We start from the raw sequence: 57671 nt of genomic DNA on the forward strand, positions 1-57671 counted from the left end.
ACGCCAGATCGTCCACGGCAACAGCACACTCGGCATGCCCAAGGTCGAGTCCGCCAAGCAACGCCTGCAAGACCTCAACGGCCATATCCAGATCAATGCCCACGACACCGCGTTGAACGCTGACAACGCCCTGGAATTGGTAGGCGCCTACGACCTGGTGATCGACGGCACCGACAATTTCGACACCCGCTACCTCGTCAACGATGCCTGCGTGCAACTGGGCAAACCCTTGGTGTACGGCGCCATCTACCGCTTCGACGGACAGATCAGCGTGCTCAACTATCAAGGCGGGCCTTGCTATCGCTGCCTGTTCCCCAGCCCGCCGCCCGCCGAACTGGCACCCAATTGCAGCGCCGGTGGCGTGATCGGGGTATTACCCGGCGTGGTCGGGATGATCCAGGCCACCGAGGCCATCAAACTGCTGATCGGTATTGGTGAACCCTTGTCGGGCCGCTTGATGCGCTTTGACGCGCTGGCGATGAAGTTCAGCGAGATCCGCTTCAAGCGCCGCGCCGATTGCCCCTGCTGTTCCGAGGCGCGCCACAGTGAAACCCTGGCGCCCGCTGTCTGCGCGGATGCCGTGCCCAATCAACCGTCCCTGGCCGAAGAGCGCTACATCAAGCCCCGGGTACTCAAGCAAGTGCTTGAACACCCCAGCAGCGCCGACGTGCTGCTGGACGTGCGCGACGCCAGCGAATTGGAGGTGTGCAAGTTGCCGGGGGTGGTGCACATCCCCCTCGCCGAACTGGACGGCCACCTCGACAGCCTCAGCCGTGACAACACCCACTACCTGATCTGCTACGCCGGCAGCCGCGCCGAGCAAGCCGCCAGCACCTTGCTGGCCGCCGGTTTCGCCAACACCAAAGTCCTGCAGGGCGGCATGAAACATTGGGTTCGCGACGTCGAACCCGACATGCCTTTGTATTGAACCGAGGGTTGAATGATGTTGCATAACTCCATTCTTGAGGTGATCGGCCAAACGCCGATCGTGCGTTTGGCGCAGTTCTCCGAAGACCTCGGTATCGAGGTCTACGCCAAGCTCGAATCCCTCAACCCCGGCGGCAGCCACAAGGCGCGCATCGCCTTGGGCATGATCCTCGACGCCGAGCGCCGGGGCGTGCTGATCCGTGACTCCGGGCAAACCATCATCGAGCCCAGCGGGGGCAACACCGGTATCGGCCTGGTGATGGCCGGCAATGTGCTGGGCTACAAAGTGGTGCTGGTAATCCCCGACAACTACAGCCCCGAGAAACAGAAGCTGCTGCGTTTATATGGAGCCAAGGTGGTGCTGTCGGACAGTCGTCTGGGTAACAATTCCCACGGCGAAAAGTGCATGGAGCTGCAGCTGGAAAACCCCAGCTACGTGATGCTCAACCAGCAGCGCAATGGTGCCAACCCGCAGACCCACCGCGACACCACCGCACCGGAAATCCTCCGCGCCTTCGGCGAGCGACGCGCAGACTACTTTGTCAGCGGCATCGGCACCGGCGGGCATATCACCGGCATCGGCGAAACCCTGAAAGCCGCCTGGCCTGGCCTGCGCGTCATGGGCGTGGAACCGGAAGAATGCGACCTGCTGAAAAACCAGCACGCGCCGCATCATATCCAGGGCCTGTCGATCGGCCTGATCCCGAGCATCCTCAACCTGGACGTGATCGACGGCATGCTCAAGGTCTCGCGCCAGGACTGCATCGATATGATGAAACGCATCATGCGCACCGACGCCATCAGCCTGGGTCTGTCGTCCGCCGCCAACATGGTGGCTATCGCCAAGCTCGCTCCCGAACTACCGCCCGACACGGTGGTGTTGACCATGGTCTACGACAATGCCGACAGCTACCTGCCCAGTTTTGAATAACGGGTTTTCCAACCACACAGAATGCGGGGGTGCCTCGATGGGCGGCTTTATCGACATGCAACAATTGCACGATGAGTTGCTGACTCACCTCATCAAGACCCTCACACCCGTACAGATGAAACAGCTGGAACCGCACCTCGCGCCGCTGATCCAGAATGCCGCCCAGGCGGTGGCCGAAGACCTGATCGCCTATGCCTACCGTGATCCGGCGTCGCGTGGGCGCGGCGAGTTGATCCTGGAGTCCTACGCTTCGTTCAAGGCGGTGCTGTATTACCGCCTGGCACACGTGGTATGGAATTTCCCCGACCAGCACAATGGCGTGTTCTCGCGCATCGCGCTCAAGCTGAGCAACCAGGGCAAGATCCTGTCCGGCGCCGAAATTCACCCGGCGGCGCGCATCGGGCGACGCTTCGTGCTCGACCACGGCTACGGCACTGTGATCGGCGAAACCTGCGAGATCGGTAACGATTGTTACATCCTCTGCGGCGTGACCCTGGGCGCCCGCGGCATCGCCAACAACCCCGACGGCAAGCGCCATCCACGCCTGGGCAATAACGTTGAGGTCGGCGCCGGCGCACGCGTGCTGGGTTATGTATTGATCGGCGACAACGTATTTATCAGCCCATCCTGCGTGATCACCCAAGACGTGCCCGCCGGCACCAAGGTCAAGGTGGTCAACCAGATTCAGCTGCAAAAAAACGATGAATCGGACAACAGCAACTACCTCGGTGCATTCGCCCTGGACGAGCGGTTGCATGTGGTCGGCGAGATCAACGCCAGCCACAAGGTCACCGTGCTGGACGCCGACTTTCATCCGTTGCAGGGGCTGATGCTGGAGCCCACGGTGAAGGAGCGTCATCACCTGCAATTTCGCCTGCACCGCGTCGAGTCGGGCAACCACTTGCCGCGCCTGCCGCTGAACCTGAAGGTCTGCGGCCCCGAATTTGAAATCACCCTGCTCTCCCCCCCTGGCTTGAGTGCAATGGTGCGCCACCTGCTGCAAGCCAGCCCATTGATCGTCGGAGGTTGAACATGTCCGTGCACACCATGGAAACCCTGGCGCTGTTCGACAGCGCGCCTTATCAGAACGCGTTCAGCGCCCGGGTGATTGCCGTCAGCGAACACGGCATTGCCCTGGAACACACGCTGTTCTATCCCACCGGCGGCGGGCAGCCGGGAGACACCGGCCACCTGACATTGGCGGACGGTACGCGCGTTGAGGTGACCGGCACAGTGCGCGACCCGGTGCAGCGCTCGATTATCTGGCACCAGGTGGAGCACTGGCCCGAGCAGTTGACCGCAGGGGTGCAGGTGGACGCCGGCCTCGATTGGGAACGTCGTTACCAGCACATGAAAATGCACACCTGCCTGCACCTGCTGTGCTCAATCATTGATGCCCCGGTGACCGGTTGCAGCATCAGTGCCGACAAGGGCCGCCTGGATTTCGACCTGCCGGAAATGACCCTCGACAAAGACAGCATCACCCGCGACCTCAACGCCCTGATCGAACAGGCCCACGCGGTGAAAACCCTGTCGATGCCGGCCTCGGAATATTCCACCCTGCTGCAGATCACCCGCACCCAGGCGGTGGCGCCGCCGGTAATCCAGGGCTCGGTGAGGGTCATTGAAATTGCCGGGATCGATATCCAGCCCTGCGGGGGCACCCATGTGCTCAATACCGAGGAAATCGGCCGGGTGTTCTGCGAGAAGATCGAGAAGAAGAGCAAACACAATCGCCGGGTGATTCTGCGATTCGAGTGAACACGGTCAACTGTGGGAGGGGGCTTGCCCCCTCCCACATTCATTGGGTTTACACAGATGAATACGGGGTGCCTGCTAGATCACGAACAAATCCACAAACCGATTGACCGCTGTGGCTTCAAGCGTCGCCTGGTCCTTGCACAGCGCAAAAATCTCGGCGCTGCGCTGCGCGGTAAACCGTGTGGCCAGGTTGGCCTTGAACTTGTCTTCCAGCAACGGAATGCCATCGCCCCGACGGCGGCGATGGCCGATCGGGTACTCCACCGCCACTTGCTCGGTGCAGCTGCCGTCGTTGAAAAACACCTGCACCGCGTTGGCAATGGAGCGCTTGTCGGCCTCCAAGTATTCCCGGCTATAGCGTGGGTCTTCGACGATGACCATCTTGTCGCGGAGCGCATCGATGATCGGGTGGGCAGCATGGAATTCATCTTCGTACTGCTCCGCCACCAAATTGCCGAACGCCAACGGCACGGCGGTCATGTATTGCAGGCAATGGTCGCGGTCGGCGGCGTTGGCCAGTTGGCCCACCTTGGAGATGATGCGAATTGCCGACTCATGGGTGGTGATCACGATACGCTCGATTTCGTGCAGGCGATCTTTCACCAACGGGTGCAAGGTCACCGCCGCTTCGCAGGCGGTTTGCGCGTGGAATTCGGCGGGGAAGCTGATCTTGAACAGCACGTTTTCCATCACATACGTGCCGTAGGGCTGGGAAAGGCTGAACGCGCGCTTGTCCTGCGGCTTGAGTGCCAGGTCCTTGTTGGTGTGGCTGAACAGCACGTCGTAGAACCCCCACTGCGGCGCGCTCAATACCCCGGGAATGCCCATCTCGCCGCGCAACGCGATATCCGCCAAACGCACGCCCCGGCTCGACGCATCCCCCGCCGCCCAGGATTTGCGCGAACCGGCATTCGGTGCATGCCGATACGTACGCAACGCCTGCCCATCGACAAACGCATGGGACAACGCCGCAAGCAACTGCTCACGGTTGGCGCCCATCAGCTTCGCGCTCACCGCCGTAGAGGCGACTTTTACCAGCAGCACGTGGTCGAGGCCGACACGGTTAAAAGAGTTTTCCAGGGCAATCACCCCCTGGATTTCATGGGCCATGATCATTGCTTCCAGTACCGCGCGTACTGTCAGCGGTGCGTCGCCGTTAGCCACGCGCTTTTGCGACAGGTGATCAGCCACGGCGAGGATGCCACCGAGGTTATCCGAGGGATGACCCCATTCGGCGGCGAGCCAGGTGTCGTTGTAGTCGAGCCAACGCACGATGCAGCCGATGTCCCACGCGGCCTTGACCGGGTCCAACCGGAACGACGTGCCCGGCACCCGCGCGCCAAACGGCACCACCGTGCCCTCGACGATCGGCCCCAGGTGCTTGGTGCATTCCGGGAAACGCAAGGCCAGTAGGCCGCAGCCCAACGTATCCATCAGACAGTTGCGGGCGGTGTCCAAGGCGTCCTGCGAGTCGATCCGGTAGTTGAGGACATAATCGGCGATGTCCTGCAGGACCTGGTCATAGTCGGGACGGTTGTTCTGGTCGACGTTGGCGCTCATGGCAGTTACTCCTAAAAGGTTGGGTTAGTCCTCAGGATCACGGTTGACCGCTCCATCGCAGATCTGGCCGCCTGCTTGGGGGTATGGAGATCCAATGTGGGAGGGGGCTTGCCCCGATGGCGGTGGGTCAGTTGATATATGTGTCTACTGACACACCGCTATCGGGGGCAAGCCCCCTCCCACACTGGAGACAGTGTGGGTTGCTAGAAAGCGTCGCCCGGGACGCGGACGAAGCCTTCCATCAGCACTCGGGCGCTGCGGCTCATGATGGCTTTCTTCACCACCCATTCGCCGTTCACCTGAGTGGCTTCAGCACCGACACGCAAGGTGCCGGACGGATGCCCGAAGCGCACCGCATTGCGTTCAATACCGCCCGCCGCCAAGTTGACCAACGTCCCGGAAATCGCAGCAGCCGTGCCAATCGCCACGGCCGCCGTGCCCATCATCGCGTGGTGCAATTTGCCCATGGACAGCGCACGCACCAGCAGGTCCACATCACCGGCCTTGATCGCCTTGCCACTGGACGCCACGTAATCCGCCGGCTTGGCCACAAACGCCACCTTCGGCGTGTGCTGGCGCTGGGCAGCTTCGTCCAGGTGCTTAATCAGGCCCATGCGCAAAGCGCCGTAGGCCCGCACGGTTTCGAACATCGCCAGGGCCTTGGGGTCGCTGTTGATCGCGCCTTGCAGCTCGGTGCCGGTGTAGCCGAGGTCTTCGGCGTTGATGAAAATCGTCGGGATACCGGCGTTGATCAACGTGGCCTTGAAGGTGCCGACACCGGGCACTTCCAGGTCGTCGACCAAGTTGCCGGTGGGGAACATCGAGCCGCCGCCGCCCTCTTCTTCCGCCGCTGGGTCCATGAACTCCAACTGCACCTCGGCGGCCGGGAAGGTCACGCCGTCAAGCTCGAAGTCGCCGGTTTCCTGCACCGCACCGTCGGTGATCGGCACGTGGGCGATGATGGTTTTACCGATATTGGCCTGCCACACCCGTACCACGGCTACGCCGTTGTAGGGTACGCGGGCGGGGTCGAGCAGCCCGGCGCTGATGGCGAAGGCGCCGACCGCCGCCGACAGGTTGCCGCAGTTGCCGCTCCAATCAATAAACGGCTTGTCGATGGAGACCTGGCCAAACAGGTAGTCAACGTCGTGATCGGCGCGGCTGCTTTTCGCCAGGATCACGGTTTTGCTGGTGCTCGATGTGGCGCCGCCCATGCCGTCGATCTGTTTGTCGTAAGGGTCTGGACTGCCGATTACCCGCAACAGCAAGGCGTCACGCGCCGCCCCCGGCACCTGCGCCGACTCGGGCAAGTCCTTGAGGTTGAAAAATACGCCCTTGCTGGTACCGCCACGCATGTAGGTGGCGGGGATCTTGATTTGCGCTACGTGTGCCATGGTTACCCCTCAGGCCGTCGCCGCCGATTCCAGGAAGTCCTGGGCAAAACGTTGCAACACGCCGCCCGCTTCGTAGATCGACACTTCTTCGGCGGTGTCCAGGCGGCAGGTCACCGGCACTTCGACACGCTCGCCATTCTTGCGGTTGATCACCAGGGTCAACCGCGCACGCGGGGTGCGCTCGCCAACCACATCGTAGGTCTCACTGCCGTCGATCTTCAGCGTGTGGCGGTCGGTGCCGGGCAGGAATTCCAGCGGCAATACGCCCATGCCCACCAGGTTGGTGCGGTGAATGCGCTCGAAACCTTCGGCAGCAATTGCCTCCACACCGGCCAGGCGCACGCCCTTGGCTGCCCAGTCGCGGGACGAGCCCTGGCCGTAGTCGGCGCCGGCGATGATGATCAGGGGCTGCTTGCGTTCCATGTAGGTTTCGATGGCTTCCCACATCCGCGTGACCTGGCCTTCGGGCTCGATACGCGCCAGGGAACCCTGCTTGACCTTGCCGTTTTCAACCACCATTTCGTTGAACAATTTTGGGTTGGCGAAGGTCGCGCGCTGCGCGGTCAAATGGTCGCCGCGATGCGTTGCGTAAGAGTTGAAGTCCACTTCAGGCAGGCCCATTTTCGCCAGGTATTCGCCGGCGGCGCTGTCGAGCATGATCGCGTTGGACGGCGACAAGTGGTCGGTGGTGATGTTGTCCGGCAGCACCGCCAGCGGGCGCATGCCCTTGAGCGGGCGTGCCCCGGCCAGCGCGCCTTCCCAGTAGGGTGGGCGGCGGATGTAGGTGCTTTGTGGGCGCCATTCGTACAGCGGCGCGACTTTCGGGCCGGTGTCTTCGTGAATCGCGAACATCGGAATGTACACCGCGCGGAATTGCTCAGGCTTCACCGAAGCCTTGACCACTGCGTCGATCTCTTCGTCGCTCGGCCAGATGTCTTGCAGGCGGATTTCCTTACCGTTGGCGTCGAGGCCGAGCACGTCTTTCTCGATATCGAAACGGATGGTGCCGGCAATCGCATACGCCACCACCAGCGGCGGCGACGCGAGGAAAGCTTGCTTGGCGTACGGATGAATCCGTCCGTCGAAGTTGCGGTTGCCGGACAACACGGCCGTGGCGTACAGGTCGCGGTCGATGATTTCCTGCTGGATCACCGGGTCCAGTGCACCGGACATGCCGTTGCAGGTGGTGCAGGCGAAGGCCACCACGCCGAAACCGAGCTTCTCCAGCTCAAGGCCCAGCCCCGCCTCTTCCAGGTACATGGCCACGGTTTTCGAGCCGGGTGCCAGGGACGACTTGACCCACGGTTTGCGCGTCAGCCCCAGTTTGTTGGCATTGCGCGCCAGCAGGCCTGCCGCGATCACGTTGCGCGGGTTGCTGGTGTTGGTGCAGCTGGTGATGGCCGCGATGATCACCGCACCGTCGGGCATTTGCCCTGGCACGTCATCCCACTGGCCGGAAATGCCTTTGGATGCCAGGTCGCTGGTCGCCACGCGGGCGTGCGGGTTGCTCGGGCCAGCCATGTTGCGCACGACGCTGGACAGGTCGAAGGTGAGGCCACGCTCGTATTGCGCGCCCTTGAGGTCATCGGCCCACAAGCCGGTGTGGCGAGCATATTGCTCCACCAGGGTGACTTGTTCGTCCTCGCGACCGGTGAGTTTCAGGTAGGCGATGGTCTGCTGGTCGATGTAGAACATCGCCGCAGTGGCGCCGTATTCCGGGGCCATGTTGGAGATGGTCGCGCGGTCGCCGAGGGTGAGGTTTGAGGCCCCTTCACCGAAGAACTCCAGCCAGGCACCCACCACTTTCTGCTGACGCAAAAACTCGGTCAGCGCCAGCACCATGTCGGTGGCGGTGATGCCCGGCAACAATTTACCGGTGAGCTCTACGCCGACGCTTTCCGGCAGGCGCATCCACGAGGCGCGGCCAAGCATCACGCTTTCGGCTTCGAGGCCGCCGACGCCGATGGCGATCACGCCCAAGGCGTCTACATGCGGGGTATGGCTGTCGGTGCCGACGCAGGTATCCGGGAAGGCCACGCCGTCGCGCACCTGGATCACCGGGGACATTTTCTCCAGGTTGATCTGGTGCATGATGCCGTTGCCGGGCGGGATGACATCGACGTTCTTGAAGGCCTTTTTAGTCCACTCGATGAAGTGAAAACGGTCTTCGTTGCGACGGTCTTCGATGGCGCGGTTCTTCTCGAACGCATCCGGGTCAAAACCACCGGCTTCGACGGCCAGGGAGTGGTCGACGATCAGTTGAGTCGGCACCACCGGGTTGACCTGCGCCGGGTCGCCGCCTTGCAGGGAGATGGCATCGCGCAGGCCCGCGAGGTCCACCAGCGCGGTCTGGCCGAGGATGTCGTGGCAGACTACGCGTGCCGGGAACCACGGGAAGTCGAGGTCGCGTTTGCGGTCGATCAGTTGGCTCAGGGAAGCATTGAGGGTGGCCGGGTCGCAGCGGCGTACGAGGTTTTCGGCGAGCACGCGGGAGGTGTAGGGCAACGTGGCATAGGCGCCGGGGGTGATTGCCTCGACAGCCGCGCGGGCGTCGAAGTAATCCAGGCGGCTGCCGGGAAGCGGTTTGCGAAATTCAGTGTTCATCGTCAGGACTCGGTCACGGTGGTTGCAAAAGGAGCCGATTGATCCAGCGTTGAAATGCAGTTCAAGTGTGGGAGGGGGCTTGCCCCCGATGGCAGTGTGTCAATCAACCCATCTGTTACTGATACACCGCTATCGGGGGCAAGCCCCCTCCCACATTTGACCCCATTCCAATTCCGGAAGAGCCAGCCTTCAGCGACGTTCGATTGGCACGAACTTGCGCTGCTCAACGCCGGTGTACTCGGCGCTTGGACGGATGATGCGGTTGTTGGCGCGCTGCTCGAACACATGCGCCGCCCAGCCCGTCAGGCGCGAGCACACGAAGATCGGCGTGAACAACTTGGTCGGGATGCCCATGAAGTGGTACGCCGAGGCATGGTAGAAGTCGGCGTTGGGAAACAGCTTCTTCTGCTCCCACATGGTTTTGTCGATGGCTTCGGACACCGGGAACAACACCGTGTCGCCCACTTCGTCGGCGAGCTTTTTCGACCAACCCTTGATCACTTCATTACGTGGGTCGTTGTCTTTGTAGATCGCGTGACCGAAGCCCATGATCTTGTCCTTGCGCGCCAGCATGCCGAGGGTGCCTTCGACGGCTTCTTCAGCCGACGAGAAACGCTCGATCATTTCCATCGCTGCTTCGTTGGCGCCGCCGTGCAGCGGGCCGCGCAGGGAACCGATGGCGGCAGTGACGCAGGAATACAGGTCGGACAGGGTCGACGCACACACCCGGGCGGTGAAGGTCGAGGCGTTGAATTCGTGCTCCGCGTAGAGGATCAGCGACACGTTCATCACCTTGACGTGCAGTTCGCTCGGCGGCTTGCCATGCAGCAGGTGCAGGAAGTGGCCGCCGATGGTCGGCTCGTCGGTCACGCAGTCGATGCGCTTGCCGTCGTGGCTGAAGCGGTACCAGTAGCACATGATCGCCGGGAAGGCGGCGAGCAGGCGGTCGGTGACGTCGCGCTGCACGCTGAAGTCTTTTTCCGGCTCGATATTGCCCAGGAACGAGCAACCGGTGCGCATCACGTCCATTGGGTGGGCGTCGGCGGGGATGAGCTCCAGCACTTCTTTCAACGCCTGCGGCAGGTCGCGCAGCTTGCTCAGCTTGGCGCTGTAGGCCGCCAGCTCGGCCTGGGTCGGCAGTTCGCCGTACAGCAGCAGGTAGGCGACTTCTTCAAATTGCGCATCGGCGGCCAGTTCGCGCACGTCGTAGCCGCGGTAGGTCAGGCCGGCACCGGTCTGGCCCACGGTGGACAGTGCGGTCTGCCCGGCGACCTGGCCACGCAGGCCGGCGCCACTCAGTACTTTTGCTTCAGCCATGGTTTTTCTCCAATTTTGTCTTTATTCAGGGAGGCGTGTTCGTCACTTTTTCGCGGCAAACAACGCGTCAAGCTTCTGCTCGAAGGTGTGGTAGTCGATGCGATCGTAAAGCTCCATACGGGTTTGCATGGTGTCGATCACGTTCTGCTGGGTGCCGTCACGACGGATCGCGGTGTAGACGTTTTCGGCGGCCTTGTTCATGGCGCGGAAGGCCGAAAGCGGGTACAGCACGATGGAAACATCGGCAGATTTCAACTGTTCGGTGGTGTACAGCGGCGTGGCGCCGAACTCGGTGATGTTGGCCAGGATCGGCGCTTTCACACGGGCGGCGAACAGCTTGTACATCTCCAGTTCAGTGATGGCCTCCGGGAACACCATGTCGGCGCCGGCTTCGATGCAGGCGGCGGCGCGTTCCAGGGCCGACTCCAACCCCTCGACGGCCAGGGCATCGGTACGGGCCATGATCACAAAGCTGTCATCGGTGCGCGCATCCACAGCGGCCTTGATGCGGTCGACCATTTCCTGCTGGGACACGATTTCTTTGTTCGGACGATGACCGCAGCGCTTGGCGCCGACCTGGTCTTCGATGTGGATCGCGGCGGCGCCAAACTTGATCATCGACTTGACCGTACGCGCCACGTTGAAGGCCGAGGAGCCGAAACCGGTGTCCACGTCTACCAGCAGCGGCAGGTCGCATACGTCGGTGATGCGGCGTACGTCAGTGAGTACGTCGTCCAGGCCGGTGATGCCCAGGTCCGGTACACCGAGGGAGCCGGCCGCCACCCCGCCACCCGACAGGTAGATCGCCTTGAACCCGGCGCGCTTGGCCAGCAGGGCGTGGTTGGCATTGATCGCGCCAACGACTTGCAACGGCTGTTCACTGGCAACGGCGTCACGGAAACGCTGGCCTGGAGTGCTCTTATTGTTGGAACTCATGACTCACCTCGTGATTGGGCAGCACCGTCCGGGAAGTGACGGGCAATGTTGCGTTTGGAAGCGCCGATATGCCGGCGCATCAACAGTTCGGCCAGTTCACCGTCGCGATCGGCAATCGCGTCAAGAATGCGGTGGTGCTCGGCAAAGGCCTGGCGTGGACGATTGGGGGTAGCGGAAAACTGGATGCGGTACATGCGCACCAATTGGTACAGCTCGCCGCAGAGCATTTGCGTGAGGGTGCGGTTGCCGGCGCCTTGAATGATCCGGTAATGAAAATCGAAGTCGCCTTCCTGCTGGTAGTAGCCGACACCGGCCTGGAACGCGGCATCGCGTTCATGGGTGTGCAGCACCTGGCGCAGCTCTTCAATCTCCGTGTCGGTCATGCGCTCGGCCGCCAGGCGGCAGGCCATGCCTTCGAGGGATTCGCGGATTTCATAGAGTTCGATCAGTTCAGCGTGGCTCAGCGACACCACCCGCGCGCCGACGTGAGGCACGCGCACCAGCAGGCGCTGGCCTTCCAGGCGGTGGATCGCCTCGCGCAGCGGGCCACGGCTGATGCCGTAGGTGCGCGCCAGCTCCGGCTCGGAAATTTTGCTGCCGGGGGCGATCTCGCCTTTGACGATGGCGGCCTGGATACGCCGGAAGACGTTCTCGGACATGGTCTGGGAATCGTCTTGCACCACCATTGGGGTTTCCAGCTGATCCAGCATATTGTCGACACCTTTAAAAGCAATGTGGCAAAAACTAGCCAATCAGCACCCATTAGTCAAAGAATAAATCAACATTGTCGACAATCGTCTAATAACCCTGAGTGCACGCTCCTGGGGCATGGCCGCCTGCCAGCGCTGGCGCCAAAAAAGCATCATGTTAGAATGCCCGCCGCATTTGCCTGACATCACTAGATGAAACGGCGCACGAGGGAGCTTGCGCAGTAATGCCAGTCGCCTTGAATCAAACATCGCACTGCACCGCCTCAGGATTTATGAGACTCAAGCCCTTCCCCCTGTTTTGCCTACTGTTCATTCCAGGCCTTGGCGCTGCCGCCGAGAAAACTGTGTATGGACTCAACGAATACGCCCAATTGGCCGGCATCGACCTGGAAGTCGCCGCCAAACTGGACACCGGCGCCAAGACCGCTTCCCTCAGTGCCCGTGATATCAAGCGCTTCAAGCGCAACGGCGAGTCCTGGGTGCGCTTCTACCTGGCCATCGACACCGCCCATTCCCATCCCATCGAGCGCCCCCTGGCCCGCGTCAGCAAGATCAAGCGCCGCGCCGGTGACTACGACCCCGATGAGGACAAGAACTACACCGCCCGTCCGGTGATCGCTCTGGATATCTGCATGGGCACCGCTTTACGCAGCATCGAAGTGAACTTGACTGACCGCAGCGCCTTCCAATATCCGCTGCTGATCGGCTCCGAAGCGTTGAAACGCTTTGATGCGCTGGTCGACCCCAGTCTTAAATATGCAGCAGGCAAGCCCGCCTGTGCCGCCGACGCTCATACCGCCGAGTAAACCGAATGCGCTCTCTGACCCTGCACCTGAAAATCCTGATCGCCATCCTGGTGGTGCTGGGTATTTCGGTCACCGCCTATCAGATCTTCGTGTTGGGGATCCCCGTCACCGAGGACGCCACCGACGACTTGTGGAACATCGACGCCAAGGTCGAGTTCGTCGCCAACCCGAAAGACCCGGTGAAAATCCAGATGTTCGTGCCGCCCTTGAGCCGCGACTTCGTCAGCCTCAACGAAAGTTTTATCTCGAACAACTACGGGGTGAGCGTCAACCGCACCGACGGCAACCGCAAGGTCACCTGGTCGGCACGCCGCGCCAAGGGCAACCAGACCCTGTATTACCGGCTGGTGCTGACCAAGCGTTACAGCGGCGAAAAGGTCAAGGTCAAGGGCCCCACGTTCCGCGATAGCATCGCCGTGGAAGGTCCGGAGAAAATCGCCGCCGAAGCCTTGCTGGCGCCGATCCGCCAGCACTCGGCCGACGTCGAGACCTTTATTACCGAAGCCATCAAGCGCACCAATAACCTCAACGACGACAATGTGAAGCTGCTGCTGGCGGGCGATCCGTCTATCCCGCACAAGGCCAAGATTGTCGAGTTGCTGCTCTCTATTGCCCACGTGCCGGTGGAAAAGGTGCATACCATCCGCTTGGTGGCCGACCAGCCGCAAACCCCGGAACTGTGGCTGCGCAGCTTCAACGGCAATGACTGGTTGTACTTCAACCCTGAAACCGGCGAACAAGGCCTGCCCGCCGACCGCCTGCTGTGGTGGACCGGTGATGAAAACCTGATCACCGTCGACGGCGGCAAGAAGGCCATGGTGACCTTCAGCCTGAACAACAGCGAGATGAACGCGATTCGCCTGGCCAAGCTGACCGACGAGAACACTGACGCCAACTTCCTCGAATACTCGCTCTACGGCCTGCCGCTGCAGACCCAGCAGACGTTCATGATCATGGTGATGATCCCGATTGGCGTGCTGGTGATCCTGATCCTGCGCAACCTGATCGGCCTGCAGACCCTGGGCACTTTCACCCCGGTGCTGATCGCCCTGGCGTTCCGCGAGACGCAGTTGGGCTTCGGGATTGTGCTGTTCACGATTATCACGGCACTGGGGCTGTCGCTCAGGTCGTACCTGGAACACTTGAAATTGCAGATGCTGCCGCGGTTGTCCGTGGTGTTGACCTTCGTGGTGGTACTGATCGCAGCCATCAGCCTGTTCAGCCATAAATTGGGGCTGGAACGCGGGTTGTCGGTGGCGCTGTTCCCGATGGTGATCCTGACCATGACCATCGAACGCCTGTCGATCACCTGGGAAGAGCGCGGCGCGAACCATGCGCTGAAAGTGGCGATTGGTACGCTGTTCGCCGCCTCCCTGGCGCACCTGATCATGAGCGTGCCGGAGCTGATCTACTTTGTGTTCACCTTCCCGGCGATCCTGCTGATCCTGGTGGGTTTCATGCTGGCCATGGGTCGTTATCGCGGCTACCGCCTGACCGAGTTGGTGCGGTTCAAGGCTTTTCTCAAGGCTGACCAGTAATGTTCGGGTTCTGGAAGACCTGGAAGGCCCTCGAGGCGCGGGGGATCATGGGCATCAATCGGCGTAACGCCGACTACGTGCTTAAGTACAACAAGCGCAGCCTGTACCCGATTGTGGATGACAAGATCATCACCAAGGAGCGCGCGCTCGCGGCGGGCATCCACGTGCCGGAAATGTACGGCGTGATCTCCACCGAGAAGGAAATCGACAAGCTCGACGAGATTATCGGCGGGCGCAGCGACTTTGTGATCAAACCGGCCCAGGGTGCCGGCGGTGACGGCATCCTGGTGGTGGCGGACCGCTTTGAAGGGCGCTATCGCACAGTGTCCGGCAAGATCATCAGCCATGAAGAGATCGAGCATCAGATCTCCAGCATCCTCACCGGCCTCTATTCACTGGGCGGCCACCGTGATCGTGCGCTGATCGAATACCGCGTGGTGCCTGACCAGATCTTCAAGAGCATCAGCTATGAAGGCGTGCCGGACATCCGCATCATCGTGCTGATGGGCTACCCGGTGATGGCCATGCTGCGCTTGCCGACCCGCCAGTCGGGCGGCAAGGCCAACCTGCACCAAGGGGCGATAGGCGTGGGTGTCGACCTCGCCACCGGCCTGACCCTGCGCGGAACCTGGCTGAACAACATCATCACCAAACACCCCGACACCACCAACGCGGTGGATGGCGTGCAACTGCCCAACTGGGACGGTTTCATGAAGCTCGCGGCCGGTTGCTATGAACTGTGCGGGCTGGGTTATATCGGTGTGGACATGGTGCTGGACCAGGAGAAAGGCCCCCTGATCCTGGAGCTGAATGCACGGCCAGGATTGAATATCCAGATTGCCAATGACTGTGGTTTGACCCTGCGCACCCATGCGGTGGAAGCGCGGTTGGAAGAACTGAAAGCCGCCGGCGTGACAGAAACGCCGGAGGAACGCGTGAAGTTCGTGCAGGAAATGTTTGGGCATATTCCGCCTGTGGAAGGCTGAAGACCGCATCGCCGGCAAGCCGGCGCCTACAGTGGAATGCGGTACAATCCCCGCCCCTCTATGCTCATAGCTGATTCGCCTCGCATGTCGACCTGCTCCGTACACTCACTCCCCTACCGGGCCAACCCCGCCGAGTTTTTTGCGGCGATTCGCCATGCGCCTGGTGCCGTGCTATTGGACAGTGGCCGACCCGCGGCCGAACGCGGGCGGTATGACCTGCTGAGCGCCTGGCCGCAGGCGACGTTGACGGTATCGCCTGACGAAAGCGGTAGTGATTTCCTGCAACGCTTGCGGGAAAACCTCACCCAGTTGGGGAAAGCGGACTTGCCGACCGGTTATACGCTGCCGTTTGCCGGCGGCCTGATCGGTTACCTGAGCTACGATTTCGGCCGCCACCTGGAACAAATGCCGCACCTAGCCGCAGACGATCTGCACCTGCCGGATGCGCGCTTCGGGCTGTATGCCTGGGCATTGATCAGTGATCACCAGGCGCAGACCAGCCAGTTGGTCTTTCATCCCGCGCTGGCCGATAGCGAGCGACACCGCTTGATCGCCTTGTTCAGCCAGGATGTTGTTCACACCTCGGCCACCTTCACACTTCAGGGCAGCATGGCGCCGGACCTCACCGCCGAGGCTTACCGGCAAGCCATCGTGCGTATCCAGGACTACATTCAGGCCGGCGATTGCTATCAGGTCAACTTCGCCCAGCGTTTTCGAGCGCCGTGCAGCGGCGATCCGTGGGTGGCTTATTGCGCCCTGCGCGAAGCCTGCCCGACGCCGTTCTCCGGGTTCCAGAGCCTGCCGGACGACGGCGCGGTGCTGAGCCTGTCGCCGGAGCGTTTCGTGCGCATCACCGAACGCCAAGTCGAAACCCGCCCGATCAAAGGCACTCGCCCACGGGGTGAGACGCCCGAAAAAGACGCCGCCAACGCCGCCGAACTGCTGGCCAGCCCCAAGGACCGCGCCGAAAACCTGATGATCGTCGACCTGCTGCGCAACGATCTCGGCCGCACCTGCCGCACCGGCTCTGTGAGCGTGCCGGAGCTGTTCAGCCTGGAGAGCTACCCCAATGTGCATCACTTGGTCAGCAGCGTCATCGGCACACTGGCCGACGACAAAGACGCCCTCGACCTGATCGCCGGCAGCTTTCCCGGCGGCTCCATCACCGGCGCGCCGAAGATTCGCGCGATGCAGATCATCGACGAACTGGAGCCAACCCGGCGCGGCTTGTACTGCGGCTCGCTGCTGTACCTGGACGTGCGCGGCGAAATGGACAGTTCCATCGCCATCCGCAGCTTGCTGGTCAAGGATGGGCAGGTGTGCTGCTGGGGCGGCGGTGGGATTGTGGCGGATTCGCAGTGGGAGTCGGAGTATCAAGAGTCTCTGACGAAGGTACGGGTGTTGTTACACACGTTGGAAAACCTGCCTTAGCCACGCCCCTCCTGGCTCTCGGGTGCAGAGCCGCTCGACTGGAAAGAACCTGAATCAGAACGTCTATGGACGGCGTTTGAGCTGGAAGATAGCGTCCAGCCCGAACGCCCAATGGCCGTCTGTGAGGGATCACATGAAACGACTGCTTACCTGTCAGAAATTATTTCCGAGATTGCATCTCACCCAAACCGCATCTATCATCTCCCAAATTGGGAGGTTGCAGCGATGCGAATAATCGCTCTCTCTACCCTAAGACTGTTTTGGGAAAGCCACTCAGCCTATTCCGACGCCAAAACACCGCTGGTCGAGCTGTACCGCCATATGGAAAAAGCGACTTACCCAACACCACAAGCGCTCAAAGCGGAACTTAGAACGGCAAGCATCCTTAAAAGTGGCAGGGTTGTATTCAACGTCGGCGGCAACAAGTATCGAGTAATCATGGCGATCGACTATCAGCGACAGCTTGGGTTCGTACGTTTCGTAGGGACTCACGCGCAGTACGATCAGATCAACGCGGAGACCGTGTGATGAACATCAAACCTATACATTCCCAGGAAGACCTGACCGCTGCGCTCGCACGGGTGGAGCAGCTCTGGGGAGCGGAAATGGGCTCACCCGAAGGGGACGAGCTGGAAGTTCTTGCAGTGCTCATTGAGAAGTACGAGGCAGAGCATTTTCCGATGCCACCTTCGGATCCAGTGGAGGCCATCAAGTTCAGGATGGAACAACTGGGTATGACCGCCCGCGATCTGGAGCCCTTTATCGGCACCAGTGGGCGGGTGTCGGAGGTGTTGAACCATAAACGCAAGCTGAGCCTGTCGATGATCAAGCGCCTGCATGAAGGCTTGAGCATTCCTTATGAGCGGTTGCTTGCAGGGGTTTAACGGGGAAATATACGCGGGCTGTACTGGCCCCTTCGCGAGCAAGCCCACATTGTTACGCGTACATCCCTTGGAATGCGGTCGAATGTGGGAGCGTGCTTGCTCGCGAAGAGGCCATCAGCAACGCCGAATAACCTACAAGCTCAACGGCCGGTTCGACGCCTTGATAAATTCTTTCTTCAACGCCTCAAACGTATGCACCGCCGGAAACTGCGGGAATTCACGAATCACATTCTCCGGTGCATGGAACAGGATCCCCCGATCGGCTTCGCCCAGCATGGTGGTGTCGTTGTAGGAGTCGCCGGCGGCGATCACGCGGTAGTACAACGTCTTGAAGGCCAGTACCGATTGACGCTTGGGGTCTTTCTGGCGCAACTGGTAGCTCACCACGCGGTCGTTTTCGTCGGTGATGAGGCGGTGGCAGAGCAAGGTCGGGAAGCCCAGCTGGCGCATCAGCGGCTGGGAGAATTCGTAGAAGGTGTCTGACAGGATCACCACCTGGAAGCGCTCGCGCAGCCAGTTGACGAACTCAATGGCGCCGTCCAGCGGCTTGAGGGTGGCGATCACTTCCTGGATGTCGGCGAGCTTGAGGCCGTGTTCATCGAGGATGCGCAGGCGTTGCTTCATCAATACGTCGTAGTCGGGAATGTCCCGGGTGGTAGCCCGCAGGGATTCAATACCGGTTTTTTCGGCGAAGGCGATCCAGATTTCCGGAACCAGCACCCCTTCCAGGTCGAGACAGGCAATTTCCACAAGACACTCCATTTTGATGTTGTTGATTGAGCGAGCAAAAGGACTGCCGAACTCTAGCGATTCAAGCTCGTCGCCGCAACGCAGAGCGTATTTTGATACCATCGCTTCCCTATAGAGCGCTCAGCGCCACTGACCTGTAGGAACCGTCCTGATGAACCAAACCTTCGACGTCGCTGAACTCGCCGCGACTTACGCCAACAAATCCGCCCAGGACATTCTCAAGCTGGCGTTCAGCCAGTTCGGTGATGACCTGTGGATTTCCTTCAGCGGCGCCGAGGACGTGGTGCTGGTCGACATGGCCTGGAAGCTGAACAAGAACGTCAAGGTGTTCAGCCTCGACACCGGCCGCCTGCACCCGGAAACCTACCGGTTTATCGAGCAGGTGCGCGACTTCTACAAGATCGACATCGAGCTGATTTCGCCGGACCAGAGCAAGCTGGAACCCTTTGTCAAAGAGAAAGGCCTGTTCAGCTTCTACAAGGACGGCCATGGCGAATGCTGCGGCGTGCGCAAGATCGAGCCGCTGCGCCGTAAACTCGCAGGCGTGAATGCCTGGGCCACTGGCCAGCGTCGCGATCAGAGCCCCGGCACCCGCAGCCAGGTGGCAGCACTTGAAATCGACACGGCCTTTTCCACGCCGGAACGTACCCTGTACAAATTCAACCCACTGGCGCAGATGACCAGTGAGGAAGTCTGGGGTTACATCCGCATGTTGGAGTTGCCGTACAACAGCCTGCATGAGCGCGGTTTTATCAGCATCGGCTGTGAGCCCTGCACCCGTCCGGTGTTGCCGAACCAGCATGAGCGTGAAGGCCGCTGGTGGTGGGAGGAAGCCACGCAGAAGGAATGCGGGCTGCACGCGGGGAATATCATCAGCAAGGCGTAAGCACTGGCGCGGCAAGAAAATGTGGGAAGGGGCTTGCCCCCGATGGCGGTGGATCAGTCGATGTATCTGGTGACTGGCAGTCCGCTATCGGGGGCAAGCCCCCTCCCACATCTTGTTTGTGTTTGCCACCAAAGATGTACACACAGATGTAACCATCGGTGCCATTTATGTGTGCAATCCATCTAAACCCGCACCGTTATGTAACACCTTCCCCCACGCATTTTTTGCGCTCTTCTATGTTCCTTTTCGACAGAAAAATAAATAGCTGTTCAAACGGTCAATTTATATCGCTTTCAATTCAGTAAGTTATTTTCACTGACTGCAAAAACGAAATGACCCGCAGTTTTCATAGATCGAAAACTGGCACGCATGTGGCTTAAGGTGAAATGCTCTTTGTATACAATAAATACAAAACCTACATACACTTTGCCATCCGCGGCCCGGCTGCCGATGTGCTGGAGCCTGCCGGAATGCGTACAAGCCTCTCAAACACTATCGCACTGGATCTGCCCTCCTCTTCCCTGAACCCCGAAGCCATGGTTCCCGGTCCGTTGGTACTGAGCCCGCGCCTGCACAACAAGGACCTGGCGCCGACCAAGGTCGAAGGCCGGCGATGGGGGCGTTACAGCATCTTCGCGCTGTGGACCAATGATGTGCACAACATCGCCAACTACTCGTTCGCCATCGGCTTGTATGCGTTGGGCCTGGGCGGCTGGCAGATCTTGCTGTCACTGGGGATCGGGGCGGCGCTGGTGTACTTCTTCATGAACCTGTCGGGCTACATGGGGCAGAAGACCGGCGTGCCGTTTCCGGTGATCAGCCGTATCAGCTTCGGCATCCATGGCGCGCAGATACCGGCGCTGATCCGCGCAGTGATTGCGATCGCCTGGTTCGGTATCCAGACCTACCTGGCTTCGGTGGTGTTGCGCGTGTTGCTGAGCGCCATTCACCCGGGCTTCGCCGATTACGACCACAACTCGATCCTGGGCTTATCAACCCTGGGCTGGGTGTGTTTTGTGGCGATCTGGTTTGTGCAATTGGTGATCCTGGCCTACGGCATGGAAATGGTGCGCCGCTACGAAGGCTTCGCCGGGCCGGTGATCCTGCTGACCGTGGCCGCGCTGGCCGGCTGGATGTACTTCCAGGCCGGCGGCCATATTGCCTGGTCGGTCCGCGAGCCGCTGACCGGTGGTGAGATGTGGCGCAATATCTTCGCCGGTGGCGCGCTGTGGCTGGCGATCTACGGCACGTTGATCCTCAACTTCTGCGACTTCGCGCGCTCCTCCCCGTGCCGCAAGACCATCAAAGTCGGCAATTTCTGGGGCCTGCCGGTGAATATCCTGGTGTTCGCCGCAATTACCGTGTTGCTGTGCGGTGGCCAATTCCAACTCAATGGCCGGGTGATCGAAAGCCCCACCGAAATCATCGCCGCCATCCCCAATACGTTCTTCCTTGTGCTGGGCTGCCTGGCCTTCCTGATTGTCACCGTGGCAGTGAACATCATGGCCAACTTCGTCGCGCCGGCCTTCGTGCTGAGCAACCTGGCGCCCAAGTACCTGAACTTCCGGCGTGCCGGGCTGATCAGCGCCACCGTGGCGGTGCTGATCCTGCCGTGGAATCTCTATAACAGCCCGCTGGTGATCGTGTATTTCCTCTCCGGCCTGGGCGCACTGCTGGGGCCGTTGTACGGGGTGATCATGGTCGATTACTGGCTGATCCGTAAAAGCCAGGTCGACGTACCGCAGCTGTATAGCGAAGACCCGAACGGCGTTTATTACTACAGCCGTGGCGTCAATCTGCGGGCGGTGGCGGCGTTCATTCCCGCAGCCGTGATCGCCATTCTCCTGGCCCTGCTGCCCGGTTTCGCCAGCGTCTCACCGTTTTCCTGGATGTTTGGCGCCGGTATTGCAGGGCTGCTGTACTTGCTGATTGCCAAGCGCCAGCCGTTCTACGCCGATGTCAGCGGCGAAAGCATTGCAGTCGATAACGTCAGTCATTAATCAAGGACCTTACATGCGCATCCTCGTGGTCAACGTCAACACCACCGACTCCATTACTGAAACCATCGCCCAGCAGGCACGGGCGGTGGCCGCGCCGGGCACCGAGATTGTCGGGCTCACGCCTTACTTCGGCGCGGAGTCAGTGGAGGGCAATTTTGAAAGCTACCTGGCGGCCATTGCGGTGATGGACCGGGTCATGGCTTACGACCAACCGTTCGACGCGGTGATCCAGGCCGGCTACGGTGAACATGGCCGCGAAGGCCTGCAGGAGTTGTTGAACGTGCCGGTGGTCGACATCACCGAAGCGGCCGCCAGCACGGCAATGTTCCTGGGGCACGCCTATTCGGTGGTGACCACCCTGGACCGCACGGTGCCACTGATCGAAGACCGCTTGAGATTGGCCGGCCTGTACCAACGCTGCGCCTCGGTGCGTGCCAGTGGGATGGCCGTGCTGGCGCTGGAACAAGACCCACTGGCCGCGATGGAAGCCATCGTGCGCCAGGCGGAACTGGCCATCAGCGAAGACAAGGCCGAGGTGATCTGCCTGGGCTGCGGCGGCATGGCCGGGCTGGACGAGCACATTCGCCAGCGCACTGGCGTCCCGGTGGTGGACGGTGTGACCGCAGCGGTGACCATTGCCGAATCGCTGGTGCGGTTGGGGTTGTCGACATCGAAGATCAGGACTTACGCGACGCCAAGGGCAAAGAAAGTGGTTGGCTGGCCGGGCAAGTTCGGTCGCTGAAGGTCAACTGTGGGAAGGGGCTGGCTCCCTCCCACATTTAGATCGCGCTGAACCTTTGGCCCAGCTTCGCTTCGGCAAACTGCTCGATGATGAAATCCACAAACGCCCGGGTCTTGCCGGGCAGCAGTTTGTGTTCGGCGTAATAAATGGAGATATTGCCGTCGTCGACGTACCAGTCGGGCAACACCCGCACCACCGCGCCACTGTCGAGGAACGGCACCGCCATGGGCATGCTCACCAACGCGATGCCCAGGCCCTGGGCGCTGGCACAGCAGGCGGCTTCGGAGTCGCTCATGGTCATGCTCGGTTTGAGCACCAGCGGGCGGTGTTCACGCTCGATACTGGTCAATTGCCAGGAACGTATGCGGCCGGTTTGGGGAGAGCGAATCAGAATACCCGCGCACCGTGCCAGATCTTCGGGGGTCAGTACCGACGCGCGCTGCGCCAGGTAGTCCTTTGAGGCAACCAACACCCGATGCGCCGGCGTCAACTTACGCGCCACCACGCCCTGAGGCAGCTCGAAGCCACCGCCAATGGCCGCGTCAAAGCCCTGGCCGATCAGGTCGACCTGGCGGTTATCGAAATGCCAGTCCGGGCTGATATCCGGAAAGCGCTGCATGAACGCCCCCAACAGTGGCACCACATACCGATTACCGAACACCGTGCCCATACTGACCTTGAGCGTACCCACCGGCCGCCCTTCGGCGCTGGCCAGGTTGGCGACGGCGTTCTGGATGGTGGTAAGGCTGCCGCTGACTTCGTCGAGAAACAGTTTGCCGGCTTCGGTAAGGGCCAGTCGTCGGGTGCTGCGCTGGAACAGGCGCACACCCAGGCGCGCTTCCAGCTTGGCGACACTTTTGCCGACGGCTGCCGGTGTGAGACTCAGGTGCCGGGCGGCCTCGGCAAAGCTGCCACCTTCGGCGCTGCGCACGAAGCATTCGATACTGCCAAAGCTTTCCATGTCACCCACTCTCAACTTTTGGTTTACACAGACTATAGCAATCACGGTCTACCGGTAGGCACTGCCCAGGTCGATACTCGGCTCCATCAGCAAGGCATCCCGCCTTGAACAGTTAGGAGATCGACATGACCACACAGAACCTCAGCGGCAAAGTCGCCTTGATTCAAGGCGGTTCGCGCGGCATCGGTGCCGCCATCGTCAAGCGCCTCGCAGCACAAGGCGCAGCGGTTGCCTTTACCTATGTGAGCTCCGCCGCCAAGGCCGACGCATTGCAGAACAGCGTGATCAGCGAAGGCGGCAAAGCCTTGGCGATTCAGGCCGACAGCGCTGATGCGGCAGCGATTCGCAATGCGGTCAACGCCACCGTTGAAGCCTTTGGACGCATCGATATCTTGGTCAACAACGCAGGGGTGCTGGCCATCGCCCCGCTGGAAGATTTCAAGCTGGAAGACTTTGACCAGACCTTGGCGATCAACGTACGCAGTGTGTTTATCGCGACCCAGGAAGCGGCCAAGCACATGGGTGAAGGTGGCCGCGTGATCAACATCGGCAGCACCAACGCCGAACGCATGCCGTTTGGCGGCGGCGGCCCGTATGCGATGAGCAAGGCAGCGCTGGTCGGGTTGACCAAGGGGTTGGCGCGGGATTTGGGGCCTCGCGGAATCACCATCAATAACGTGCAGCCTGGGCCGGTGGATACCGACATGAACCCGGCGAACAGTGATTTTGCCGAGAGCCTGATCGGGTTGATGGCCGTGGGTCGGTATGGACACGTGGAAGAGATTGCCAGCTTCGTGGCTTACCTGGCTGGGCCGGAAGCCGGTTACATCACCGGTGCAAGCCTGACCATTGATGGTGGCTTCAGCGCCTAGGCTTTCCGCAACACTGCAAAATCAAAGGTGGGAGGGGGCTTGCCCCCTCCCACCTTTTTGAGCGTGTTTTATTCAGGGAAAAGGTGGCAGGCCGTAAGCCGCCAAATCAAAATCCGCGAGCTTGCGGATGATCTGGTCAGCGTGCTGGTACTTGCTGTCGGCCATGGCCTCATCCGGCACGGCGATGGCGGTCATGTGGGCTGCTTTCGCGGCGGTGACCCCAAACGGGGAGTCTTCGAACACCAGGCAATCCTCGGGTGCAACGCCCAGGCGGCGGGCGGCGGTGAGGAAGATGTCCGGCGCAGGTTTGGCAGCACCGACTTCCGGGTCGTCGGCGGTGACGATGGTCCCGAACAGTCCAAACCATTCACGGTGCAACGTGGTCTTGTGGCCAAACGAATTGCGCGACGAACTGGTACCCACGGCGATCGGAATATTGTGCGCCTTCAAGTGCCGCACCAATGCTTCGGCGCCGGGCATGCCCAAGGCCTTGGGGAAGCGCTCGCTCATCAGTGGTTCACGGATCTCCAGGAACTCGGCCGGTGTAATCGGCAGATCCAGCGCCTTCACGACGTAGTCCGCCAGGTCCTGGGCGCCGCGCCCGATGATGTGCTGCTTGATACCCCAGTCATAGGTACGGCCGTAGCGTTCGGCGATGATCTGCGTGACTTCGGTGTAGATGCCTTCGGTATCCAGCAACAACCCGTCCATATCGAAAATCACGGCCTTGATCGGACCGACTGCGGTACGCGGTGCATTCATCGCAACAGAACCTTGGGGGGAGACTAAAAGGATTCAGCACAATAACGGCCACGCTTGCACGCAAGCAACCCTTTAGACTATGGACCTCCCCTTTTGAAGTGTGCGTAATGCTCTACCGTCTAGCTGCCGACAGCCTGGTGCTGTTTCACCTCACGTTCATCCTGTTTGTGCTGTTTGGAGGCCTGCTTGCCCTCAAGTGGCGGCCTGTCCTCTGGCTGCACCTGCCCGCTGTGGCCTGGGGGATTGCCGTTGAAGTGTTCCACCTGCCCTGCCCTCTCACTCGATGGGAAAACCTGTTTCGCCATCTTGCCGGGCAAGACGGCTATGGCGGCGGGTTTATCGAGCACTACCTCCTGACCCTGATCTACCCCGCAGGGCTGACCCCGCAGATCCAGTTGGGCTTGGGCGCATTGGTGCTGGCGATCAACATTCTGGTGTATGGGCGGTTGATCCGGCGTTACGGACAGGCTTGAGACAGCTTCACTGGTGAAGAATCAGAGTCCCTCAGTCCCTTCACAGACGCCCCCATGTCCGAAGCCTTCGAAGTCCCCAGCCCCCACGAAAAACACATCGAACACACCACCGAACATGCCCACGGCCGTGGCGACAATTTCGCCAGCCGCATCGCCGTGATGACCGCCCTGATGGCCACCCTCGGCGCGATGCTCAGCTACCAGGCCGGCTCTACCGAAAGCGAGGCGGCGATGGACAAAAACAACGCCGCCATCATCAAGACCGAAGCCGCCAACCAGTGGAATTACTACCAGGCCAAATCCAGCCGGCAGAATCTTGCGGAACTGGCCACCCATATTCCCGGTGTGGACGCGGCGCATTACAAGGATGAGATCGAGCGCTACAAGAGCCAGAAGGAAGACGTGCGCAAGCAGGCCGAAAAACTTGAAGCCACGTCGAAGGAATGGGATGAGAAGTCGGAGCAGGCGTTGCACCAGCATCATCGCTGGGCCCAGGCGATGACGGCGATCCAGATCGCAATTTCATTGGCGGCGATTACGTTGTTGACCCGGCGGGAATGGTTGAAGCGGATGTCGTATGCGGCGGCGGGTGTGGCGGTGGTGTTGGGTAGTTTGGCCTGGCTGCATATCTGACCCCATCAGTTACGGGTAACCGATGTACCCGTGGCGAGGGAGCAAGCTCCCTCGCCACAGTCTATGCAGTGTGTGGCATCGAATCAGGCCTGATCCACCGCACGGCTGTGGTGGAAGTACAGATAAGCCAGCCCAATAGGCGCAATGAAAACCGCCATGGTCCAGCAGATCGCCATGGTGAACACCTTGACGGTCAGCATCAGAATCGCGTTCACGAAGAACACGTTGTTGCCAAAAATGTAATCCATGATGCTTTCGTAAACGAAACGCGCGTAGGGGTAGAGCACGCTGTTGACCACGCAATAGGCCAACGCGCCGAGTGTGAACACACCGGTCTTCGAATGGGTCAGCGCGGTGTAGATCAGTACGGGGAAAATCAGCCCGAACAGAAAATTGCGAATGTAGTACTGGGCAGAAAGCCCGCCGAATGTCTTGCGAAGTACCGGGTGCATTTAGATCCCTCTGAATGGCGTATTGGAAAGGCGGCGACCTTAGCAAGTCCTGGAATTCACCACCAGCGTTTATGAGCCCTTTGCCATTACTTTCCATTCTGGGATTGCGGGTATTGGAGTGGCTATACCACCAAGATTTCGGGTGATGTGATCAAGCTGAAAACCGCGCAGTAAATCCCACGGGATTTAACCTGAGCAAGCGACGTATCATGGGCTGAACACTCGAGGACGGCCCATGAACCTTAGTATTCTGTATGCCCTCGCGGCCGCCGCCCTGTTCGGCGCCAGCATCCCGCTCGCCAAAAGTTTCGGCCTGGGTCTCTCGCCCGTACTGCTCGCCGGCCTGCTCTATCTGGGCAGCGGCATCGGTCTCGCCGGCGTGCGCCTTATCCGCGATCGCGGCTGGAAACCCACCGGCCTGACCCCATCCGAATGGCCCTGGCTGATCGGTGCCATCACCTTTGGCGGCATCCTCGGGCCCGTGGCCTTGATGTTCGGCCTGACCCGCACCGCCGGCGCAACCGCCTCGCTGATGCTTAACCTTGAATCGGTGTTGACCGCCGTTATCGCCTGGGTGGTGTTTAGAGAAAACGCAGACCGCCGCCTAATCCTCGGGATGATCGCGATAGTCATGGGCGGTTTAGTGTTGTCATGGTCCGACGGCGGCGGCGCCACCCACGACTGGACCGGCCCGTTTGCAGTGGCCGTGGCATGCTTATGCTGGGGGATTGATAACAACCTGACGCGCAAGGTTTCAGCGTCGGACGCGTTGTTTATCGCGGGGGCCAAAGGGCTGATTGCCGGGTTGGTGAATTGCAGCCTGGCGCTTTATCTAGGCGCGCAGATACCGGCTATGGCGCAGTTGGCGCCTATCTTGTTGGTGGGGTTTCTGGGGTATGGCATCAGCCTGGTCATGTTTGTGCTGGCGCTGCGTGGGCTGGGCAGTGCGCGCACCGGTGCCTACTTCTCCACGGCGCCGTTCCTGGGCGCCGTGGTGGCCCTGCTGGCGTTCGGGGAGTCGGTGACCGTCGCGTTCTGGATTGCGTCGGCGCTGATGGCCGTGGGGGTTTGGCTGCACCTGACGGAGCGGCATGCCCATGAACATCTGCATGAGGCGACGGAGCACGGGCACCGACATGTGCATGATGAACACCATCAGCATGAGCATCACTTTGAATGGGATCCGGCGGAGCCGCATAGTCATGTGCATGTGCATAGCGCGATGAGGCATAGCCATGCGCATTTTCCGGATGTGCATCATCGGCATAGGCATTGAGGGCGACAGCGAGTCGCCCGTATTTCATGCAGATTAGGTTTTTATAAGAATCCAACTGATAGTCATCCCCGTAATGGATATGACGGCAACGAGTGTTGGTATGACCATCCAGCACTTGAGATGTCGTGGGATTTTTTCAACGTCTTCAACCCGTACCAAACGCCTCCATTGAAGTACTTTGGGGATAAGAATAATGATAGCCATGGCAAATACGCGTACCTGCCGGCCTTCAAATGGAGCATTACGGAAAATCCGCCTATGGACGATTACATAGTCACTGTGTTCCACATAACGTTCTGCTGCATCGAGCTTTTTGAACATGACAAAAAATGTCAGCGGGATGCTGAGTAACATGAGGGCACATGAGCACAACATCATAAATTCTAGGTACATTTAATCGCTCACAGTTTTATAGAGAAATTTACCCGCAATTTCCCCACCCTCGCTTCCTAACTTGCCCAAGGCCAATCCGCCTGCTGCTCCGCCAACGATGGCACATGCCAAAGCTCCGGCGCCTGCTGTAGGTATGCCAAAAACAATCATGCAGGCGCCTATTCCCACAGAGGCCCCCATACTTCCACCCAGCGATGCCCCCCCAACGCCTAGCACCAATTTGCCTCCCTCAACATACTTCGCCTGCGTACACTCTTGCTCACGCCCAGTGGAACACGCCTCCGTTATCTCCAGCGCTGTGGCACCAACGTCCAGCGCTATACCAATGTAAGTTCCCTTCTTCAAAATCTGCGAAGCTTTGGCTACACGCCTGACCCGTTCCTCATACCCTCGAATCTCTCCATGGTGCCAGTAGCTCCTACTGGAAATGCCGAGCATTTTTTTAATCGACCCTTCGTTTTTCAACCCCGTACCCAAGCGCGCCATACCGGAGACTTGGCTATCCAGCCTCGCAAACAGCGCTCTGCGCTTAACCAGAAACGCGTCCCTAGCCCCCGAGGTTCCCCTCCTCAAGTACTGCTTGTGCAAATCGTCGATGTCCATAAGGGTCTTCTCGACTTGCGCCAAGTGCTTGCTCCAGGCAGTGCTGGCGCTCCCGATGCCGAGGGAGGTATAGGACAAGATGGTTTGTAACTGATCATAGTTTTTGATCAGGAATTGATCAGTTGCTGAGTGCGCCAACAGGGCAAGTTTTATATTCTGCGCCGAGCGCATCAGCCATGCCTCTTCAGCGGTGCAAGAGGCGGTTCGGCTATCCCCGATGATCACCAATTGCCCAGGCAAAACAACGGTGTTGCGGATGTGCTGGTTGAGGGTGTCGAATTTGGTTTGTGTATGGGGATTCAGCGAAAGGCTGAGTTTGAGCAGTGGATAGGGCCGCGGTCGCTCATTGATAAATGCGTAAGGTCCCTGCATGCGTGCACCTCCAAGTGACTGAGGCGCACGACTATAAGAACGAGCTACAAGCGAGGTAAGACGCGTACTGGGGTGTTTTTAGCGTTTGGGAAATGGACTACTTAAATCAGAGATCATGCCTACGATTGCAAGCACTAAAGATCAATTGCCCAAGACTACTGGTCAGAGAGGCGTTCGTATGGCTCAAGCGCCAAACCCTACACGTGCTGACCGAGAGCTCGAGCGCGTTAATCAATAGCCATGTATGTCTCCTGCCTTGGCCTGATTGGATAGTTTCAGCCAATCAATGACTTCCTTGCCGAGGCTCCTCATGTCACTTACTCGCACCGCTCGCATTTTCCTGTATTTCCTGTTGCTCAGCACTGTCTGGCCCAGCCACGCCAGAGACCTGGCCGAGGGACTTACCGAACAGTCACCTTCCGCGGCGCTTGAAAATAAAGACCACCGTTACCCGCAATGGACCGGCATCGGCTCACTGAAAAACGCCTTAGGCCAGACCTGCAATGCCGTTCTGCTCGACACTCGTGATCACCGGGGTAAGGCCGTCGGCCCGGCTTATGTGCTGACCAGCGGGCACTGCGTGTTCTTCAGCTACGGTACAGCGCGCCTGCGTCAGGCGATCACCGCCGATGTCACCTTCAATTACTTTCATGACACGCCCGAACGGCATGTCACCTACGCCGTCAAGACAGCACACTGGAGCAGCATGGCGGGTACCGATTTGGCCGTGCTCGAACTGGATACGTCACTGGCCGTGCTGGTGACCAACGCAATCATGCCACTCAAGCTGGCATCTCAGCGTCAGGCGACAGATCGAGAAGTGATCAACGTGGGAGCGCCGACCGGTTTTCTGAAAAAGGGACTACGCATGAGTGCCTGCGTGGAGTCGACCATCAACAATTTTGCCGAACATCCCGGCGTGTTCCCCAGCGCCTTGCGCAACCGCTGCAATGGTCTGCGCCCAGGCAGCTCCGGCAGTCCAATGCTGGATCGGAACACCAATGAAATCACCAGCATCATCAGCAAGGTCGCGTCTGCCATTCAGAGGGACATTCTCAACAGCTGCCAGAACAACTCGGCGTGCGAAGCCGCGAAATTCAACTACAGCTATCCCGCCAACGACTTGTACTACTGCTTTGTAGACGGTGTTTTCCGTAACGACACCCTGACCTGCCAGCTCAAGGCCGTTGAAATCACGCTGGACGAGCCGTGGAACCTGAAACCCTATGTGCATTTACAACGTGACGCCGCCGACCAAGTTATCCGTCCGACGTGGAACCTGAGGTTCTCGATCCAGGAACCGTTCTACCGATTCAAGGCCGTGAATGACATCAGCGATTGCGCACGCACGCATGGCTACCAGATCGCTGTCGCCTCTGACGAGGCCTACATCAACCTGCCCATCGGCCCAGTGCTGGGGTCGCATGTGCTGTGCATACTCGGCGTGCAAAAGGCCGAGCAACCGCTGACCGTAGCGCTGCTGCGCAATGTATTCACCCATTCGGTATTCCTGACCAACCCAGCCCCGGCACCGCAGCTCAAACACCGCTACCACATCACCTGGGAAAACCAGCACAGCAGTTTCAGCCGGCATTACTACTACAGCGTGAACTCGGCGATCAGCACCCCCTGTGGCGATATTGACGACGAACGCTACACCCTGTCCCTGGACGGCATTTTTCTCGAAATAGCAGAGCTGCCGATCACGTTATGCAGCTATGCACGCAACAACACCGGGCAACCATCGGCCATTCGCACAGACGTGATCGAAGGCGCAACGGTTCGCTCGCAGCGTCATGCCAGGTGAGGCAGCACGCTATTTTCAGCTACTTTTGATGACTCGAGTCCTGTCACGAACGGGGGGACGGACGGGGGTACGCTGCGAAATCGCGGGCAAAAAAAATCCCGCAGAGTGGTTAACTCGCGGGATTTTTTCAAGAATGTGGCGGTGAAGGAGAGATTCGAATTAACCGCACCTAAGAGCGATAGAGAGCAAGTATTGAGCGTGACGCCAGAACATGAACACATCACACAATAACAATTCACCCTATGAACGGCGACGTCAAACCAGAAGCATTACGATTGATTTAGGCCAAAATAAACCATCAATTTTGGAACAATGAAAATAGCCACGCAAATTATTAGTGGCAACATAAACACCTGCAAGTGCTTGCGCTGAATATTACCACCAAATTTCGAATTTATTATTGACGCACCTCCCTTTACTGCGAGTACTAAAAACAAAACGATCAACAGCGAAAGAACGATTGACATATCCCCACCAAACTGCGGAAGCATCATAAAAAACTATAGTACCTGCAAGGTACTACATCATAAAATCGAATGATCAAATTTACTATTTAACACTATTTTGGCTAAGAGCCGTTAGTTAGGCGCCCCGCATTTCCGACAATAACCCCCCCAGTGAAAGCGACACCCGCAGAAGCCAAGGTGCGGCCAATACTGGCGGGCCCCATAATCGCCCCACCCAGTGCTCCCGACCCAACGGCTGCCATGAACTCACCCGCACTGAACGAGCCTCCGCCAAGAAGCCCTCCAACATAAACCGTAGCACCGGCAGCCGCGCCCCCAATTGCCCCCGGGACACCGTAAGCGCCAAAAACGGCTTCCGCTTCCTCCATCGTAACTTCACGCATGGTTTACTCTCCCTGAATATAGATTCATTCACTTAAGCTTTAGCCTGCCCAAAGCAGTACATCGTCGAGTATTTGAGACACTTTAACCCCACCAATCTTCAGGCATGCTAGGTGGGTATAACTAAGCAGCGCAACCACTACACATGTAGGGGGGATACCTGCGCACGCAGCACATGTTCAATTATCCTAAACACATAGACACAAGTTTTTACACTCATCTGGATAAACGCTAACACTTAGTAAAATCACATCTCCGACGACCGCCACGAGGTACTCGAACCCACACTACCGCTCGCAAAAACTAATAGTCACTTGAACAGAAACGCTTTAAGTAGTTGATTTTGAAATTTTCCTCACTGAGTAATCGGAATTTCTCCGCACCCAACTTACCGAACTTACATGCTCTCCATGAAATATATCCCGCAAATATTGACGTGCGTAGATTAAGCCGCCATACGGAAAACAGCAGTCAATTATCCAAGTACGATTTCCTTCATCCCATTCAGACTCATGCAGTAGAAAATTCGGATCTTCTAACAACCTACGTTCACTATCGGGAGCCAAATTCGCCCAGATAACATACCCAACCGGACTGTCATAATCATCAAAGAAAAATACGATTTGCTTATGATCGATGGCAGGAATAACCCATACCCTGAAATCAACTAATCGAAGCATTGAATAACGCCGACATTGCATGACTATCCAGGCAGCAAAACCAATCAACTTAGCTTTTTCCATCAGATTGTTTTTTCGACACTGTGTAAACAACCGAAAATTTTTACTCATGGTAGAAACTCCCTCACACTCTCATAAAACGTCAGCAGGTCATCCTGCCCTTTTACAGATTTTACTAAATCGACAACCTTACTGAATTGTGTTTCACAGCCCCGACTATCGACTGCCGTATAGATGCCGCTCAGCCCATTAAAACTTATAACAACGCCATCAGCCTCCCACAGTATTGTGTCAAACGACTTGGGGCAGCTATAGGCCAACCCTGCATCTCGTAACGTGCACTCCAGTTGAGCAGTATAAGAATAATCCCATCCATTCGCTCTTGAATTAACCCTTAGGTTGATAATTCTTTCACGAACCTCCAATAGCAGTTTTATTCACCCGATTCAATCGAGTAGTGCTAATCGCCATATAAGCAACGAAATAGCGAAAACTGGCCTTGGAAACTTTCACCTTAATGAGCATCAGTTCGACTATCCGATCATAAGCTTCCATTAACTCAGCCATAAGCCTCGCATCCTTACAAAACCAGGTCACGTCCTGTAATGCTCCGGTGAATTTTTGCATCAGTAATTGACGATACAAGCGGGACACATAATGTTCACAGCCCTCCCAACTCAAGGACGCCGTGACAGGCACCAACGAAAACTCATCATAGGCCAATACCTTTTGTAAAACCTTTGAAAACTCAATGAATACTGGTTCACTCAACACTTCTTGAATAACTGAAAACGGAAACCCAAGCTGTACCGCCGTATATAAGTACAGATTCCTTTCGTATTCACGAGCAAACGTCGCAACTGACTTTTCTAATATACTATTTGAATTTGCGGCGCTAACAACTTTGTACTTACTGAGATAAAAGCACATCTCCTGTATACTTTCCATTGCTGGAGCGTACTCAGACATAAACCGATTGATATTAAAGCCGTCCCACCACATTGCATTTGAAAAGACAGTTGCACCTGCCAAATCCATCCACGCGCCGTCCAATGTCACATTGGAAGCACTGATACTCTGATGAAATATCCGTTTAGCCCTAGCAGCAGCGAACTGATTAGCGTAACGATTCGCCAATTCTATCATCCCATTTTCAAGACGATTTTCCTCACTAGTGATTTGATCCTCTCCTTTGCTTGGCAGAAAGCGGACTAATTTCCTTACCGCCAACATCACTCGTTTGGCATCCTCACTCAAATCAGTATGTTTTCTCTCTTTAAAATAAACCGCCCTAATAAAATGTGCGGGGCGTACGGCAGGTACCCTGACCAGTAATCCACGCGGATGCGTCTGATCTGGTTCCTTAAAGTCAACACCCAAATCTATAACGGCCGCGGTCCTTACTGCGCCATGAGGTAACGCAACGTTAATTATTTCAGCCCAAATGGCTTCATAAACAGCTACATCAAGTGATAGGAAGCCGTTCCCATGGGAGTTTCCATAGCCATCATGTGCCCGGGCGCCAACCAACTGATTAGCGCCAATCCCTTTCAAATGGAAGGTACCGTCATAGCCGCAGCGCCCTCCTCCTCCGTTGGTTAAAATGCCGTCGCCACCATAACGTTCGGCATAAAATATTTTCTTTTCTCCAGCAGCGTTCACCTCAGCATCACTATCTATAGTCACATAGTTGTAGCTAGACAACAGTTCCGGCTCGCTCAAATTGCTCTCAAGACTATTGTTATAAAAAACTATTTTTCCTTTTTGAGCCTTGACCGTCTCGAAAGGTACGAAGACCTCTGGCAGGTCAGACAATCGCGACTGTGCCACGCGCAACTCCTTATTTGGAGAAATCATCTAAACGACTTATACGCAACACACTCATCAGTGCGCCGCAGCAGGGCTCCATCGAACGATATAAGACGGTCAGCCGTTGCTTTCCACTCAGCAATATTATGATAGGCATTGATAAACCAACTCAAATTCTCGCAAAGATTGCCGAATGCCGAGTTGATCTGCATAACATCACCAAACTTAATACTCCCAGAGAAAAACCTTGGAACCGCCAACAAGCTACTGAACACCAAAGAAAGCTGACTATAACTTTCTGTGAACAACGACAACCTAACTTTAACTTTAATGGTACGACGCATATTAGCCAGACTCACATCCAGCTTGCTACTAATCTGTTTTTTTTCGGAGTGACGGGTTTTCTCGAGAAGATCAATTTTACTGCTGTCGCGGTATTGCACAAGAGAATACCGGAGATCTGCCTCTGATTTTTGCTGATTGTTATTTAACGAAACCAGCTTGAATCCAATTTTTTGACTTACATACATACCTACAACCGCATAAAAAATAGCCGCCCAAAACATATAGGCAGGCACTGTCACCCCCCATAATGTGCCGCTTCCCGAGAGACCAATTAACACGATACTGAACGACACCACGCTTGCCAACGTGTAAATAAGACCACAAGTCAGGTAGACCGTGGAGAAGGTGAATTTATTTATGTCCTCAGCAATACGCTGATCAGGATTATCTACACAATTTTCTACTTTATCAGGCTGCAAGGACTTTACAATCCATGCTGCTAGGTAATGATTAGTCAACCAACGACGCCATTTGAGTGCAAAAATATCCACTAAAAAAGTGGTTAGCACAGAACGGCCTACCGAGAAACATACGATGCCGAAAAAAACCAGCGTCAACCTATAAAATCTTTGTCCATCGTGGTCTTGAATAGCATTATAAAAATATTTGTACCACTCGTTGAGCGCTAGCGCTGTGGCAACCCCTAAGAGCGACAGCGTCACTAAAGCAATCAGCGCACACCATGCAAACACTTTCTCCTCCGACTTCCAATACAATGAAGTCAACAAGAACGTATTTCGCAAAAAACTGTTTTCGTTAAACTTTACCGCATCCGTACTTGCTGCATCCGCATCCATCATGGCTTCTCGGCTTGTTTACATTTATAATTTTAGTTTTAATTGACACAACTTACTTATCATCATCACTAGCTACAGCGCCCAGAACCCCAAGCGCCCCAAACTTGCCGCTAATCTCAAGCGCGCCATCTGCCAACTTTTGAGGGCGGTAATGTGTTGTTGCTCTGCGGTCGCATATGCAGTCAGCGCATTGAGCAGTTCAATCATGCTGCCGACGCCAGAACGATAGCGGCCTTGCACCACATCCAGCGCCTGATTGGATTGTTCTACCCATTCGGCTGTCTTTTCCAGTGACCGCGTTTCAATGATGAGCGCTTGGTAGTTACTCCACAGGTCTATGGAAATACGCTGCTCAACATTGGCCAGCTCGGCCTCCATCGCCTCCATTTGCGCCTCAGCACCACGTACTTGGTAAGTACGCTCGAAGCCCTCAAACAAAGGAATATTCAGTTGCAGTCCGACACTGTTGTCACGTGTTCGACTATCACCATTGAATGCCATTGATTGGTTGAGCTGCACATCCGACGCGTTGGCAATAAATGACAAGGTCGGGCGGCCCTGCGCTTTATTTTCGTCAATGGCTGCTTTTGCCGCATCCAGCCTGGCCTTTGCGGCAACGAGCGTAGGATGATCCTGCCGGGCTTGCTCAAGTAACTCATCAATACCTCTGACGAATTGGGTATCCGGACGCCGTGTCAGACTTCCGACGAGCTCCAGCGGTGTTTGCGGCGCCAGCCCCATGCGCAGGGCAATCAGGCCCTTGGCATTGACTAAAGCCCCATTGCTGCGGACTTCATTGAGTGCCGCTTGGGAATACGCCGCCTCGGCTTGGAGGCGGTCCGAAAGTGCAGCAGCACCTGCGTCATGCTTGGCACTGGCAGCCTTAAGGTTTTCGGATGCCAGGGCCGCCACCCGAGCAGCAGCAATCTGACTGTTTTGTGCGGCCAGCGTGTCGTAATACAATTGCGCAGCCAGTATGAAGGTTTGCTGCAATTGCTCATCTTGATTAGCGTTCGCCGCAACCAACAATTGGCGAGCGTTACGCAATGCTGCGTCGCGCCGACCGAAATCAAACAACACCCAGCTCAAGGCCAATCGGTGATCTACTTGGCTTTTATGGCCGCGGCCGGAGTACTCCTCACGCTGGTCATAATTCGTATCGTTGCGACCCGTGGTGATACTCGAACTTGCGTTAAGTCTGGGAAGATACGCCGACTGCCGCACTCCGACATACGCGGCCTGAGCCCTGGCATTTGCCCAGTTCAGCCTGGCCTGGGGATCGTGACACAGCACCCGCTCTATCATGTCCTCCAATGTTAAACGCGCAGGTACCAGGCTGCGCTCACACATACGGGGACCACCGTCGATGGGTTGAGTAGCTGTTTGCGCAACCTTACGCTCAGTCGCGAACACATCCTGACCGGCCGCTAGACCCCACTGAGAGAAAGCACAAAGACAAGCCACTACTGTGACGGAGCGTGAAATACTCATCACTAAGTGACCGTGCCAATAGCATGAATACAATGGGTCTCAGCAAACGGAACCGGTACAACCCGCCCATGCTCCAGCACCACAACTCGATCTGCCGAGGCAATCGTCTCAGCGCGATGAGCAATAATGATTCTCGTCACTTTCAGCGCTCGCACAGCCTCATTGACTTGTTGCTCACACGCCATATCCAGGTGGCTGGTGGCCTCATCAAGAATCAGGATGTCGGGTTTCTTGTAGAGCGCCCTGGCTAATAACACACGCTGTTTCTGGCCACCCGACAAGACCGTCCCCATATCGCCCACGAGGGTGTTGTAACCCATTGGCATAGCCAGGATGTCGGCATGAATGCACGCCATGCGCGCGCACTCCATAGCCCAATCCAGATCTGGGTCAGACTCAAAAAACACGATGTTGTCTGAGAGTGAACCGGCGAACAGGCAGTCGTCCTGCATGACTGTCCCGATCTTGCCCCGGAACGTTTCGGTTCCCAGTTGTTGTAGATCACTCCCTGCCATGAGTATCCGGCCTTCGGTAGGCTGGAAGATACCCAGCAGCAAGCTAACGAGCGTACTCTTGCCGCTGCCCGAAGCCCCGGTGACGGCCACCGACTCGCCTTGTGCGATATACATATCAACGCCATTGAGCACGAACGGCTCTTGGTCGGAATATCGGTACTTCACGCCTTTAAGCTCAATATCCACCGGGCAGGCTGGCCACGTTGAATTTGCTGATGTACCGCGGCTTTCTTCCGGTGGGTGCATGACAATGTCAGCCAACCGCTCACCTTGCAGACGCAACATGTAAAGCTCAAAAAGATGATCGATCAAGTTCGCGACGCGGCTGACGAACTGATTTTTGTAAGCCATAAACGCGATCAATACGCCGACAGTGAACTGGTTATTCATCACCAAGGAGGCACCCAACCCGATGGCAACCAGATTCTCCAAACCAAATATCAAACCGTTCAACTGCGTGTAGATCAGGTGCAACTTCTGCGTTCTCAACCCTGCATTGATCTGTTCTACCAGCAAGCCAAGCCAAGCAAGACGCCTTTCGTTCTGACGCTGGAACAGCTTGATAGGCCGCATACCACGCACCGTTTCAAGAAAATGACTTTCCTGGCGGGCGGCGTGAACAATCTGTTCTTCACTAGCCCGACGCAACGGGTAGTACCACGCCCAGCGAACCATGGCGTACAGGGCCATCGCTGTGGCGGCTATGGCCGCAAGTAACGGGCTGTAGATAAACATGAGAATGAAAGTAGCGATGGTCATGAGACCATCGAGCACGGCAGAAAAGAACGCCGCTGTCAGGGTGCCCTGTATGACATCGACGGCACCGAAACGGGAAACGACATCCCCTAGATGCCGCTTTTCAAAATAGTGGATAGGCAGACGCAACAGATGACTGAATACATTGGCGCGCCATTGCACGCTCAATAGCGTGCTCAAATGCATCATGACCCAGGCCCGTATGGCGCTCACCATTTGCTGCATCAGCAACAGCAAGCCAAAGCCGATAATCAAAGTTTTCAACAGGTCACGATCTTGGGTGACCAGCACGTTGTCGAGCGTCCATTGCAGCAGGAAAGGACTGACCAGTGAGAACACTTCCAGCGCCAGCGCCAAGGCAAGCACCTGTCCAAGGGAACGGTACAGACCGCTCACTCTCCCCAGCATGCTCATCAGTTTGACTTGAGGTTTTGGCTGCTGCTTTTCAAAGCTCCCGCCAGGCCAGACTTCAAGCGCCACACCGGTGAAAGACTTGCTAGCTTCGGCCAAGCTTAAATGCCGGATGCCGGAGGCAGGGTCATGCACAATAATTCGTTGGCTCTCTACAGCCTTGAGAACAATGAAGTGGTTGAAGTTCCAATGCAAAACGCAAGGCAACTTTAATTTGCCCAGATCTTCAAGCTCCAGCCTGACAGCTCGCGTCCCAAGATTCAGTTGGTCAGCAGTCTCGATCAATTGCTTGAGCGTACTTCCCTTGAGCGACACGCTGAATTGACGGCGCAAGTCCATCAGCGTTGCATGATGACCGTGAAACCCCGTGATCATTGCCAGGCAAGCTAGGCCACATTCCGTCGCTTCAGTTTGCAGGATCAAGGGCAGGCGTCGCCCCATTCGCAAAGAGATCGCATCGAGATAGTTCATGCGGTATCTCCTAGAATTTACCGGTCAGGCTGTAGAGCGGCTCAAGCACCCACTCATAGAGGCGCCGAGTCTCCTGCAGGATGTCAGCCTCAACCAACATGCCGGTTTGCAGAGATCGTGGCTTGCCATATGCCAGTACGGATTGCGCTTCGATATCGACGCGTATCCGGTAAACCTGCTCACCATTCAATCCAAGTCCAGGGACACTGCCGGTCATCGTTGCCAACTCAGTGGCAGACAGCGTCGCCTTTGAGATAGAGGCGACGCTGCCACTGTGTTGGCCGAACTTCTGATACGGATACGCCTGATAACGCACCCTCACCGGGTCACCGGTATGAATGAAACCGATGGCTTTACTCGGCGCGTACAGTTCGACTTGCAGATGAGAATTGGCAGGTACGATGCTCATCAAGACCCTAGAACTATCAACTGTCTGACCCGGCTCAACGAGAATCGCAGTAGCCACGCCACCCTGGGGAGCCGTAATGGTCAAGGCACGCTTGGCTTCACTTTCAATGAGTTCTTGCTGGATGCCCGATAATGAGCGCTGAATATTTGCCAGTTGGTTTTCATGCAGCGACGAAAGACCTGAAAATTCATGCTGGGTTTCAACCAACTGCTGGTTCAGCACTGTCGTTTCGCGAGCCAGTCCCTGGAGGGTCTGATGCTGGCCTAGGAGTTCGGACTGACGCTGTTGCAGCTGATCCATTGAGATGTAGCCCTTGTCCATCAATCCTTGATATCGATCAGCCGCATTGGTCGCCAGCTTTACAAGCTTCTCTTGACTGGCTGTTTGCTGCGCCAGCGTCCGCAACTGCCGTCGTAAACTTTCGAGCTTGCTTAGCAAGCTTTGTCGTTCCTCTGACTGCAGTTGCTTCTTTTTTACTAACTCGTCATTCAGGGAGTGCTGTCGAATGGTAAGTTGATCGGTTACATCTGCTTGAATTGGCCGCGAATCACCGGCATAGCGCTCACTGGAAATTCGGAACAGTGGCGCTCCTTGCTTGACCGGCTGGCCCTCATCGATAAAGCGCTCTAGGACTAAGCCGTACTGAGGTGCGTGTATTTTCAGTTGCCCCGAGAACGGCACCAACTGACCTGGGACGGTAATGCGCTTTGTGTAACTGCCCCATAGAAAAAAACTCACTACCATGACTGCAAAGAGCCCAGCAATCAGCGTCAGCACGGCGAAGGAAACGGGTCTAACGAGCACGATCTCCCCTAGCCAATTAGCTTGCCTAGCGCTCAGAGCTTCTAGCCGGAACAACGGTGTTTCCGATGGCACAATTCATCCTTTATCAATCTTTTTCCACGGCTCACCCGAAGCAGTACGCGTCCATATGGCGTCACACAACAGTGATCAGCTCCATACCTGATGAAAAATCAGTTTTCCAAGGTAAATTTCTGGCCGCCTCATTCGTTAGCCTTACAGCTATAGAAGGGAGCCATCCTTTCTTCAATACCCTATAAGAGCGAGCGCAGGGAGCAGCGTATTGAACATAACTGATCGAGAGTCCGCGGTACTGAATTTTTTAGTTCAAGGCTTAACCAACAAAGAAATCGGCCGAGAATTAGGAATCAGCGACCACACTGTAAGGGACCACATTTCATCAATGCTAAAAAAAACCAATACATCTAGCCGTGTTGAGTTAGCTGTTAAAAACAGCACAACGAAGGGAACAAGATAGGTCTGCCCACACCTACTTGATTATTTACTATCCCAGATTCCAAACATTTAGTCACCCCCTACAGCCGTAGGGGAGCGTGACTTTCAACCTGATTTAAAATAACCTTGACATCCTCCACCCATATACCTGAGGACCTCAACACCCACCGAAATGGCTGCCAACCAGAATTATCAGTTCCACTGACACTAGTTCAAATACAACTTCCAAAATGCGTAAAAACTTCACCTTCGAGTGAAATCAACATTAGAAACCAGAGGCGTGCACCAACAGCTTCTTGGCACCCCCCTACAAATGAAGGGTATCGACCCGAGCTGTGACGAGCTATAATTTCGCTTTAAACCCTTTCTATATCATTCAGAAATTGTTTAGCTTTCGCCAACCAACACTTAACTTCTAACGAGTGAATAGACACTCAACACTGCCTCATTCAGGGTTAACTCGTGAAAACCTTATTTCCAGTTCTGGTATCAGTTTTGATCGGCATCATTGTCGGCACGATTTCAGACTATCTAGCGCTAAACTCACTTTTAAAATACATACTCATTGGACTGGCCGTAAGCAGCACCTACAAAATAATACTCATTCGATTCATTACTAATAAACAATAAGTATCACATCAGATTAAACTCAACCATCAAAAAATAGGGAAATACCATGAGAAGCTTAACGAATGAAGAGCTAGTGGATGTTTATGGTGCACAGGGAGGTATGACCGTCTCAGCAGAAACAATTGGTGCATCAATTGGCGCAACTGTCGGCAACGTCTACGGTGGAAACTTAGGCGCGATGGCTGGGGGAATTATAGGTGGCGCAGTCGGAAATTATCTCACTGGTACTCGCCAGCCTGGGTCCGTTAGCACTAGTGGCATTCCGTGGGGAGCTTCATTCTCAGCCCCCTCTAACGGCTCCTGACCCCCTAATGCTTGAAGGCATGGGGCTAAAATCAATGTCAAAGAGACATAATTGACTAATGCGCCCCCCACAGTGACTAGAAACCTCATTTAGCACTTTGAAACTTTCGAGCCTATGATTACCTAAAGAGGTGTCCGACTAGTTAGTCGGGCATCTTGTTCGGCCCATAATTTACGTTCCTCCCATAAAAACACCTCAAACGCGCTCGGTAAGCGGCACGGGATCAGCTCAGCTACTGCTTCCCCCAGAATTTTGCTGCACTGCCCGCCGCATTAGACAACTGCATATTCCCCCCTATTGGTTACCGTCTTATCCGCCCCTTCAGCAAATCACCCACGCCATCCGTTACATCGGCGATGTTTTTTTGAAGAAACGAGAGCAGCTCCGGAACATGCTCAACTACTTCACTACTAGACGGATTGCACAGCCTAAGGATCTATAGGTTATGCATCTGGAACGTTTCAGCTATGGCCTTGGCCTATCGCCTTCACAAAACCGGCGTACTGTCAGAATGGATTTACAGAAGCATGTGTATTGAGCTGACCACTATAGGGCTCGGACTCAGGAGCCTGAACCATTTCAGAGGGAAACCTATCAGGTGCTTCAGAAGGTTCTCGGCCTTTCTAGGGATACTGGGCGCTCCCTCACTGGAATCGCAAAAAGAGCTGAGTGTGTCTGTGGATGAATTGATACTAATCCTCCTCAGCATGGCACCTGTTACCATAAGTGGAGACTATGGGCTTCGCCTGCTTCCGTCCCGAAGCGAAAGCCAAATCTCCGCTTAGTCAAAGCTTGATATTCTTCAGCAATCGATGATGATGCAAGCCGCCTTTTCGGGCGGCTTCGTTGTTTTCATGAGAGCTTCAGCCTGGTTCGAATGGTACAAAGCGCACCACCTCTTCGCCCAACCATCCATTTAACTGGGCTAGACGTGCCTGCAGCGGCTCAAGCTCGATCTCCGTCCAGACTTGGGCAGCCTCTTGCAACGATCCAAACCACCCGCATTCTGCGGCACGATGTCCATCAGTTGCGTCGGATTTGCAGTTTGGCTTCTTATCGAGTTGAATCCTTGCTTGGCAAAAAACGCTAAGTGCGATCAATTCTTGATATCCAGACCCTGGTGCATATCAAAGACAGCCCGAGCTGCATAGTGTCGAGAGGGAGTGCAACGTAGAAGGAGATTAGTACAAACGAAAAAGCCCGTGAACTCTAAGTAACTGAATTCACGGGCTTTTCTAAATGTGGCGGTGAAGGAGAGATTCGAACTCTCGATACAATTTCTTGTATACACACTTTCCAGGCGTGCTCCTTAAGCCACTCGGACACTTCACCGTATCTCGTCAAACCAGTTCAGTCTGTCGAGGCGCGCTAATGTAGTCGAAAGCCTTTCTGATGGCAAAGGTTTTTTTCAGAATATTCATGCGGTTAGCAGGTTGTGCCGCTCAATGCCCGGCAAGGGGCGGTGATTGTGCCATTCTCAGGCATGGGCGGTGTGTGTCTGGGACGGCGATTGCGCCCTGCCCCCGGCATTTGGGCGCCCTGTGCAGGGGAAAACCCTGACTGGCCAGTCAGTCACAGCGCTTTACCGGGGCGGGCGTGGTGGGTAACGTCTGCTGCATACTTCTATAACAAGTCCTACAAGGAACCGCGTCATGAGTGAGTTGATTGCCTACCACCTCGAAGACGGTATCGCGACCCTGACCTTGAGCAACGGCAAGGTGAATGCCATTTCTCCGGCGGTGGTCAGTGCGTTTAATGAAGCGCTGGACCAGGCCGAGAAGGACCGGGCGGTGGTGGTGATCACCGGCACGCCGGGGATTCTGTCGGGTGGTTATGATTTGAAGGTGATGACCGCCGGCCCTAAAGAGGCGATCGGCCTGGTGACGTCGGGTTCGACGTTGGCGCGTCGTCTGTTGTCGCACCCTTTCCCGGTGATTGTGGCGTGCCCTGGGCATGCGGTGGCCAAGGGCGCCTTTTTGCTGCTATCGGCGGATTATCGGATTGGGGTGGAAGGCCCGTTCAGCATTGGCCTGAACGAGGTGGCGATCGGCATGACCATGCACCACGCCGGTATCGAGTTGGCGCGGGATCGTCTGCGTAAATCAGCCTTCCACCGCTCGGTGATCAATGCCGAGATGTTTGACCCGCAGGGCGCGTTGCAAGCGGGCTTCCTCGACAAGGTGGTGGCACCAGAGGAGTTGCATGCCGCCGCGCTGGAAGCCGCGCGTCAGTTGAAGAAGCTCAATATGAACGCCCACAAACACACCAAGTTGAAGGTGCGTAAAGAACTGTTGGAAGCCTTGGATGACGCCATTATTCAGGACCAGGGGCATATTCTGAGTTAAGCCCTACGCCTGATACGTCAAAGCCCGACCTAGAGTCGGGCTTTTTCTTACACACACTTTCGCAACACCTTCAGCCCCTCTAGCGTGCCCGTGTCGGCAGATGTTGAAACATGCTCTTAAACATCGCCTATCTCCTACCTCTACCGGGGTAATTGCCGAATACAGTGCACAACCGTACACTGCGCCACCTTTTGTCCCGATGGACCGTGTCGATGCTTTTTCTGTTGCGTATGTTGTTGATGGGCCTGCACTTTATGCTCGCTGGCGTGCTGGGTGTGCTGGTCGGTCTGTGCCGGCCGTTCAACCCGGACAACAGCCGCCTGTGTGCTCGCCTCTACGCGTTGCCGGCCATGTGGATCCTGCGGCTGAAGGTGAAGGTCGATGTGGACTCGCTGCGCAACAAGCCTGGCACCTGCGTGATCATCGCCAACCATCAGTCCAACTATGACCTGTTTGTGTTCGGCAACGTGGTGCCCCACCGCACGGTGTGTATGCCAAGAAAAGCCTGAAATGGGTGCCGCTGTTCGGCCAGTTGTTCTGGCTGGCGGGCAATGTGCTGATCGACCGGGGCAATGCGCACAAGGCACGCCGCGCAATGCTCACCACCACCCGCACCTTGCAGCACGAAGACACGTCGATCTGGGTGTTTCCGGAAGGCACGCGCAACCTGGGCAAAGGTTTGCTGCCGTTCAAGAAGGGCGCGTTCCATATGGCGATTGCGGCCGGGGTGCCCATCGTGCAGGTGTGCGTCAGCAATTACGTCACGCACATGCAGCTCAATCGCTGGAACAGTGGTGATGTGATCATACGTTCGTTGCCGCCAATTCCTACAATTGGCCTGACTTCGGATGACATCCCGGCGTTGATGCAGGCTTGCCATGCGCAGATGGCGGCGTGTATTGAGGCGATGGATCGCGAAGTGCGGGCTGGTTGAAGACTGCCAAAGGCGCTTCGCACCCCAGCGCGAGCAAGCTCGCTCACTACAAAAGCTTGCAGAAACGACGGCTACGACGGAACGCCATTCAGGCTAAGCTGCCCAACACGTGTCCTCCCAATAAGAAGTGATCAGCACCATGGGTAGAGTTGTTGCGGCCGCCGTCTACAGCGCCGGTAAGAAAGTCACTGATATCACCCTTGATGAAGGCGCGGCCTGGGCCGCCAAACCCGGCCACTTTGTGTGGATCGGCCTGGAAGAACCCGACGCGCAGGAACTGGCCAACCTGCAACGCCAGTTCAACCTGCATGAACTGGCCATCGAAGACGCCCTGGAAAAACACAGCCGCCCCAAGCTGGAAACCTTTGGCGATGCGCTGTTTATCGTCACCTATTCACCGGTGCGCGAGAACGGCAAGCTGGAGTTTATCGAGACCCATATCTTTGCCGGCAACGGCTACATCATCACCGCTCGCAACGGTCATTCCGCGTCCTACGGCTTTGTGCGCCAGCGCTGTGAGGCGCGGCCGCTGTTGCTGGAGCATGGGGAAGATTTCGTACTCTATGCGCTGTTGGATTTCGTCACCGAAAACTACCAACCGGTGAGCGAAGCGATCCATGCCGAGATCGATGAGCTGGAGCGCAATGTGCTGTGCAGTTCGCTGAGTGAACGCGACATCCAGAAGATCCATGGCCTGCGCCGCGATGTGCTGCGGCTCAAGCGCTATGTGGCGCCGATGGTGGAAATCAGCCAGGAGCTGCAGAAACTCAACTTCCCGTTTATCGACAAGAACATGCGCCCGTATTTCCGCGATGTGCAGATCCACGTGACGCGGCAGATGGAAGACCTCACCACCCTGCGCGATATTGCCAGCCAGACCATCGAAATCGGCGTGTTACTTGAGGCCTCGCGCCAGAGCGTGGTGCAGCGCAAGTTCGCCGCGTGGGCGGCGATCCTGGCGTTCCCCACCGCAGTGGCGGGGATTTATGGGATGAACTTCCAGAACATGCCCGAGCTGCAATGGCACTATGGCTATTTTGCGGTGCTCGGGTTGATTGCGACCGGTTGCACCGGCTTGTGGGCGAGTTTCAAGCGTTCGGGCTGGCTTTAAACCTGAGCCTCGGGTTTATGCGCCACAAAGCGCATCATCCATTCCGCCACGGTTGCACCGTGGTGGTCACGCTCCAGGCTGGCGACGCCGTTGGTGTAGACCTTTTCGCCCAAGGTTGTCTGAAGAATCTCCAGCAACTCGCGGGAATAGTCTTGGATAAATTCCGGGTGGCCCTGGAAGCACAGCACCTGATCGCCGATGTGATACGCCGCGAACGGGCAAAAAGCGCTCGACGCAATGACCGTGGCATTTTCCGGCAGGGTGGTCACCTGGTCCTGGTGGCTGATCAATAGCGTCAGCTCTTCCACTTCAGGGCTCATCCACGGCGCTTTGGCATCAAGCTTATAGTCGTGGATGCCAATGCCCCAACCCTGGCTCGCGCGTTCAGCCTTGCCGCCCAGCAGCAGCGCCAGCAATTGGTGACCAAAGCAGATACCGAGCAGCTTGTCGCCGCGCTCGTAACGTTCGAGCAGATAGGTCTTGAGGGTCTGGATCCACGGGTCAGTGCCGAAGGAATCGGCCTTGCTGCCGGTCACCAGGTACGCGTCGAACACTTCGTCGTCGGACGGGTATTCACCGTTCACCACGTTATAGACGACAAACTCGGCGGGGATCGGCTGCTTGGAGAACAGGCGCTTGAACATCTGCCCGTACCCTTGGTATTGATCGATCAAGCCTGGACGCAGGATATCGGTTTCCAGGATACAGACGCGTAGCGACATAAAAAATACCTGACACGGTGATGGGAATATTGCACACCCCAGAGCCTGCCTTGAAATACCCCTTCAAGGCAAGCCCCCGCTCGATCACCGGAACACTTCACCGCGTGCCGCTTTATCTAACAACAATGTCGGCGGTGCGAACCGTTCGCCATATTGCTCGGCCAGGTAGCGAGCGCGGGCGACAAAGTCGTTCAACCCATATTGGTTGATGAACTGCAGAGCGCCGCCGCTCCAGGCCGCGAAACCGATGCCGAAAATAGACCCCACGTTCGCATCTGCCGTGGACATCAACACCCCCTCCTCGACACAGCGCACGGTCTCGATGGCCTGGATAAACAGCAGGCGGTCGCGCACATCTTGTGGCGAGATGCGTTGGTCGGGCCGTTCAAAGCGGCTTTTCAACTCTGGCCACAGGTACTTTTGCCCACCGCTGGGGTATTCATAGAAACCGCCCCCCGCCGCCTTGCCTACGCGCTTGTATTCGTTGACCAACAGATCGATCACTGCCGTCGCCGGGTGTGTCGGCACGGCCTTGCCTTCTGCCTGCAGATCCTTGGACGTCTGCTGTCGGATATGGCTCATCAGGCTGAGGGAGACTTCATCCGACACCGCCAACGGCCCCACCGGCATGCCGGCCTTGCGGGCTTCGGTCTCGATCATCGGCGCGGCCACGCCTTCGCCGAGCATGGCGATGCCTTCATTGGTGAAGGTGCCGAACACCCGCGAGGTGAAGAAGCCACGACTGTCGTTGACCACGATCGGAGTTTTCTTGATTTGCAGTACGAAATCGAACCCTCGCGCCAGGGTTTCGTCGCTGGTGTGGGTACCCTTGATGATTTCCACCAAGGGCATCTTGTCCACCGGGCTGAAGAAGTGCAGGCCGATGAACTTGGCCTGATCCGGCACCGCCGTGGCCAAACCGCTGATCGGCAAGGTGGACGTGTTGGAGGCGATCACGGCCTCGGCGCCGACCACGCTTTGCGCAGCAGCCGAGACCTTGGCCTTGAGTTCGCGGTCTTCGAACACCGCCTCGATGATCAGGTCGCAACCCGCCAAGTCGGCATCGGAGGCCGTAGGATGAATACGCGCCAAGGTGGCTTCACGCTGTTGCGCCGTCAACTGACCACGGCTGACCTTCTTGTCCAGCAACGCCACCGAATGTGCCTTGCCCTTCTCGGCGGCGGCCAGGTTGACGTCCTTGAGTACCACGTCGATGCCTGCGCTGGCGCTGACGTAAGCGATCCCCGCCCCCATCATCCCCGCACCCAGCACGCCGACTTTACGTGTGACATAGGGTGCAAACCCTTGCGGCCGTGAACGGCCGGCGTTGATCTCGTTGAGCTGGAACCAGAAAGTGCCGATCATGTTTTTCGCCACCTGCCCGGTCACCAACTCGGTGAAATAACGGGTTTCGATCAGGTGTGCGGTGTCGAAGTCCACTTGGGCGCCTTCGACGGCAGCGCAGAGGATTTTCTCCGGGGCGGGGAAACAGCCCTGGGTTTTACTGCGCAAAATCGATGGCGCGATCGCCAGCATCTGGGCAACTTTCGGGCTCGACGGCGTACCGCCGGGGATCTGGTAGGCTTTGTTGTCCCACGGCTGTTTGGCGTCCGGATTGGCCAGGATCCAGGCGCGTGACTTGGCCAGCAACTGTTCGCGGTCCGCCGCCAGCTCATTGACCAGACCGGCTTGCAGTGCCTGTTGCGGCCGCACTTTCTTGCCTTCGAGCAAATACGGCAAGGCCTTTTCCAGCCCCAGCAAACGCACCATGCGCACCACCCCACCGCCACCCGGCAGCAGGCCCAGGGTGACTTCCGGCAGGCCAAGCTGCACTGATTTGTCGTCCAGCGCGACACGGTAATGGCAGGCCAGGCAAATCTCCCAGCCGCCTCCCAGCGCCGCGCCATTGATGGCGGCCACCACGGGCTTGCCGAGGGTTTCCAGGCGCCGCAGTTGTGCCTTCAACACCAACACGCTGTCGTAAAACTCCTTGGCGTGAGCCGTATCGACTTTGATCAGTTCATTCAGGTCGCCACCCGCAAAAAATGTCTTCTTGGCCGAGGTGATGACCACCCCGGCAAGGCCGTCTTTTTCCGCCTCCAGGCGTTCGACCGTGGCCGCCATGGCCTCGCGGTACACGCTGTTCATGGTGTTGGCGCTCTGGCCGGGCATGTCGAGGGTCAGCACGACAATGCCGTCCTGGCCTTTTTCGTAACGAATGGCTTGGGTCATGACAGATTCCTTGGGCTCAGAGGCGTTCGATAATGGTGGCGATGCCCATGCCACCGCCGACACACAAGGTGGCCAGGCCGTAGCGCTGCTGGCGCACTTCCAGTTCGTCGAGCAGGGTGCCGAGGATCGCGCAGCCGGTGGCGCCCAGCGGATGGCCCATGGCGATAGAGCCGCCGTTCACGTTGACCCGTGCCGCGTCGATGCGCATGTCCTTGATGAACTTGAGCACCACCGAGGCAAACGCTTCGTTGACCTCGAACAGGTCGATGTCTTCAACGCGCAATCCAGCCTTGGCCAGGGCCTTGCGCGTGGCAGGCGCGGGGCCGGTGAGCATGATGGTCGGGTCAGTGCTGGTGACCGCCGTGGCGACAATACGCGCCCGGGGCTGCAGGCCAAGTTCGCGGCCCTTGGCCTCGGAGCCGATCAACATCAACGCGGCGCCATCGACGATGCCGGAGCTGTTGCCCGGCGTGTGTACGTGGTTAATGCGCTCCACATGGCTGTAGACCCGCAGCGCAGTGGCATCGAAGCCCATCTGCCCGATCATTTCGAAGCTGGGCTTGAGCTTGCCAAGGCCTTCAAGGGTGGAGTCGCCGCGAATAAACTCATCATGGTCGAGCAGCACAATGCCGTTCTGGTCCCGCACCGCAATCAGCGACGTGTTGAAGGAACCGTCTGCACGTGCCCTGGCCGCTTTCTGTTGTGAATGCAGGGCAAAGGCGTCGACGTCCTCGCGGGTGAACCCTTCGAGGGTAGCGATCAGGTCCGCGCCGATGCCCTGTGGGGTGAAGTGGCTGTGCAGATTGGTCTGCGGGTCGAGCACCCAGGCGCCTCCGTCACTGCCCATGGGCACGCGGGACATGGACTCGACGCCACCGACCACCACGAGATCTTCGAAGCCGGAGCGCACCTTCATCGCGCCCAGGTTGACCGCTTCCAGGCCAGACGCGCAAAAGCGGTTGATCTGGACGCCTGCGACGCTGATGTCCCAGTCGGCCACCAGGGCGGCGGTCTTGGCGATGTCGGCACCCTGGTCGCCCACCGGGGTCACGCACCCGAGCACGATGTCGTCCACTTGTTGGGTGTCGAGGTCGCTGCGTCGGGCCAGGGCGGTGAGCAAACCGGCTACCAGGTTAACCGGCTTGACGCTGTGCAAGGCGCCGTCCGACTTGCCTTTGCCACGGGGCGTACGTATCGCATCAAAGATCAAAGCTTGGGTCATGACGTCCTCGAACCGCTGTGCAGGTGTGCCTCTACCTTAGGCCCGATTGACACGGTTTCAATGACGGATGCGCTCATTGCTTTTGACCCCCTCGCTCGGACGAACGGTAGCCTCCTAAGGTAATTACCTGATTAATCGTTTTAGCTGTCTAGCCAAGGCATTGGCGCCAAGATGGCGTTATGCCTCATGCCTTTTTAAGCTGAAATGCTGATTAGCTGATATGAAATGGGTCTAAGCCAAGAAGAACGAGGGCTCTAAGGTTGAATCAGTAAGAAGTTGCTGCCGGGTTTTGCTGGAGCAGCTGTAAGAAAAGTGACACGTCATCTCGCCATACTGAAATAAAACCGGCACGTATTTGACGCTCAGGAATAACAACAAAAGGCAGTCAGCCATGTTTAAACATTCGAAAGTACGTCAGGCGGGACTCATTCTGTTCGCCACCACACTGATTTTGATCTTGCCCAACTTAACCAAGGTTATTGGGTGACCCCTCCACGGCCCCATTCCGTGCAACAGCACAGGGTTTGCAGTTTTTGGCAGCGCCTGCCTGGACATTGCGCATAGCGGTCCTGCAGGGGCTGTCTTTTTACGCGCCGATTTCCGGTATCGTGAGCCCAATCGCCACGTTGATTCGAGCCTGCATCTTGAAAGCCATCCTTGCCCTCCTCGCCTTGCTGATCGGCCTTCCCGCTTCAGCCGCGCAATTGACCGTCGAACTCGACCACACCCGCAAGACCTGGCAGACCGCCGACCTGCTCAAGCACCCGCAAGCGCAAACGGTGCAGATCGTTGATGACGTGTCCTACAAGCGCACCATGACCTATCGTGCAGTGCCGCTGGCGGTGCTCTTACCGGGTTTGAAACCTGAGAGCCACCTGCAAGCCGTTGCCCTCGATGGATTCGCCGCCGAACTCACGGCTGCGCCGCTGCTGGAAAACCACGGTGCACGCGCCTGGCTCGCGGTGGAGGACCCCGCCCAGCCATGGCCCGCACTGGCGGATGGCAAACCGAGTGCCGGGCCGTTCTACCTGGTGTGGACCGACCCACAGGCCGGGTCTATCAGCCCGGAGCAGTGGCCGTTCCAGATCTCCGGGATAAAGCAGTTGAAGACCGTGGCGGAGCGTTTTCCGGCGTTGTTGCCCGACCCGACGCTGGCGCCCAATGACCCGATCAACCAGGGCTTTGCGCTGTTCCAGAAAAACTGCCTGGCCTGCCACCGCCTCAATGGCGCCGGTGATGCACAGGTGGGGCCGGACCTGAATGTCCCTTATAACCCCACCGAGTATTTTGGCGGTGATTTCCTCAAGCGCTATATCCGTGACCCGCAGAGCCTGCGGCATTGGCCACAGGCGAAGATGCCGGCATTCGCCGCCAGCGTGTTGCCGGACAATGAGCTGGATTTATTGGTTGAGTATCTGAAGCACATGGCCGCGCGTAAACAACCCTTGTAGTGAGCGGGCTTGCCCCGCGCTGGGCTGCGAAGCAGCCCTGATCAAGCAGAATGCGGTGTATCAGGTACTGCCGCGGCGCCTGGATTAGGGCCGCTTCGCAGCCCAGCGCGGGGCAAGCCCGCTCACTACAAGCCACAAAACCTCTGGCAGACCCGCGATCACGCTATTGCTGCTGGACGGAAATCACCGGCGTCGGCGCCACGAACACCTTCGCGTGCATCTGCTCATGACCGCCGCCGCGACGCATGCCGCGCACCGGGCAGGCATCCAGGTAATCCAACCCTACCGCCAGTTTCAAATGCCGCTCCGGGCGGGCCAGCTGGTTGGTCACGTCAAAGCTGTACCAAGCGTCATCCAGCCAGGCTTCGGCCCAGGCATGGCTGGCCAGGTGCGTGCTGTCCTCGGAATACAAATACCCCGACACATACCGCGCAGGGATCCCCAGGCTGCGTGCGCAGGCCAAAAACGCGTGGGTGTGGTCCTGGCACACGCCCGCACGGCCGGCGAAGGCTTGGGCGGCGCAGGTGTCGACTTCGGTCGCGCCCGGCGTGTAGATCATCGCTTGGTTAAGTGCATGCATCAGGTCGATCAACGCCGTGCGATCGCGACGTTGATGGCAATGCTGGTCGGCAAAGCCGCGCAGCGCTTCATCGGGCTCGGTCAAGCGGGTGCAGCGCAGGAACGGGAATGCCGATTGGCTCTCGTGTTCGGCCTCGCGCAGTTCGTCGATGTCCACTTGGCCACGCGCACCGATGATGATGGCGTCGTGGGGTTCATCCAGGGTCAGCACATGCAGGATGTTGCCGAACGGGTCCACCTGGGCACGCACCGGACGCGGGAGGTCGAGTTGCCAACTGAGCACATGCTGGCGCTCGCTGTCATGGGGGGTCAGGCGCAGGTACTGGATGCTGGCGCGCACTTGGTCTTCATAGTGGTAAGTGGTTTCGTGGCTGATGGAGAGTCTCATGCGGCCTCCAGGTAGGAACTGTAGATGGCGTCGCCCAATTGGCGGACCAAGGGGATAAAGTCGGTCAGCCAGGCGTGCAGGCCTTCCTCAAGGATTTCATCAATGGCGGTAAAGCGCAGGCGCGCATCCATCTCGGCGGCCAGGCGCTGGGCCGGGCGGCCGTTGATGCCGGGCAGGCTGGCCAGGATCTGGTCAATCTCTTCGCTGCAGGCACGCAGTGAGCGCGGCACATCGGCGCGCAGCAGCAGCAACTCAGCGACTTGCCGGGCGCCGGGTGCATCGCGATAAATCTCAGTGTAGGCCTCGAACGACGACAAGGCCCGCAGCAAGGCACTCCATTGATAGTAGGCATGCGCAGTGCCATCGGTGACGGCTTCGGCCTGGTCACCGGCCATTTCATAACGTGCGTCCAGCAAGCGCAGCGTGTTGTCGGCGCGTTCGATAAACGTGCCGAGCCGAATAAAGCGGAAGGCATCGTTGCGCATGATGGTGCCGTAGGTAGCGCCCCGGAACAGATGGGAACGCTCCTTGACCCACTCACAGAACCGACTCATGCCATAACGGCTCAGGCCCTGCTGGGCGATATCACGAATATCCAACCAGGTAGCGTTGATGTTTTCCCACATGTCGGCGGTAATTCGCCCACGCACCGCATGGGCGCTGGCCCGCGCGGCGCCGAGACAACTGTAGATACTGGCCGGGTTGGCCGCATCCAGAGCAAAGAAGTGCAGCAGGCGTTCAGCGTGCAATTCACCGTGACGTGCGTGGTAGTCCTCCAGGGTGCCGGTGATCAACAGCGGCATGGCCAGTTCATGCAGGCCATCACCGCGCCCATCCTGGGGCATCAGCGACAGCGAATAGCTGACGTCGAGCATGCGCGCGAGGTTCTCCGCGCGTTCAAGGTAGCGCGACATCCAGTACAAATCCGAGGCAGTTCTACTCAACATGGCATCAGTCCTCGACCACCCACGTGTCTTTGGTGCCGCCACCCTGGGACGAGTTGACCACCAGCGAGCCTTCGCGCAATGCAACGCGGGTCAAGCCGCCGGGGACCACACGGGTTTCCTTGCCGGACAACACGAACGGGCGCAGGTCGATATGGCGGGGCGCAATGCCATTTTCGACAAACGTCGGGCAGGTGGATAAACACAGGGTCGGCTGGGCGATATAGGCGTGGGGCTTGGCCTTGATACGGGCACGGAAGGCTTCGATTTCCGCTGCGGTGGACGCCGGGCCCACCAGCATGCCGTAGCCGCCGGAGCCTTGGGTTTCCTTCACGACCAGGTCGGGCAGGTTGGCCAATACGTGGGAAAGTTCGTCGGGCTTACGGCACTGGAAGGTCGGAACATTCTTCAGGATCGGTTCTTCATCCAGGTAAAAACGGATCATCTCGGTGACGAAGGGGTACACCGACTTGTCATCCGCCACCCCGGTGCCGATGGCATTGGCCAGCACCACATTGCCGGAGCGGTAGGCCGCGAGCAGGCCGGGCACGCCGAGCATGGAGTCCGGGTTGAAGGCCAAGGGGTCGAGGAAGGCGTCATCAAGGCGACGGTAGATCACGTCCACGGCCTTGGGGCCATCGGTGGTACGCATGAAGACGCGGTCATCGCGCACGAACAGGTCGGCGCCTTCCACCAGTTCCACGCCCATTTCACGGGCCAGAAAGGCATGTTCAAAGAACGCGCTGTTGAAGCGGCCCGGGGTCAATACCACCACGCTGGGGTTGTCCAGGGGGCTGGAGCTTTTCAGGGTATCCAGCAACAGGTTGGGGTAGTGATCGATGGGCGCGATGCGTTGGGCGGCGAACAGTTCAGGGAACAGGCGCATCATCATCTTGCGGTCTTCGAGCATGTAGCTGACGCCGCTCGGTGTACGCAGGTTGTCTTCCAGCACGTAGTACGTGCCGTCGCCATCGCGTACGAGGTCGACCCCGGAGATGTGGGAATACAGGTCGCGGTGCAGGTCCAGGCCTTGCATGGCCAGTTGGTATTGCTCGTTGGCCAGGACCTGTTCGGCGGGGATGATCCCGGCCTTGATGATGCGTTGTTCGTGATACAGGTCGGCGAGAAACATATTAAGCGCCTTGACCCGCTGGATGCAGCCGCGCTCGACAATCCGCCATTCGCTGGCGGGGATGCTGCGTGGGATGGTGTCAAAGGGGATCAGGCGCTCGGTGCCCTGCTCGTCCCCGTAGAGCGTGAAGGTGATCCCGGCGCGGTGGAACAGCAAATCGGCTTCGCGCCGGCGTTGCGCCAGCAGTTCAGCAGGCGTGTCGGCCAACCAGCGGGCGAACTCGCGGTAATGAGGCCGGACCTGCCCTGCCCCATCGTACATCTCATCGTAATAAGTGCGGATCATGCCGAACTCCTTGTCACCCGGACGCGAGAACCATCGCAAGGCCCGTGCCAGCGGCATAAACACTTAAAAATCAGTGAGTTAAATAAACATAAAAATCTGACCGCACCGTCCTGGTGCGCAGAATGCCCGGTGCACAGCCCCACGCTTCATCGCAATGCGGGCTTTGACTATCAACAGCATAGCCAGAGTTGATTTCACTGCCCGGCCAAGCCTGCGGATAATCACAACCATCTGCTGAACAGGATGCGTCCTACAGGTTCAGCCCACCGCTCTTCCCTTTAGGCCACCCTCTTTGGGTGGCTTTTTTTTGGTGCAGAAAAGTGGGCTACAAGTTCCGAGTAGTTTTCCTACAGCACAAACAAAATCGGCCGACCCAAAGGTCAGCCGATACGCTGTGGTTCTCATACTGCTAACTGCTACATGGGTAACCCACGCACCTCCTGCTTCACGCCCCATCCCTCGATGATCCCACCCAGCGGCTCGACCACCGCCTCAAAGTCTTGCTCGAAGTCTCCTATGCCGTCGTAGGTAGCGAACATGATTTTGCTCAGTTCCAGGTACCAGGCGCCATCGTCGCGCGCACTGACCTGGGCATTCAGGGATTCCCCGCGAAACTCACCCGCAGCCCTGCGCGCCCGTTCCTCATCCGGGAAAATGGCGTAGAACTCGATGGGGTGAAAACGCGAAAAGTCGAAGCCGCCCTCTTTCATGCGGCGCAGAACGTTGGTGCTGATGTCTTCTTGATAGGCTGTGCTCATGAAAAGTGCTCCTCAAATTGATGGATAGACTTTCCGTGCTTCCCGAAGCCCACGCCGTACTGGCGTGGGGACTACGGCAATAACATCACCGCTGGAAAACAAGCATGTAGCTGACAAGACCAGACCTTAGCGATTCATTCGCTGATCTCATTTGCAGAGTAGCGCGAAGCTATCACCTCCACCAGAGGCGCTTTAAGGGTGGACAGGGAATATTCAGGCGGCAGGAGAGATGTCGAGGATCTGGATACTGTTCTGGTCTTTGAGGATCTTGACCGTAGGCTCGGGCTTGCGGCCCTCCAGGTCGTTGAGGTCCAGTTCGGCGGCGACGGGCACCAGTTTGTTGCGAATCATGTGTGCCGCATCTTCGAGGCTGGGCTTCTGGTCACAGGTGAACTGTTCAACGGACTGCACGCCGTGATCATCAACAAAGGTAATCTGCCACTTTTGCATCGGTGCCTCCTCGATAAAACCCGTGTGTGGGCTTACCTCTATCTGGACCTTGGGGGCTTGGCAAACGTTCCACCCAAGGTCGGAGACACCCGATCAACTGCGCTTATTTTTCGGCGTGTTCTTTCAAGGCTTTCAAGGTGTTGAACGGCGCGTCCACCACAAACTTGTTGGCCAACCACGAAGGCACGCTGCCACCTGGTTCGGTGTGCACCTGGTAAGTGACTTCGGTCTGGTTGTCGCCCTTTGGCACCAGTTTCCAGAAACCTTCTACTTGAGCAACCCGTACGAAGCCTTTTTCTTCTGGCTGATAGGTCGGGACCTCCAGCAAAGTTCGGGTCACGCTGCCGTCAGCGCCCTTCGAGGTGGTGATTTTGAGAATCGAGTCACGATTAGTGACGGGGAACGGGGCATTGAACTGGGTGTAGGTGTAGCTGACGTCACCCTCGTGTTTAAGCAGTTTTTGCAATTTGCATTCGTGAATCCATTTGCAGGCACCCACTACGTCTTCCTGCAGCGCAACAATCTTGGCAACCGGCGCCTTAATCGTGGTCACACCGCGATACGCCTTGTACTTGGAGCCGGCCACTTCGCTCAGGGACACCTTGATACCGTCTTCATCCTTGGCGACTTGCCAATCCTCAGCCTGGGCAGTGGCAGCAAACAACACCATAAAACCGCACAGCACAGCCATTCGTTTCAGCGAACCCATTGTTGTATTCCTTATTGTCGAAGTTCCGAAAAAAGTTCCGATAGTAAAGCCCATCAAGCCGCCGTCATCTGCTCCCACCAGCCGATCAAGCGAATCGCATCGGCCTGGTCGGTGCCGCAGACCTCGATATCCGCCTTGAAATCGCTGCACACCGCCGGTCGCTCCGGTTGCCCGAACAGCAGGCATAGCTGTTCGACCGACAGGTGCAGGCAGCGTTCGCCGGCCGGCTTGCCTTGTGGCATGCCCGGTAATGGCGAACTGATGGAGGGGGCGATGCAGCAAGCGCCACAGCCTTCACGGCAATTCATGACCAGCAGGTCCTCGACGACTCAATGTGGATGGCCGGGCTAGAGTACGCCCTAAAACAGCCGTTTTAAAATGGTCTAACAGGGGTTTTTCGCAGAAAACAAACGTGACTGACCAGTCTGCGACAGATGGTCGGAGGGACACGTCACGTCTGTGGGAAAAGTTTACTGCTTGAATTCGAAATCCAGCGCTGCACCTTCCACATCGCGCCGCTCTTCGTTGCGCAATTGCAGCCTCATCTCATTGCTGAGCAGGCGGCCGTTGATCTGGAATGCACTGTTGTCGGTGGGCTTCTCGCCGAACATCGGCGGCAGCAGGGGCACGCTCTTGGGCTTGGGCATGGTGCCGATGGGCTGCAAGTGCCTGACCATGTCCGAAGGCAGTGACAGGTCCAACTGTGCAGGGGGCAATTGCGTCTGGGCCACTTCACGGGAGGCCTTGGATTTGCTCGCAGCACGTTTTTTGGCAGTGGCCGCGTTCTTCTTCGCAGCGGGCGCTTTTTTGGCCGGCGCCGGTTTTTTCGCAGGGGTCTTCTGTTCAGAGCTGGCAGCAGGCTTGGTTTCGCTCACAGGGGCCGCCGCCAGCGCTGTGCTGACGTTGCACAGGCTTAACA

52 protein-coding genes, 1 tRNA gene and 2 pseudogenes (2 of these 55 cut by a window edge) are annotated in these 57671 nt (G+C 57.6%); 24 read left to right on the plus strand and 31 right to left on the minus strand.

Annotation, left to right across the window (positions count from 1 at the left end; translation table 11 throughout):
* The 4 genes in view from moeB to QCBJ_RS28470 are tightly spaced (at most 37 nt apart) and all read left to right on the plus strand, a layout consistent with a single transcriptional unit that may run on beyond the window.
* On the plus strand, positions 1–928 hold the end of the coding sequence (gene moeB / locus QCBJ_RS28455) for a molybdopterin-synthase adenylyltransferase MoeB (protein ID WP_102062081.1). 935 nt of this gene lie to the left of the window's left edge; only the last 928 of its 1863 coding nucleotides appear in the window; the start codon falls outside the window, past its left edge; its stop codon occupies positions 926–928.
* Between the two features lie 15 nt (positions 929–943).
* Positions 944–1858 carry a PLP-dependent cysteine synthase family protein gene (locus QCBJ_RS28460; protein ID WP_043206318.1) on the plus strand — a complete coding sequence of 305 codons (915 nt, stop codon included), beginning with the start codon at positions 944–946 and terminating at the stop codon, positions 1856–1858.
* 37 nt (positions 1859–1895) lie between these two features.
* Positions 1896–2888 carry a serine O-acetyltransferase gene (locus tag QCBJ_RS28465; RefSeq protein WP_015885356.1) on the plus strand — a complete coding sequence of 331 codons (993 nt, stop codon included), beginning with the start codon at positions 1896–1898 and terminating at the stop codon, positions 2886–2888.
* Positions 2889–2890: 2 nt separating this feature from the next.
* On the plus strand, positions 2891–3619 hold the full coding sequence (locus QCBJ_RS28470; RefSeq protein ID WP_015885357.1) for an alanyl-tRNA editing protein: 729 nt from the start codon (positions 2891–2893) through the stop codon (positions 3617–3619).
* 75 nt (positions 3620–3694) lie between these two features.
* Here the strand turns inward: QCBJ_RS28470 and prpD are convergent, their stop codons facing one another.
* The 6 genes from prpD to QCBJ_RS28500 all read right to left on the minus strand — a co-directional run bounded on the left by prpD (position 3695) and on the right by QCBJ_RS28500 (position 12140).
* Positions 3695–5179 carry a 2-methylcitrate dehydratase gene (prpD, locus tag QCBJ_RS28475; protein ID WP_102062055.1) on the minus strand — a complete coding sequence of 495 codons (1485 nt, stop codon included), beginning with the start codon at positions 5177–5179 and terminating at the stop codon, positions 3695–3697.
* A 203-nt stretch (positions 5180–5382) separates the two neighbouring features.
* Positions 5383–6573, minus strand: coding sequence for a 2-methylaconitate cis-trans isomerase PrpF (gene prpF, locus QCBJ_RS28480; RefSeq protein WP_102062056.1), 1191 nt, complete (start codon positions 6571–6573; stop codon positions 5383–5385).
* A 9-nt stretch (positions 6574–6582) separates the two neighbouring features.
* Complete coding sequence (gene acnD, locus QCBJ_RS28485; RefSeq protein WP_102062057.1) at positions 6583–9177, minus strand: Fe/S-dependent 2-methylisocitrate dehydratase AcnD; 2595 nt, start codon at positions 9175–9177, stop codon at positions 6583–6585.
* A 189-nt stretch (positions 9178–9366) separates the two neighbouring features.
* Positions 9367–10494, minus strand: a complete 1128-nt coding sequence (prpC, locus tag QCBJ_RS28490) for a 2-methylcitrate synthase (RefSeq protein WP_102062058.1) — start codon at positions 10492–10494, stop codon at positions 9367–9369.
* A gap of 42 nt (positions 10495–10536) precedes the next feature.
* The gene (prpB, locus tag QCBJ_RS28495; protein WP_015885362.1) at positions 10537–11430 is read right to left on the minus strand and encodes a methylisocitrate lyase; all 894 of its coding nucleotides are present in this window, start codon (positions 11428–11430) and stop codon (positions 10537–10539) included.
* Positions 11427–12140 carry a GntR family transcriptional regulator gene (locus QCBJ_RS28500; protein ID WP_102062059.1) on the minus strand — a complete coding sequence of 238 codons (714 nt, stop codon included), beginning with the start codon at positions 12138–12140 and terminating at the stop codon, positions 11427–11429. The genes prpB and QCBJ_RS28500 overlap by 4 nt, the downstream gene beginning before the upstream one ends.
* A gap of 272 nt (positions 12141–12412) precedes the next feature.
* Between QCBJ_RS28500 and QCBJ_RS28505 the strand changes: the two genes are divergently transcribed.
* From QCBJ_RS28505 to QCBJ_RS28530, 6 genes are all read left to right on the plus strand, one after another.
* A complete protein-coding gene (locus QCBJ_RS28505; RefSeq protein WP_015885364.1) occupies positions 12413–12946 on the plus strand; it encodes an ATP-dependent zinc protease in 534 nt (177 codons plus the stop codon).
* A 5-nt stretch (positions 12947–12951) separates the two neighbouring features.
* Positions 12952–14484, plus strand: a complete 1533-nt coding sequence (locus QCBJ_RS28510; protein ID WP_015885365.1) for an inactive transglutaminase family protein — start codon at positions 12952–12954, stop codon at positions 14482–14484.
* Positions 14484–15470 (plus strand): alpha-L-glutamate ligase-like protein, encoded by a 987-nt coding sequence (locus QCBJ_RS28515; protein WP_003193326.1) that lies wholly within the window; start codon positions 14484–14486, stop codon positions 15468–15470. The genes QCBJ_RS28510 and QCBJ_RS28515 overlap by 1 nt, the downstream gene beginning before the upstream one ends.
* Before the next feature lie 84 nt (positions 15471–15554).
* A complete protein-coding gene (gene pabB, locus QCBJ_RS28520) occupies positions 15555–16901 on the plus strand; it encodes an aminodeoxychorismate synthase component I (RefSeq protein ID WP_102062060.1) in 1347 nt (448 codons plus the stop codon).
* 225 nt (positions 16902–17126) lie between these two features.
* The gene (locus QCBJ_RS28525; protein WP_064052635.1) at positions 17127–17429 is read left to right on the plus strand and encodes a type II toxin-antitoxin system HigB family toxin; all 303 of its coding nucleotides are present in this window, start codon (positions 17127–17129) and stop codon (positions 17427–17429) included.
* A complete protein-coding gene (locus QCBJ_RS28530; RefSeq protein ID WP_043205753.1) occupies positions 17429–17785 on the plus strand; it encodes a type II toxin-antitoxin system HigA family antitoxin in 357 nt (118 codons plus the stop codon). Before QCBJ_RS28525 ends, QCBJ_RS28530 begins: the two co-directional genes overlap by 1 nt.
* 132 nt (positions 17786–17917) lie before the next feature.
* Here the strand turns inward: QCBJ_RS28530 and thrH are convergent, their stop codons facing one another.
* Positions 17918–18535: a bifunctional phosphoserine phosphatase/homoserine phosphotransferase ThrH gene (gene thrH / locus QCBJ_RS28535; RefSeq protein WP_015885369.1), complete on the minus strand. Its 618-nt coding sequence runs from the start codon at positions 18533–18535 to the stop codon at positions 17918–17920.
* Between the two features lie 151 nt (positions 18536–18686).
* Between thrH and QCBJ_RS28540 the strand changes: the two genes are divergently transcribed.
* The 3 genes from QCBJ_RS28540 (at position 18687) to QCBJ_RS28550 (ending at position 22163) form a co-directional block, all read left to right on the plus strand.
* The gene (locus QCBJ_RS28540; RefSeq protein ID WP_015885370.1) at positions 18687–19421 is read left to right on the plus strand and encodes a phosphoadenylyl-sulfate reductase; all 735 of its coding nucleotides are present in this window, start codon (positions 18687–18689) and stop codon (positions 19419–19421) included.
* A gap of 470 nt (positions 19422–19891) precedes the next feature.
* A complete protein-coding gene (locus QCBJ_RS28545) occupies positions 19892–21421 on the plus strand; it encodes an NCS1 family nucleobase:cation symporter-1 (RefSeq protein ID WP_064052850.1) in 1530 nt (509 codons plus the stop codon).
* A gap of 13 nt (positions 21422–21434) precedes the next feature.
* Entirely contained in the window at positions 21435–22163 is a 729-nt protein-coding gene (locus QCBJ_RS28550; protein WP_102062061.1) for an aspartate/glutamate racemase family protein, read from the plus strand.
* A 37-nt stretch (positions 22164–22200) separates the two neighbouring features.
* On the opposite strand, the gene QCBJ_RS28555 is transcribed toward QCBJ_RS28550, so the two are convergent.
* Entirely contained in the window at positions 22201–23124 is a 924-nt protein-coding gene (locus tag QCBJ_RS28555) for a LysR family transcriptional regulator (RefSeq protein WP_102062062.1), read from the minus strand.
* A 125-nt stretch (positions 23125–23249) separates the two neighbouring features.
* Between QCBJ_RS28555 and QCBJ_RS28560 the strand changes: the two genes are divergently transcribed.
* On the plus strand, positions 23250–23996 hold the full coding sequence (locus tag QCBJ_RS28560; RefSeq protein ID WP_015885374.1) for a 3-oxoacyl-ACP reductase family protein: 747 nt from the start codon (positions 23250–23252) through the stop codon (positions 23994–23996).
* Positions 23997–24068: 72 nt separating this feature from the next.
* Here the strand turns inward: QCBJ_RS28560 and QCBJ_RS28565 are convergent, their stop codons facing one another.
* Positions 24069–24758: an HAD-IA family hydrolase gene (locus QCBJ_RS28565; protein ID WP_015885375.1), complete on the minus strand. Its 690-nt coding sequence runs from the start codon at positions 24756–24758 to the stop codon at positions 24069–24071.
* Positions 24759–24865: 107 nt separating this feature from the next.
* On the opposite strand from QCBJ_RS28565, the gene QCBJ_RS28570 reads away from it, so the two are divergent.
* Both QCBJ_RS28570 and QCBJ_RS28575 read left to right on the plus strand, forming a co-directional pair.
* On the plus strand, positions 24866–25231 hold the full coding sequence (locus QCBJ_RS28570; protein WP_064052632.1) for a DUF2784 domain-containing protein: 366 nt from the start codon (positions 24866–24868) through the stop codon (positions 25229–25231).
* Between the two features lie 54 nt (positions 25232–25285).
* Positions 25286–25864, plus strand: a complete 579-nt coding sequence (locus QCBJ_RS28575; RefSeq protein WP_015885377.1) for a DUF4337 domain-containing protein — start codon at positions 25286–25288, stop codon at positions 25862–25864.
* An 83-nt stretch (positions 25865–25947) separates the two neighbouring features.
* Here QCBJ_RS28575 and QCBJ_RS28580 read toward each other — a convergent pair whose 3' ends face one another.
* Positions 25948–26316: a hypothetical protein gene (locus QCBJ_RS28580; protein WP_015885378.1), complete on the minus strand. Its 369-nt coding sequence runs from the start codon at positions 26314–26316 to the stop codon at positions 25948–25950.
* 235 nt (positions 26317–26551) lie between these two features.
* Here QCBJ_RS28580 and QCBJ_RS28585 point away from each other — a divergent pair, with 235 nt between their 5' ends.
* On the plus strand, positions 26552–27592 hold the full coding sequence (locus tag QCBJ_RS28585; RefSeq protein ID WP_102062063.1) for a DMT family transporter: 1041 nt from the start codon (positions 26552–26554) through the stop codon (positions 27590–27592).
* Positions 27593–27625: 33 nt separating this feature from the next.
* On the opposite strand, the gene QCBJ_RS28590 is transcribed toward QCBJ_RS28585, so the two are convergent.
* Positions 27626–27946 carry a hypothetical protein gene (locus tag QCBJ_RS28590; protein ID WP_224795877.1) on the minus strand — a complete coding sequence of 107 codons (321 nt, stop codon included), beginning with the start codon at positions 27944–27946 and terminating at the stop codon, positions 27626–27628.
* A gap of 39 nt (positions 27947–27985) precedes the next feature.
* The gene (locus QCBJ_RS28595; RefSeq protein ID WP_046035668.1) at positions 27986–28960 is read right to left on the minus strand and encodes a hypothetical protein; all 975 of its coding nucleotides are present in this window, start codon (positions 28958–28960) and stop codon (positions 27986–27988) included.
* 310 nt (positions 28961–29270) lie between these two features.
* On the opposite strand from QCBJ_RS28595, the gene QCBJ_RS28600 reads away from it, so the two are divergent.
* Positions 29271–30767: a serine protease gene (locus QCBJ_RS28600; protein ID WP_102062064.1), complete on the plus strand. Its 1497-nt coding sequence runs from the start codon at positions 29271–29273 to the stop codon at positions 30765–30767.
* Between the two features lie 1177 nt (positions 30768–31944).
* Here the strand turns inward: QCBJ_RS28600 and QCBJ_RS28615 are convergent.
* From QCBJ_RS28615 to QCBJ_RS28640, 6 genes are all read right to left on the minus strand, one after another.
* Positions 31945–32406, minus strand: a complete 462-nt coding sequence (locus QCBJ_RS28615; RefSeq protein ID WP_102062067.1) for a toxin-activating lysine-acyltransferase — start codon at positions 32404–32406, stop codon at positions 31945–31947.
* A 300-nt stretch (positions 32407–32706) separates the two neighbouring features.
* A complete protein-coding gene (locus QCBJ_RS28620) occupies positions 32707–34125 on the minus strand; it encodes a hypothetical protein (protein WP_102062068.1) in 1419 nt (472 codons plus the stop codon).
* A 23-nt stretch (positions 34126–34148) separates the two neighbouring features.
* A complete protein-coding gene (locus tag QCBJ_RS28625) occupies positions 34149–35249 on the minus strand; it encodes an ABC transporter ATP-binding protein/permease (RefSeq protein ID WP_102062069.1) in 1101 nt (366 codons plus the stop codon).
* A 69-nt stretch (positions 35250–35318) separates the two neighbouring features.
* Positions 35319–36737: a TolC family protein gene (locus QCBJ_RS28630; protein WP_102062070.1), complete on the minus strand. Its 1419-nt coding sequence runs from the start codon at positions 36735–36737 to the stop codon at positions 35319–35321.
* Between the two features lie 2 nt (positions 36738–36739).
* On the minus strand, positions 36740–38890 hold the full coding sequence (locus QCBJ_RS28635; RefSeq protein ID WP_102062071.1) for a peptidase domain-containing ABC transporter: 2151 nt from the start codon (positions 38888–38890) through the stop codon (positions 36740–36742).
* 10 nt (positions 38891–38900) lie between these two features.
* The gene (locus tag QCBJ_RS28640; protein ID WP_102062082.1) at positions 38901–40157 is read right to left on the minus strand and encodes an HlyD family secretion protein; all 1257 of its coding nucleotides are present in this window, start codon (positions 40155–40157) and stop codon (positions 38901–38903) included.
* Between the two features lie 226 nt (positions 40158–40383).
* On the opposite strand from QCBJ_RS28640, the gene QCBJ_RS28645 reads away from it, so the two are divergent.
* On the plus strand, positions 40384–40578 hold the full coding sequence (locus QCBJ_RS28645) for a response regulator transcription factor (protein WP_177410689.1): 195 nt from the start codon (positions 40384–40386) through the stop codon (positions 40576–40578).
* Positions 40579–41232: 654 nt separating this feature from the next.
* A complete protein-coding gene (locus QCBJ_RS28650) occupies positions 41233–41490 on the plus strand; it encodes a colicin V family bacteriocin (protein WP_102062073.1) in 258 nt (85 codons plus the stop codon).
* An 863-nt stretch (positions 41491–42353) separates the two neighbouring features.
* On the opposite strand, the pseudogene QCBJ_RS30520 reads toward QCBJ_RS28650, so the two are convergent.
* Together QCBJ_RS30520 and QCBJ_RS28660 are read right to left on the minus strand one after the other, a co-directional pair.
* Positions 42354–42568 (minus strand): annotated as a pseudogene (locus tag QCBJ_RS30520) (Presumed portal vertex protein); the annotation flags it as partial.
* Positions 42569–42732: 164 nt separating this feature from the next.
* A tRNA-Ser gene (locus tag QCBJ_RS28660) sits at positions 42733–42822 on the minus strand.
* 320 nt (positions 42823–43142) lie between these two features.
* Between QCBJ_RS28660 and QCBJ_RS28665 the strand changes: the two genes are divergently transcribed.
* The 3 genes and pseudogenes from QCBJ_RS28665 (at position 43143) to QCBJ_RS28675 (ending at position 45880) form a co-directional block, all read left to right on the plus strand.
* The gene (locus tag QCBJ_RS28665; RefSeq protein ID WP_015885385.1) at positions 43143–43835 is read left to right on the plus strand and encodes a crotonase/enoyl-CoA hydratase family protein; all 693 of its coding nucleotides are present in this window, start codon (positions 43143–43145) and stop codon (positions 43833–43835) included.
* A gap of 212 nt (positions 43836–44047) precedes the next feature.
* Positions 44048–44769: pseudogene (locus tag QCBJ_RS28670) on the plus strand (lysophospholipid acyltransferase family protein).
* A 139-nt stretch (positions 44770–44908) separates the two neighbouring features.
* Positions 44909–45880: a magnesium and cobalt transport protein CorA gene (locus QCBJ_RS28675; RefSeq protein ID WP_015885387.1), complete on the plus strand. Its 972-nt coding sequence runs from the start codon at positions 44909–44911 to the stop codon at positions 45878–45880.
* Here QCBJ_RS28675 and QCBJ_RS28680 read toward each other — a convergent pair.
* The 3 genes from QCBJ_RS28680 to QCBJ_RS28690 form a co-directional block, all read right to left on the minus strand.
* Positions 45877–46602, minus strand: coding sequence for an amidotransferase (locus QCBJ_RS28680; protein WP_102062074.1), 726 nt, complete (start codon positions 46600–46602; stop codon positions 45877–45879). The two genes, QCBJ_RS28675 and QCBJ_RS28680, sit on opposite strands and share 4 nt — an antisense overlap.
* Positions 46603–46686: 84 nt before the next feature.
* A complete protein-coding gene (locus tag QCBJ_RS28685) occupies positions 46687–48834 on the minus strand; it encodes a 3-hydroxyacyl-CoA dehydrogenase NAD-binding domain-containing protein (protein ID WP_102062075.1) in 2148 nt (715 codons plus the stop codon).
* A 16-nt stretch (positions 48835–48850) separates the two neighbouring features.
* Positions 48851–50056 (minus strand): acetyl-CoA C-acetyltransferase, encoded by a 1206-nt coding sequence (locus QCBJ_RS28690; RefSeq protein ID WP_015885390.1) that lies wholly within the window; start codon positions 50054–50056, stop codon positions 48851–48853.
* Positions 50057–50700: 644 nt separating this feature from the next.
* On the opposite strand from QCBJ_RS28690, the gene QCBJ_RS28695 reads away from it, so the two are divergent.
* Positions 50701–51507, plus strand: a complete 807-nt coding sequence (locus QCBJ_RS28695; RefSeq protein ID WP_102062083.1) for a cytochrome c — start codon at positions 50701–50703, stop codon at positions 51505–51507.
* Positions 51508–51670: 163 nt separating this feature from the next.
* Here the strand turns inward: QCBJ_RS28695 and QCBJ_RS28700 are convergent, their stop codons facing one another.
* The 8 genes from QCBJ_RS28700 to QCBJ_RS28735 form a co-directional block, all read right to left on the minus strand.
* Positions 51671–52474, minus strand: coding sequence for a transglutaminase family protein (locus QCBJ_RS28700; RefSeq protein ID WP_093545532.1), 804 nt, complete (start codon positions 52472–52474; stop codon positions 51671–51673).
* Entirely contained in the window at positions 52471–53421 is a 951-nt protein-coding gene (locus QCBJ_RS28705; RefSeq protein WP_015885393.1) for an alpha-E domain-containing protein, read from the minus strand. Before QCBJ_RS28705 ends, QCBJ_RS28700 begins: the two co-directional genes overlap by 4 nt.
* 4 nt (positions 53422–53425) lie before the next feature.
* Positions 53426–54835: a circularly permuted type 2 ATP-grasp protein gene (locus QCBJ_RS28710; RefSeq protein WP_015885394.1), complete on the minus strand. Its 1410-nt coding sequence runs from the start codon at positions 54833–54835 to the stop codon at positions 53426–53428.
* A gap of 416 nt (positions 54836–55251) precedes the next feature.
* Complete coding sequence (locus QCBJ_RS28715; RefSeq protein ID WP_015885395.1) at positions 55252–55593, minus strand: ribonuclease E inhibitor RraB; 342 nt, start codon at positions 55591–55593, stop codon at positions 55252–55254.
* A 213-nt stretch (positions 55594–55806) separates the two neighbouring features.
* Positions 55807–56043, minus strand: coding sequence for a hypothetical protein (locus QCBJ_RS28720; protein ID WP_015885396.1), 237 nt, complete (start codon positions 56041–56043; stop codon positions 55807–55809).
* A gap of 103 nt (positions 56044–56146) precedes the next feature.
* The gene (locus QCBJ_RS28725) at positions 56147–56752 is read right to left on the minus strand and encodes an START domain-containing protein (protein WP_102062076.1); all 606 of its coding nucleotides are present in this window, start codon (positions 56750–56752) and stop codon (positions 56147–56149) included.
* A gap of 53 nt (positions 56753–56805) precedes the next feature.
* Positions 56806–57060: a YkgJ family cysteine cluster protein gene (locus QCBJ_RS28730; RefSeq protein WP_015885398.1), complete on the minus strand. Its 255-nt coding sequence runs from the start codon at positions 57058–57060 to the stop codon at positions 56806–56808.
* 162 nt (positions 57061–57222) lie between these two features.
* Positions 57223–57671, minus strand: partial view of a hypothetical protein gene (locus QCBJ_RS28735; protein ID WP_015885399.1) — the 3' portion only. Its footprint extends 37 nt past the window's final position; 449 of the gene's 486 nt are visible here — the last part of the coding sequence; its start codon lies off the right edge, out of view; it ends in the stop codon at positions 57223–57225.

The sequence above is a fragment of the Pseudomonas sp. QC2 genome (assembly GCF_002859085.1).
Classification (GTDB): Bacteria; Pseudomonadota; Gammaproteobacteria; order Pseudomonadales; family Pseudomonadaceae; genus Aquipseudomonas; species Aquipseudomonas petroselini.

Coding starts and splice junctions, on each gene's coding strand:
- QCBJ_RS28550 (WP_102062061.1), top strand. CDS start 21,435: ATGCGCATCCTCGTGGTCAACGTCAACACCACCGACTCCATTACTGAA.
- QCBJ_RS28500 (WP_102062059.1), bottom strand. CDS start 12,140: ATGCTGGATCAGCTGGAAACCCCAATGGTGGTGCAAGACGATTCCCAG.
- QCBJ_RS28725 (WP_102062076.1), bottom strand. CDS start 56,752: ATGGGTTCGCTGAAACGAATGGCTGTGCTGTGCGGTTTTATGGTGTTG.
- QCBJ_RS28560 (WP_015885374.1), top strand. CDS start 23,250: ATGACCACACAGAACCTCAGCGGCAAAGTCGCCTTGATTCAAGGCGGT.
- prpB (WP_015885362.1), bottom strand. CDS start 11,430: ATGAGTTCCAACAATAAGAGCACTCCAGGCCAGCGTTTCCGTGACGCC.
- prpC (WP_102062058.1), bottom strand. CDS start 10,494: ATGGCTGAAGCAAAAGTACTGAGTGGCGCCGGCCTGCGTGGCCAGGTC.
- QCBJ_RS28565 (WP_015885375.1), bottom strand. CDS start 24,758: ATGAATGCACCGCGTACCGCAGTCGGTCCGATCAAGGCCGTGATTTTC.
- QCBJ_RS28635 (WP_102062071.1), bottom strand. CDS start 38,890: ATGAACTATCTCGATGCGATCTCTTTGCGAATGGGGCGACGCCTGCCC.
- QCBJ_RS28470 (WP_015885357.1), top strand. CDS start 2,891: ATGTCCGTGCACACCATGGAAACCCTGGCGCTGTTCGACAGCGCGCCT.
- QCBJ_RS28580 (WP_015885378.1), bottom strand. CDS start 26,316: ATGCACCCGGTACTTCGCAAGACATTCGGCGGGCTTTCTGCCCAGTAC.
- QCBJ_RS28595 (WP_046035668.1), bottom strand. CDS start 28,960: ATGCAGGGACCTTACGCATTTATCAATGAGCGACCGCGGCCCTATCCA.
- acnD (WP_102062057.1), bottom strand. CDS start 9,177: ATGAACACTGAATTTCGCAAACCGCTTCCCGGCAGCCGCCTGGATTAC.
- QCBJ_RS28510 (WP_015885365.1), top strand. CDS start 12,952: ATGCGCTCTCTGACCCTGCACCTGAAAATCCTGATCGCCATCCTGGTG.
- prpF (WP_102062056.1), bottom strand. CDS start 6,573: ATGGCACACGTAGCGCAAATCAAGATCCCCGCCACCTACATGCGTGGC.
- QCBJ_RS28545 (WP_064052850.1), top strand. CDS start 19,892: ATGCGTACAAGCCTCTCAAACACTATCGCACTGGATCTGCCCTCCTCT.
- prpD (WP_102062055.1), bottom strand. CDS start 5,179: ATGAGCGCCAACGTCGACCAGAACAACCGTCCCGACTATGACCAGGTC.
- QCBJ_RS28625 (WP_102062069.1), bottom strand. CDS start 35,249: ATGATGGATGCGGATGCAGCAAGTACGGATGCGGTAAAGTTTAACGAA.
- QCBJ_RS28600 (WP_102062064.1), top strand. CDS start 29,271: ATGTCACTTACTCGCACCGCTCGCATTTTCCTGTATTTCCTGTTGCTC.
- QCBJ_RS28665 (WP_015885385.1), top strand. CDS start 43,143: ATGAGTGAGTTGATTGCCTACCACCTCGAAGACGGTATCGCGACCCTG.
- QCBJ_RS28730 (WP_015885398.1), bottom strand. CDS start 57,060: ATGAATTGCCGTGAAGGCTGTGGCGCTTGCTGCATCGCCCCCTCCATC.
- QCBJ_RS28715 (WP_015885395.1), bottom strand. CDS start 55,593: ATGAGCACAGCCTATCAAGAAGACATCAGCACCAACGTTCTGCGCCGC.
- QCBJ_RS28525 (WP_064052635.1), top strand. CDS start 17,127: ATGCGAATAATCGCTCTCTCTACCCTAAGACTGTTTTGGGAAAGCCAC.
- pabB (WP_102062060.1), top strand. CDS start 15,555: ATGTCGACCTGCTCCGTACACTCACTCCCCTACCGGGCCAACCCCGCC.
- QCBJ_RS28570 (WP_064052632.1), top strand. CDS start 24,866: ATGCTCTACCGTCTAGCTGCCGACAGCCTGGTGCTGTTTCACCTCACG.
- QCBJ_RS28590 (WP_224795877.1), bottom strand. CDS start 27,946: ATGTTACTCAGCATCCCGCTGACATTTTTTGTCATGTTCAAAAAGCTC.
- QCBJ_RS28515 (WP_003193326.1), top strand. CDS start 14,484: ATGTTCGGGTTCTGGAAGACCTGGAAGGCCCTCGAGGCGCGGGGGATC.
- QCBJ_RS28650 (WP_102062073.1), top strand. CDS start 41,233: ATGAGAAGCTTAACGAATGAAGAGCTAGTGGATGTTTATGGTGCACAG.
- QCBJ_RS28555 (WP_102062062.1), bottom strand. CDS start 23,124: ATGGAAAGCTTTGGCAGTATCGAATGCTTCGTGCGCAGCGCCGAAGGT.
- QCBJ_RS28630 (WP_102062070.1), bottom strand. CDS start 36,737: ATGAGTATTTCACGCTCCGTCACAGTAGTGGCTTGTCTTTGTGCTTTC.
- QCBJ_RS28700 (WP_093545532.1), bottom strand. CDS start 52,474: ATGAGACTCTCCATCAGCCACGAAACCACTTACCACTATGAAGACCAA.
- QCBJ_RS28710 (WP_015885394.1), bottom strand. CDS start 54,835: ATGATCCGCACTTATTACGATGAGATGTACGATGGGGCAGGGCAGGTC.
- QCBJ_RS28575 (WP_015885377.1), top strand. CDS start 25,286: ATGTCCGAAGCCTTCGAAGTCCCCAGCCCCCACGAAAAACACATCGAA.
- QCBJ_RS28540 (WP_015885370.1), top strand. CDS start 18,687: ATGAACCAAACCTTCGACGTCGCTGAACTCGCCGCGACTTACGCCAAC.
- QCBJ_RS28460 (WP_043206318.1), top strand. CDS start 944: ATGTTGCATAACTCCATTCTTGAGGTGATCGGCCAAACGCCGATCGTG.
- QCBJ_RS28690 (WP_015885390.1), bottom strand. CDS start 50,056: ATGACCCAAGCTTTGATCTTTGATGCGATACGTACGCCCCGTGGCAAA.
- QCBJ_RS28685 (WP_102062075.1), bottom strand. CDS start 48,834: ATGACCCAAGCCATTCGTTACGAAAAAGGCCAGGACGGCATTGTCGTG.
- QCBJ_RS28705 (WP_015885393.1), bottom strand. CDS start 53,421: ATGTTGAGTAGAACTGCCTCGGATTTGTACTGGATGTCGCGCTACCTT.
- QCBJ_RS28505 (WP_015885364.1), top strand. CDS start 12,413: ATGAGACTCAAGCCCTTCCCCCTGTTTTGCCTACTGTTCATTCCAGGC.
- QCBJ_RS28720 (WP_015885396.1), bottom strand. CDS start 56,043: ATGCAAAAGTGGCAGATTACCTTTGTTGATGATCACGGCGTGCAGTCC.
- QCBJ_RS28680 (WP_102062074.1), bottom strand. CDS start 46,602: ATGTCGCTACGCGTCTGTATCCTGGAAACCGATATCCTGCGTCCAGGC.
- QCBJ_RS28585 (WP_102062063.1), top strand. CDS start 26,552: ATGAACCTTAGTATTCTGTATGCCCTCGCGGCCGCCGCCCTGTTCGGC.
- QCBJ_RS28530 (WP_043205753.1), top strand. CDS start 17,429: ATGAACATCAAACCTATACATTCCCAGGAAGACCTGACCGCTGCGCTC.
- QCBJ_RS28615 (WP_102062067.1), bottom strand. CDS start 32,406: ATGAGTAAAAATTTTCGGTTGTTTACACAGTGTCGAAAAAACAATCTG.
- QCBJ_RS28675 (WP_015885387.1), top strand. CDS start 44,909: ATGGGTAGAGTTGTTGCGGCCGCCGTCTACAGCGCCGGTAAGAAAGTC.
- QCBJ_RS28465 (WP_015885356.1), top strand. CDS start 1,896: ATGGGCGGCTTTATCGACATGCAACAATTGCACGATGAGTTGCTGACT.